42 protein-coding genes and 3 pseudogenes are annotated in these 46402 nt (G+C 69.4%); 20 read left to right on the top strand and 25 right to left on the bottom strand.

Annotation, left to right across the window (positions count from 1 at the left end; all coding sequences use genetic code 11):
- The first annotated feature begins 58 nt into the window (after positions 1-58).
- Positions 59-274 (top strand): Rv1535 domain-containing protein, encoded by a 216-nt coding sequence (locus tag VKG81_RS17445; protein WP_324397804.1) that lies wholly within the window; start codon positions 59-61, stop codon positions 272-274.
- An 11-nt stretch (positions 275-285) separates the two neighbouring features.
- Here VKG81_RS17445 and VKG81_RS17440 read toward each other — a convergent pair.
- Positions 286-2529 (bottom strand): annotated as a pseudogene (locus VKG81_RS17440) (cation-translocating P-type ATPase); the annotation flags it as partial.
- Positions 2530-4435: 1906 nt separating this feature from the next.
- A complete protein-coding gene (locus VKG81_RS17435) occupies positions 4436-4939 on the bottom strand; it encodes a hypothetical protein (RefSeq protein ID WP_324397797.1) in 504 nt (167 codons plus the stop codon).
- A 211-nt stretch (positions 4940-5150) separates the two neighbouring features.
- Here VKG81_RS17435 and VKG81_RS17430 point away from each other — a divergent pair, with 211 nt between their 5' ends.
- Entirely contained in the window at positions 5151-5591 is a 441-nt protein-coding gene (locus VKG81_RS17430; protein WP_324397796.1) for a cupin domain-containing protein, read from the top strand.
- On the opposite strand, the gene VKG81_RS17425 is transcribed toward VKG81_RS17430, so the two are convergent.
- On the bottom strand, positions 5588-5950 hold the full coding sequence (locus VKG81_RS17425) for a 3-keto-5-aminohexanoate cleavage protein (protein ID WP_324397795.1): 363 nt from the start codon (positions 5948-5950) through the stop codon (positions 5588-5590). The genes VKG81_RS17430 and VKG81_RS17425 overlap by 4 nt on opposite strands.
- Positions 5951-5988: 38 nt before the next feature.
- On the opposite strand from VKG81_RS17425, the gene VKG81_RS17420 reads away from it, so the two are divergent.
- Positions 5989-7704 (top strand): NAD-binding protein, encoded by a 1716-nt coding sequence (locus VKG81_RS17420; RefSeq protein ID WP_324397794.1) that lies wholly within the window; start codon positions 5989-5991, stop codon positions 7702-7704.
- Here the strand turns inward: VKG81_RS17420 and VKG81_RS17415 are convergent.
- The 7 genes from VKG81_RS17415 to VKG81_RS17385 form a co-directional block, all read right to left on the bottom strand.
- Positions 7682-8452 carry a VOC family protein gene (locus VKG81_RS17415; protein WP_324397793.1) on the bottom strand — a complete coding sequence of 257 codons (771 nt, stop codon included), beginning with the start codon at positions 8450-8452 and terminating at the stop codon, positions 7682-7684. The genes VKG81_RS17420 and VKG81_RS17415 overlap by 23 nt on opposite strands.
- A 61-nt stretch (positions 8453-8513) precedes the next feature.
- Positions 8514-9422 carry an amidohydrolase family protein gene (locus VKG81_RS17410; protein WP_324397792.1) on the bottom strand — a complete coding sequence of 303 codons (909 nt, stop codon included), beginning with the start codon at positions 9420-9422 and terminating at the stop codon, positions 8514-8516.
- Between the two features lie 25 nt (positions 9423-9447).
- A complete protein-coding gene (locus tag VKG81_RS17405; protein WP_324397791.1) occupies positions 9448-9891 on the bottom strand; it encodes a type II toxin-antitoxin system Rv0910 family toxin in 444 nt (147 codons plus the stop codon).
- A 103-nt stretch (positions 9892-9994) separates the two neighbouring features.
- Positions 9995-12397 carry a cation-translocating P-type ATPase gene (locus VKG81_RS17400; RefSeq protein WP_414685309.1) on the bottom strand — a complete coding sequence of 801 codons (2403 nt, stop codon included), beginning with the start codon at positions 12395-12397 and terminating at the stop codon, positions 9995-9997.
- Positions 12398-12427: 30 nt separating this feature from the next.
- Complete coding sequence (locus VKG81_RS17395) at positions 12428-13540, bottom strand: MBL fold metallo-hydrolase (RefSeq protein ID WP_324397790.1); 1113 nt, start codon at positions 13538-13540, stop codon at positions 12428-12430.
- A gap of 1 nt (position 13541) precedes the next feature.
- Complete coding sequence (locus VKG81_RS17390) at positions 13542-14273, bottom strand: enoyl-CoA hydratase (protein WP_324397789.1); 732 nt, start codon at positions 14271-14273, stop codon at positions 13542-13544.
- 19 nt (positions 14274-14292) lie between these two features.
- Positions 14293-15612, bottom strand: a complete 1320-nt coding sequence (locus tag VKG81_RS17385; protein ID WP_324397788.1) for an APC family permease — start codon at positions 15610-15612, stop codon at positions 14293-14295.
- Positions 15613-15661: 49 nt separating this feature from the next.
- Here VKG81_RS17385 and VKG81_RS17380 point away from each other — a divergent pair, with 49 nt between their 5' ends.
- Both VKG81_RS17380 and VKG81_RS17375 read left to right on the top strand, forming a co-directional pair.
- Positions 15662-17143, top strand: coding sequence for a carboxyl transferase domain-containing protein (locus VKG81_RS17380; RefSeq protein ID WP_324397787.1), 1482 nt, complete (start codon positions 15662-15664; stop codon positions 17141-17143).
- 27 nt (positions 17144-17170) lie between these two features.
- The gene (locus VKG81_RS17375) at positions 17171-17863 is read left to right on the top strand and encodes a hypothetical protein (RefSeq protein WP_324397786.1); all 693 of its coding nucleotides are present in this window, start codon (positions 17171-17173) and stop codon (positions 17861-17863) included.
- A 69-nt stretch (positions 17864-17932) separates the two neighbouring features.
- Here VKG81_RS17375 and VKG81_RS17370 read toward each other — a convergent pair whose 3' ends face one another.
- Both VKG81_RS17370 and VKG81_RS17365 read right to left on the bottom strand, forming a co-directional pair.
- Positions 17933-18562, bottom strand: coding sequence for a hypothetical protein (locus tag VKG81_RS17370; RefSeq protein ID WP_324397785.1), 630 nt, complete (start codon positions 18560-18562; stop codon positions 17933-17935).
- Positions 18563-18734: 172 nt separating this feature from the next.
- Positions 18735-20510, bottom strand: a complete 1776-nt coding sequence (locus VKG81_RS17365; protein ID WP_324397784.1) for an ABC transporter ATP-binding protein — start codon at positions 20508-20510, stop codon at positions 18735-18737.
- An 82-nt stretch (positions 20511-20592) separates the two neighbouring features.
- Here VKG81_RS17365 and VKG81_RS17360 point away from each other — a divergent pair, with 82 nt between their 5' ends.
- The 3 genes from VKG81_RS17360 to VKG81_RS17350 all read left to right on the top strand — a co-directional run bounded on the left by VKG81_RS17360 (position 20593) and on the right by VKG81_RS17350 (position 23207).
- On the top strand, positions 20593-21294 hold the full coding sequence (locus VKG81_RS17360) for a response regulator transcription factor (RefSeq protein WP_324397783.1): 702 nt from the start codon (positions 20593-20595) through the stop codon (positions 21292-21294).
- Between the two features lie 136 nt (positions 21295-21430).
- A complete protein-coding gene (locus VKG81_RS17355) occupies positions 21431-21679 on the top strand; it encodes a DUF2630 family protein (protein ID WP_324397782.1) in 249 nt (82 codons plus the stop codon).
- 4 nt (positions 21680-21683) lie between these two features.
- On the top strand, positions 21684-23207 hold the full coding sequence (locus VKG81_RS17350) for an NAD(P)/FAD-dependent oxidoreductase (protein ID WP_324397781.1): 1524 nt from the start codon (positions 21684-21686) through the stop codon (positions 23205-23207).
- Positions 23208-23313: 106 nt separating this feature from the next.
- Here the strand turns inward: VKG81_RS17350 and VKG81_RS17345 are convergent, their stop codons facing one another.
- The 6 genes and pseudogenes from VKG81_RS17345 to pdxH form a co-directional block, all read right to left on the bottom strand.
- Entirely contained in the window at positions 23314-23682 is a 369-nt protein-coding gene (locus tag VKG81_RS17345; protein ID WP_324397802.1) for a MarR family winged helix-turn-helix transcriptional regulator, read from the bottom strand.
- 43 nt (positions 23683-23725) lie between these two features.
- Complete coding sequence (locus VKG81_RS17340; protein ID WP_324397780.1) at positions 23726-25171, bottom strand: MFS transporter; 1446 nt, start codon at positions 25169-25171, stop codon at positions 23726-23728.
- Positions 25172-25251: 80 nt separating this feature from the next.
- A complete protein-coding gene (locus tag VKG81_RS17335) occupies positions 25252-26556 on the bottom strand; it encodes a citrate synthase (protein ID WP_324397779.1) in 1305 nt (434 codons plus the stop codon).
- A gap of 92 nt (positions 26557-26648) precedes the next feature.
- Positions 26649-27296, bottom strand: a complete 648-nt coding sequence (locus VKG81_RS17330; RefSeq protein WP_324397778.1) for a TetR/AcrR family transcriptional regulator — start codon at positions 27294-27296, stop codon at positions 26649-26651.
- Between the two features lie 67 nt (positions 27297-27363).
- Positions 27364-28682, bottom strand: a pseudogene (locus VKG81_RS17325) (MFS transporter).
- A 4-nt stretch (positions 28683-28686) separates the two neighbouring features.
- The gene (gene pdxH, locus VKG81_RS17320) at positions 28687-29316 is read right to left on the bottom strand and encodes a pyridoxamine 5'-phosphate oxidase (RefSeq protein WP_324397801.1); all 630 of its coding nucleotides are present in this window, start codon (positions 29314-29316) and stop codon (positions 28687-28689) included.
- Positions 29317-29442: 126 nt separating this feature from the next.
- Between pdxH and VKG81_RS17315 the strand changes: the two genes are divergently transcribed.
- The 3 genes from VKG81_RS17315 to VKG81_RS17305 are packed head-to-tail and all read left to right on the top strand — an operon-like array spanning position 29443 to position 31547.
- Positions 29443-30567: a citrate synthase 2 gene (locus VKG81_RS17315; RefSeq protein WP_324397777.1), complete on the top strand. Its 1125-nt coding sequence runs from the start codon at positions 29443-29445 to the stop codon at positions 30565-30567.
- Positions 30568-30624: 57 nt separating this feature from the next.
- Complete coding sequence (locus VKG81_RS17310) at positions 30625-31074, top strand: VOC family protein (protein WP_324397776.1); 450 nt, start codon at positions 30625-30627, stop codon at positions 31072-31074.
- A 47-nt stretch (positions 31075-31121) separates the two neighbouring features.
- Positions 31122-31547 (top strand): 5' nucleotidase, NT5C type, encoded by a 426-nt coding sequence (locus VKG81_RS17305; protein ID WP_324397775.1) that lies wholly within the window; start codon positions 31122-31124, stop codon positions 31545-31547.
- Here VKG81_RS17305 and VKG81_RS17300 read toward each other — a convergent pair.
- Together VKG81_RS17300 and VKG81_RS17295 are read right to left on the bottom strand one after the other, a co-directional pair.
- Entirely contained in the window at positions 31544-33241 is a 1698-nt protein-coding gene (locus VKG81_RS17300) for an FAD-dependent oxidoreductase (protein ID WP_324397774.1), read from the bottom strand. The two genes, VKG81_RS17305 and VKG81_RS17300, sit on opposite strands and share 4 nt — an antisense overlap.
- 17 nt (positions 33242-33258) lie before the next feature.
- The gene (locus VKG81_RS17295) at positions 33259-34284 is read right to left on the bottom strand and encodes a diiron oxygenase (protein WP_324397773.1); all 1026 of its coding nucleotides are present in this window, start codon (positions 34282-34284) and stop codon (positions 33259-33261) included.
- Between the two features lie 116 nt (positions 34285-34400).
- Between VKG81_RS17295 and serC the strand changes: the two genes are divergently transcribed.
- Both serC and sepH read left to right on the top strand, forming a co-directional pair.
- The gene (serC, locus tag VKG81_RS17290; RefSeq protein ID WP_324397772.1) at positions 34401-35519 is read left to right on the top strand and encodes a phosphoserine transaminase; all 1119 of its coding nucleotides are present in this window, start codon (positions 34401-34403) and stop codon (positions 35517-35519) included.
- Between the two features lie 90 nt (positions 35520-35609).
- Positions 35610-36374, top strand: coding sequence for a septation protein SepH (sepH, locus tag VKG81_RS17285; protein WP_324397771.1), 765 nt, complete (start codon positions 35610-35612; stop codon positions 36372-36374).
- 4 nt (positions 36375-36378) lie between these two features.
- On the opposite strand, the gene VKG81_RS17280 is transcribed toward sepH, so the two are convergent.
- From VKG81_RS17280 to VKG81_RS17270, 3 genes are read right to left on the bottom strand one after another with little or no spacing between them, the layout of a single operon-like run.
- A complete protein-coding gene (locus VKG81_RS17280; protein WP_324397770.1) occupies positions 36379-36654 on the bottom strand; it encodes a DUF2537 domain-containing protein in 276 nt (91 codons plus the stop codon).
- Entirely contained in the window at positions 36651-37466 is an 816-nt protein-coding gene (locus VKG81_RS17275) for an RNA methyltransferase (protein ID WP_324397800.1), read from the bottom strand. The genes VKG81_RS17280 and VKG81_RS17275 overlap by 4 nt, the downstream gene beginning before the upstream one ends.
- Positions 37466-37897 (bottom strand): MarR family transcriptional regulator, encoded by a 432-nt coding sequence (locus VKG81_RS17270; protein WP_324397769.1) that lies wholly within the window; start codon positions 37895-37897, stop codon positions 37466-37468. Before VKG81_RS17270 ends, VKG81_RS17275 begins: the two co-directional genes overlap by 1 nt.
- A 90-nt stretch (positions 37898-37987) precedes the next feature.
- Here VKG81_RS17270 and VKG81_RS17265 point away from each other — a divergent pair, with 90 nt between their 5' ends.
- Both VKG81_RS17265 and VKG81_RS17260 read left to right on the top strand, forming a co-directional pair.
- Positions 37988-38278, top strand: coding sequence for a DUF2530 domain-containing protein (locus tag VKG81_RS17265; RefSeq protein ID WP_324397768.1), 291 nt, complete (start codon positions 37988-37990; stop codon positions 38276-38278).
- 28 nt (positions 38279-38306) lie between these two features.
- Positions 38307-38762, top strand: coding sequence for an SRPBCC family protein (locus VKG81_RS17260; protein WP_324397799.1), 456 nt, complete (start codon positions 38307-38309; stop codon positions 38760-38762).
- Here VKG81_RS17260 and VKG81_RS17255 read toward each other — a convergent pair.
- Complete coding sequence (locus tag VKG81_RS17255; protein ID WP_324397767.1) at positions 38759-39499, bottom strand: DUF3027 domain-containing protein; 741 nt, start codon at positions 39497-39499, stop codon at positions 38759-38761. The two genes, VKG81_RS17260 and VKG81_RS17255, sit on opposite strands and share 4 nt — an antisense overlap.
- Positions 39500-39679: 180 nt before the next feature.
- Here VKG81_RS17255 and VKG81_RS17250 point away from each other — a divergent pair, with 180 nt between their 5' ends.
- Positions 39680-41269 carry an MFS transporter gene (locus VKG81_RS17250; protein WP_324397798.1) on the top strand — a complete coding sequence of 530 codons (1590 nt, stop codon included), beginning with the start codon at positions 39680-39682 and terminating at the stop codon, positions 41267-41269.
- Complete coding sequence (locus VKG81_RS17245; protein ID WP_324397766.1) at positions 41266-41754, top strand: DUF2771 domain-containing protein; 489 nt, start codon at positions 41266-41268, stop codon at positions 41752-41754. The genes VKG81_RS17250 and VKG81_RS17245 overlap by 4 nt, the downstream gene beginning before the upstream one ends.
- Here VKG81_RS17245 and VKG81_RS17240 read toward each other — a convergent pair.
- On the bottom strand, positions 41751-42764 hold the full coding sequence (locus tag VKG81_RS17240) for a glutathione S-transferase family protein (protein ID WP_324397765.1): 1014 nt from the start codon (positions 42762-42764) through the stop codon (positions 41751-41753). The two genes, VKG81_RS17245 and VKG81_RS17240, sit on opposite strands and share 4 nt — an antisense overlap.
- Positions 42765-42923: 159 nt before the next feature.
- Here VKG81_RS17240 and VKG81_RS17235 point away from each other — a divergent pair, with 159 nt between their 5' ends.
- The 3 genes and pseudogenes from VKG81_RS17235 to VKG81_RS17225 all read left to right on the top strand — a co-directional run.
- Positions 42924-44399 (top strand): alkaline phosphatase family protein, encoded by a 1476-nt coding sequence (locus tag VKG81_RS17235; RefSeq protein ID WP_324397764.1) that lies wholly within the window; start codon positions 42924-42926, stop codon positions 44397-44399.
- A gap of 597 nt (positions 44400-44996) precedes the next feature.
- Positions 44997-45137 carry a hypothetical protein gene (locus tag VKG81_RS17230; protein ID WP_324397763.1) on the top strand — a complete coding sequence of 47 codons (141 nt, stop codon included), beginning with the start codon at positions 44997-44999 and terminating at the stop codon, positions 45135-45137.
- A gap of 371 nt (positions 45138-45508) precedes the next feature.
- Positions 45509-46102, top strand: a pseudogene (locus VKG81_RS17225) (adenylate/guanylate cyclase domain-containing protein); the annotation flags it as partial.
- Positions 46103-46402: the final 300 nt, after the last annotated feature.

Below are 46402 nucleotides of genomic sequence, written 5' to 3'. Positions count from 1 at the left end.
GCCTTCCGGTCATGTCGTATTCGATGTCTGGACGAATGCGTTCTCCACAGTCGGGGGTGTGTCACGTGAGGGCGTATACGGCTCGGACCCGTTGACCGACGCCGTTTCGCGAGTGCTCGTCCTCCCGTTGCGCGAGCTGTACGCGCTGCTCTGGCGCGCGGGCGTGGTGCATATCGTCGAGGGCCCGGCGGCATCTTCCGACGAGGCCCTGGTGAGGAGCCGCGGCACGACCGCGGCAGCCGCGGTGGCGACTGCGGCTGTTCCGAGTGCCTGAGCCCAGCCGACTGGTCCAAGGGGCGTGCTGCCCAGGAGTTGGCTCACCACGGGCGTGCTGACGACCGCGGCCAACACCAGCAGCGACCCGACGGCGGTGGACACCACCAGAGGGCTGTGCGAATCGAGCAGGGTCTGGCCGAGCTGGGTCGACACCAGGGCGACCAACGCGACGGTCGACGCGCGCCCCGACCGCCCGGTCAACCTGGCCAGCACCCATGCGGTGGTGGCAGCCGCCGCGGTCGTCGTGCCGCGCACGGCCACGGCGCGCCACAGGGCGGCCGGATCCGGGCCGCGGCCGGCGTCGCGGGCGGACGAGGTGAGCGCGCTGACGGCCAGGGCCGCCGCGGGCAGCGCATCGGTCAGCATGTTGACCAGCAGCAACTGGCGGGTGTTCAACGGGGACCGCCCCGCGATCGCGGTGCCGATGATCGCGAACGCCACCTCGCCCGCGTTGCCGCCCAGCAGCACGGAGACCGCGGCCTGCACCCGCCGCCACAACTGGCTGCCCTCGTCCAGCGCGTCGAGCAGGGCCTCGATGCGCCCGTCGAGCAGCATCAGGTCGGCAGCGGTGCGCGCCGGGTCGCTGCCGCGGGAGGCGACGCCGACGCCCACCGTGGCCGCGCGAATCGCGGCGGCATCATTGGCGCCGTCGCCGACCATCGCGCAGACGTGGCCGGTGCGCTCCAGTGTCTGCACGATCTGCACCTTGTGCTCGGGCGACATCCGCGCGAACACCAGCCGCTCGCGAACCGCCTGCTCCTGACGGCGCCGCGGCATGGCCTGCCACTCGTCGCCGCTGAGCACCTCGCCGGTGTCGACGGGCATGCCCAGTTCCGCCGCGATCGCGGCGGCGGTCACCGGATGGTCGCCGGTGATCAACCGGACCCCGATCTGCTGTTCGGCGAGGGCTGAGAGCACACCGGCCGCCTCGGCCCGCGGAGTGTCGGCGATACCCAGCAGACCCACGATCTGCAACCCGCGCTCACACAGTTCGGCGAACCGGTCGGGGTCTTCGCGCGCCGCCCGGGCCTCGTCCGGGGTCAGGTCGCGTTGCGCGACGGCGATGACCCGCAGTCCGTCCGCCGCCATCTGCCCGACGGTGCGCTCGACGGCGGCATCGCTCACCGACGCGGCACTCAAGACCACCTCGGGTGCGCCCTTGAGGCACAACGTGTGGCCGAACACCGTCGCGGAGAAAGGCCGCCCGGAGCGGAACGCCAGATGCGGCGCGTCGGCCACGCCGTTCGCCGCCTGCGGCGGGGCCGCCTCGATGACCGCGACGTCGGTGGCGTGCTCATGCGGGCGACCGTTTTGGTGTGGCGTCGCCTGCGCGGCGCAGGTCAGCACCCCGGCGCGGGAGAAGCCCGGCACGGTGTGCACCCGGGTCACCCGCAGCCGGTTTTCGCTCAGCGTCCCTGTCTTGTCGAAACACACGACCTCGACGCGGCCGAGTGCCTCGACGGAGCGGGGGCTGCGTACCAGCGCGCCCTGCCTGGTGAGCCGCCGCGCCGACGCCTGCTGGGCGAGGGTGGCGACGAGCGGCAGTCCCTCCGGGACCGCGGCCACGGAGACCGCGACGCCGCTGGCGATCGCCTGCCGCAACCCGGCGTTTCGCAGCAGACCCAACACACTGACGAGGGCACCGCCGGCGACGCTCAACGGCAACGCCCGATTGGTCAGCTCCTTCAGCTGCGTTTGAAGCCCGACAGCGGCCTGCGGCGCCCCGGGAATCTCGGCGGCCCGCCTGGTCTGCATCTGCGCGCCGACGGCGGTGACCACCGCGACCGCGGTGCCGGCCACCACCGTGGTCCCGGCGTAAACCATGCAGCTGCGCTCGGCCAGCGACACGCCGGGCGTCGCGTCAACCTGCTTGGCCACGGGCAGGGACTCACCGGTCAGCGACGATTCGTCCACCTCCACATCGTCGGCCCGGACCAGGCGCGCATCGGCCGGGACGACTTCGCTCGGCCTGACCTCGATCACATCGCCGAGCCTCAGCCGCGCCGCCTCGACGTTCTCGTAGCGCGGCTCGTCGACCGAATGCTCCAGGACCCTGCGCGCCGGCGGATCCTGCACCGCCAGCAGGCGGGCCAGCAGACGCTCGGACCGCAGCCGCTGGGTGGAGGCCAGCGCAGCGTTGCCGACGAGCACCGAGCCGACCAATACGGCGTCGATCGGCGAACCGAGCAGGGCGCTGGCCGCAGAACCGACCGCCAGCACCGGCGTCAACGGGTCGGACAACTCCTCGCGCATCGCGGCCGCGAACTGCAACACACCGCTACGGGCCCGGCGCAGTGGGCCGGGCACCCTCGTCAGCGGCGATCTGGGCGCCGGCCCGGTCTCAGCGGGCGGCGGCGGCAGGATCCGCTGCACGCGTTCTGTCGACATCGCATGCCATTCGTGGCTGGGGGGAGCCGCCGGGACCGGCGCGCGCAACGCACTTCGCGCCAGCCGGTAGCCGTTCCACATCCCCGCCGCAGCGCCGGCCGTGACCGGCCCCGGCCCGGCGCCGCGCACACCCGGCACCATCAACAAGGCCCCGAGCAGCGATGAGCCCGCCGCGATCTCGACACCACGCTCACTTGCTCTGCGGGCGGCCGGCAGGCAGTGCACGATGCGCCATACCTGCGCGAGATCGTCGACGAAAAGATGGGCTTGCCACGGCGGCGCGGCGTCGGAAAGCAAGCCGATGGCCACGTCGGCCGCTGAAAGGGCCTGTGCGGCGGCCGACGACAGCACCGCCACCGTGCGGCCCTCCCGCTGGTAGTGGTCCACCGCGTCGAGCAGTGCCTCGTCGATCGCGCCGTCGCCCGGCCGGATGTCGTCGAACATCGAACGCAGGTCGCCCAGGGAGTCGGCGTCGACCGACACCACCTCGGCGCCCGCGTGGCGCACCTCGGCCAGGGTGGCGGAGGCAAGCGGGTGGTGCGCGTAGCGGATCAACACCTGCGACGACCCACGAGAAGTAGCATGCCAGCCGGCGGTGAGGTTTCCATCGTCGATCTGTTGTCGCGCCCACTCCCAGATGGCCGCCCGGTCACGCTCGGGCGCCCCGCGGATCCGGCTCACCCGCAGCTCGTCAACACAGAGCACCCGCGGATCGACCAGGACGGTGTCGACGCGGTCCAGCCGACGCAGCGCCTCGGGATGAAGCGGCAACACGCCATGTTGGGAAGCCAATTCGCGCCCCAGCGTGCTGGCGAACATTTCCCGGGAACTTCGCGCGGCCTTAGGGGCGGCGACCAAGGCCGCGGTGGCAGCGGCATCGGCGCTTCGGGTCACCACACCGACCGCGGCGACGCCGACCGCCTGAGCGATCCCACACCGGTCCGAATACCGCTCCACGGGGCCGGGCGGGCGCGGCCGCGGCCGTGGGCGCGGCGGCCCCGCCGCGTCGCAACGCGCGTGCGGTGCCAGGTCAGGTTCGCGACGTTCCCACGCGCGAAATTCGGCGGTCGATTCGGCGGCCCTGGCGAGGTGGATCATCAGGTCCACCGCGAGTGACGCCGGTGCCTGGGTGACGGTGTAGGCCAGGGAGGCGGCCAGCGCCAGCGCGGTGTTCGCGCCGCTGGTCCCGAGCCGGTCTTCGATCGGCCGCCGCAGCCGCGGCTGGAAATCCACGACCGTGACCGCCGCCGCAAGCGCCGGGGGCAGCCGCGGCCAATGCAGCGCCCGCCCGGCGAGGGTCACCGCAAGACCGGCGGCGCTGGCCGTCACGGCGATCACATTGTTGGCCCGCGCGATGCCATCCGCGGGCAGCTGCGCGGGATGGCGTCGCGGCGCGCCGTCTTCTGATCGAGGCGCGTGTGCTTCGGCGTCGGAGACGATGTCGCACACTTCGCGCATCGTGGGCCCCTGGCCGGCGACCTGCACAACCAGCCGCGACAACGGACGGTTGATCTCCGCCGACACCACGCCGTGGCGTGCGCGAACGGCGTCGAGCAGCGCCTTGCCATCCGCTTCGGTATCGACGCCGCGGATCTCGATCCACATTCGGCCGTCGCGGCACCAGCAGCGTCTCCGGGTTGTGCCACCTGCGATCTCACGGCCGACCCGGATCGGGGCGGTCACCAGTCCCAGGCCGAGGGTCGCGGCGGCGGCCGTCGCGCGAAACGGCAGCAACGCCGAACTCCGTAGGAGTCCGTCTACACCCATCAAGTCAGGGTTGGCGGCTGATCGGGGCCCGCCGGCCCGTGGCCTTGCGCGCCGCGGTCCGTTTGGCGGGTGCCTTCTTGGCGGGTGCCCTCTTCGCCGCGATGTTGGTCGCGGGTGCCCTCTTCGCCGCGATGTTGGTCGCGGGTGCCCTCTTCGCCGCGATGTTGGTCGGCGGTGGCGGCGAGGACGGGCGAGAGGCCGGGCGCTGCCCGTCGGATTGCTGCCTCTCGGATTGCTTCGTGAGCTGCCGGATGAGAATCACCGCACCGCCGACGGTCAGCAGCACCGGCCATTCGACAAGGCCGGCCGCGCCGAGCGCGGCGAACGTCAACGCTGCCGCCGGAGTCGAATGGCTGCCGTTCGCAAGGCCGGTGCGCACCCCTTGCGCCGTGCCCTGCACGCCGCCGATGACACCATTGACCGCGGCGCCGCCGACCGCGCCCGCTGCCGCCGTAGCGGCATTCGCCGTGTTGGTAACGGCCCGTACTGCGCCGTGAAATGCGTTCATCATGGTTCTCCTGCGCCTAGCGCGTTACCCCTTCCGCTGCGGGGCGTTAACTTTTTGCGCTACCCATGGTCATACACCGTTAAACGTACCGCAGGCCTTGGAACTTGCTGACAGTAAGTATGCGCCCGGGCGCGCATGGCGTCGGGGCGAATCGGCCGGGCCGCTCTACTGTGGGTTGTCAACGAAGGGCGATGCCGAGGGTGATAATGCAATGACGGAACTCCCCGATTGGGCCCGACGGCTCGAAATGTCACCCCACCCAGAGGGCGGCTGGTTCCGTGAAACCTGGCGCAGCGCACTGACGATGGCCCAGTCGGCGTTGCCCCCCGAGTACACCGGCCCGCGCAGCGCCGGCACCGCAATCCTGTTCCTGCTGATGCCCGGACAACAATCCGCCTGGCACACCGTCCGCAGCGCCGAACTGTGGTTCTTCCATCGCGGCAGTCCACTGCTGCTCGAGGTCGGGCGTGAGCAAGCAACCGCCACAACGCACCTGTTGGGCGCCGACTTCCACAACGGTCAGGAGCCGCAGGTTCTGGTGCCGCCCGGGTACTGGCAGCGCGCCCGGCCCCGCGACGACGAGCCGGGCCTGGTCAGCTGCGTGGTGGTGCCGGGGTTCGATTTCGCCGACTTCGCGCTGGCCGCTCCCTAACCCCGCGCGAGCAGCTCGAGCGCAGCGGTCACCAGAGCGGCGTTGCCCGGCGCGGCGGACCCGTCGGGCATCAGCAGGGTGTCCTCCATGCCGATGCGGGTCTGCAGCCCCCGGCTGCCGGCGTGGCGCAGCAGCGGCCAGCAGCCGCCGTCATGTCCGTGCAGCAGCACGCCGGCCGGAGAGCCGGCCTGCTGCACGGCTTTCGCGCCGGCGCGGTGCGCAGCGACCGCGTCGGCGGCCGGCTGATCGGGCGTGACGGGCAGCGCCGGATGCTGGTCGGGAGTGCGCGCACCGTTGAGGCAGGCCTGACATAGATGTTCGCGGCGGTCACGGTTCCATCCTTGCTCGCGATGAGTCACCCGGCCCGGGCGGCCTGCCCGGCGTAACCTTACGAAGAATGCGGGGTCACACCATCGTGGTCGGAGACGACGCGCTGGCCATACGCATCGTCGAAGAGCTCAACAGCGCCGGCACATCGGTGGTGAAGCTGACCGCGGCCGCCGAGCTGGCCGACGCCGGCATCGCCCACGCAACCGCGATCATCTGCGTCGGCGACGACGACGCCATAAACCTCGAAATCGCCCTGCTGGCAAGGAAATCCAACCCCAATGTGCGGGTCGTCGCCCGCCTGGCCAACAGCGTGCTGCGTGAGGCGGTGGCGGCGGGGAACGGGCCGGGGGCGATCCTGGACGTGGCCGACCTGGCCGCGCCGTCGGTCGTTGAAGCGTGTCTGGCCCGGACGACGCACGATGTCTCGGTAGCCGGAGTCGACTTCGTCATCTCCGGCACGAACGCTCCGCGCGACGCCACGCTGCGCGAGATCTACGGCGACCTGGCCCCGGTCGCGGTGATACACGGTGAAAACTCCACCACCCCAGGCGAGGTGGTGGCCTGCCCCGGCCGCGATCTGCGGGTGCGGGCCGGTGACTGGACGGCGATGATCGGCACCGCGGACCAACTCGCCGCGCAGGGTATCGCCGTCGCCGAACCGATCAAACAGGCCGGGGTGCGCCGCTCCCTGCCGATCCGCGCGCTGGACACGGTGCGGCTGCTGCGGGATGACGTCAACCCGATGTTCTTCCGAGCCGTGGCCGTCGCGTTCACCCTGTTGCTGGGCTCCACGGTGCTGCTGCGCTTGGCGTACCAGAAGCCCGGCATGAGTTTCGTCGACGCGCTCTACTTCTCCACCGAGACGATCGCGACCGTCGGCTACGGCGACTTCAGCTTCATCAATCAGCCGACCTGGCTGCGACTGTGGGGCATCGCGCTGATGTTCGCCGGTGTGACCACCACCGCGGTGCTGGTGGCCTTCGTCGCCGACCTGTTGTTGTCGCGGCGACTGAGCCGGTCCGCCGGGCGACGAAGGGTACGGGACCTGCGTAACCACGTGATCGTCGTCGGGCTCGGCTCGTTCGGGATCCGGGTGGTGAGCGACCTCAAGGCGGCCGGGCACGACGTGGCGGTCGTCGAACGCAGCGACACCAACCGGTTCCTCTCCGCCGCGGGACAACTCGACGTTCCGGTGATCTTCGGCGACGCCACCCTGCGTCAGACCCTGGAGGCGGCGAGGGTGGACGAGGCGTCGGCCGTCGCCGTTCTCACCCAGGACGACATGATCAACATCGAAACCGGGATCGTGCTGCGGGAGTTACTCGGTCCGCGGTGGTGGCGGCGCGGCGACAAGCCGGGTGTGCCGGAGGTGCTGCGGGTGTACGACCGGTCGCTGGGTGCCGCGGTCGCGCACCGGTTCGGGTTCGAAAACGTCCGCTCGACCGTCGAATTGGCGACGCCGTGGTTCATCGGTGCCGCGATGGGCCTGCAGGTGCTCGGAACGTTCTCGGTCGGCCAGCGATCCTTCATGGTCGGCGGCGTGCGGGTGGAACCCGGCAGCGAGCTCGACGGGCTGCGGATGATCGAGCTGTCGACCCAGACCCGGGTCATCGCGATCAGCCGTGGCGGCGGTGAGCTGCGGCTGCACCCACGCCGCGATACGCGGGTGACCGCCGGCGACACCGCCTATCTCGTCGGCCCCTACCGGGAACTGCTGGACACGCTGCGCAAGGGCCAGCGCGTCCAGCAGCAACCCGGAATCACCGCAGCGAAGACAGGTTGAACACCGCGCCGGTCGGATCGGTGACCTGCGCCAGCCGGCCGTAGGGGGTGTCCTGGGCCGGCCTGATCACCGTGCCGCCGTTGTCGGCGACCAGCTGCTGCGTCTTGTCGACATCCTCGGCGCCCAGGTAGAACGCCCAGTGCGACGGGATGCCCTCGGGCAGGAACCTGGTGGCGTCCATCACGCCAAGCAATTGCTCGCCGTCGAAAACCGCAGTGGTGTAGCGGAACTCGTCGGTGTCGGAGACCGTCTCGGTCTGCCAGCCGAGCACCTCGCGGTAGAAGTCCACCGCCTTGGCGAAATCGCGGGTGGTCAGCTCGTGCCACACCGGGGTGCCGGCCTCGCCGATGATCTCGAAGCCGTGGTGCTCGATGGGCTGCCACAGGCCGAAGAACGCGCCCGACGGGTCGGTGCCCATCGCCATCCAGCCCTTGTCCCCGACCTCCATCGGTTCAACGCAGGTGGTCCCACCGGCGGACTTGACCGCGGCGGCGGTGGCCCGGATGTCGTCGGTGTGGAAGTAGGTGGTCCACGCATCCGGGGCGGTCATCCCCGGATCCTTCTGCATCAGGCCCGCGACGGGACGGCCGTCCCTGGATGCGTTGATGTATCCGCCGTAATCGGGACCCGCGGATTCGAACGTCCAGCCGAACACCGTGCCGTAGAACTCCCGGGCGCGGTCGGTGTCGGAGGTGGACAGGTCGATCCAGGCCGGGGCGCCCAGCGGGGAGCGGTCACGGATAGGCACTTTCGTCTCCTCAGGTCGGTGGTGATGGTTCCTCCATGTCGACCGGCGCGCGCGGCAAAACTCATCGCGCGATGCCCAGCACGCGCATCGCGTTCTGTTTGAAGACCAGCGGCAGGACCGCGGGGTCCATGTCGAGGGCGTCGAAGTCGCGGCGCCAGCGGTCCACCTGGATGAACGGGAAATCGGTGCCGAACAGCACCTTGGTCTTGAGCTGACGGTTGGCCGCGCGGACGAGTTGCGGCGGGAAGTACTTCGGCGACCAGCCGGACAGGTCGACGTACACATTGGGTTTGTGGGTGGCGATCGATATCTGGGTGTCGACCCACGGCACCGCGGGGTGCGCCATCACGATCGTCAGCCCGGAAAAATCGGCGGCGACGTCGTCGAGCAACATCGGGTCGGAGTAACGCAGCTTGATCCCGTGGCCACCGGGCAGGCCCGCGCCCATGCCGGTCTGCCCGGTGTGAAACAGCGCAGGCACCCCGGCCTCCGCGATCGCCTCGTAGATCGGGTAGAAGGTGCGGTCGTTCGGCTCGAACGCCTGCATGCTCGGGTGGAACTTGAAGCCCTTCACGCCGTAGTCGTCCACCAGGGACCGGACGCGACCCACGGCACGCTCGCCCGTCCACGGGTCCACCGTGCCGAAGGGGATCAAGATGTCGTTGTTGCGCGCCGCCCCGGCGACCATGTCCTCGACCGAGTTCGGCGGGTGCCCCATCGCGGAAGTGGCATCGATGGTGAACACCACCGCGGCGATGTTGCGCTGCCGGTAGTGCTCGGCGAGCGCGTCGACGGTGAACGTGCGCTCGGGCCCCAGCTTGAAGTAGCGCTGTGTCGCAGCGACCAGCTCGTCGTCGGTCGCCTGATGGCCGCTGCTGTCGACTTCGACGTGGGTGTGAATGTCAATCGCCTCGATGGCGTCGAAATCGATCCCGTAGGAGTACTTTTCGAGCTGTTGCGGTCCGGCCACGCCTCGAGTCTAGCGCCGGCGTCTGTCAGGTCGCGGGAGCGAACACCGCTTTGAACCGGTTCAGCGAATCCCGGATGTCACCGCGCAGCGCGCCGGCAACGATCATGCCGATCGGGCCGAACAGCGCCGGCCCGCCGAGATGCACGGCGAGGGTCACCGTCGACTCATCGGGGCCCTTGGGCCTGACCTTGCCGATCAGCTTGACCTTGACACCGCCTTTCCCGTCGCCGTCGAGCGTCATCGCCTCCGGAGGCCGGAAGTGCACGATCGTCCATCTGACCCGGTTGGGCATGCCCTTGACCTCGACGATCGATTCGACCACCGCGCCCTTGTCGAGCGTCTCGGGCAACGTGCTGCGCCACACGCGGTGGATGGTCAGCCACTCCCTGTACCGGGACAGGTCCGAGGCGCAGTTCCATGCGACCTCCGGTGCCAGTGGAACATCGACGGAGACGGAAAGCTTCGCCATATGTCAGGTGGTCGGCGCGTCCTGTGACAGCAGCGCAGTTGCCTTGTCCAGCCGACCCATCAGTCCCACCCTTCGCCGGTTTCCGTCGGTTGTCTGTTGCAGACTATCGCCACACCCGTCGCCGGTTGCCGGTAACCGCCCCCTGCAGCCACCACAGCGCCTCGACGATGCCGGCGCCCGCCACACCGATCGCCAGCGCCGACGCGGTCAGCGCGACGTTGCCGGGGTCCAGCATGAACTTCTCCCGGGCCAGCGGGATGCTGAAGATCACCACGTACGCCGCGGCCGACAGCGCGACGAGGGCGACCCGCCACCAGGTGTAGGGGCGAGCCACGACCGCGAGCACCCAGATCGCGATGAACAGCAGCGTGATCAGCGCCGACGTGGACGCCCGGGTTTGCTCGACGGGTGTGGCGTTGCCGCCGCGGTAGGCCAGCAGGTAGCAGGCGAACGTCGCGACGCCGACGACCGTGCCCCACGGCAGCGCGGCCGTCATCACCCGGCGCACGAAGCCGGTCTGCGCGCGTTCGTTGTTCGGTGCCAGCGACAGGATGAACGCCGGGATGCCGATCGTGAACCAGGCCGCGATCGTGGCGTGGATGGGCTGGAACGGAAACGGCAGCGGCGCGGTGTGGAAGATCTGCGAGCCCACGCCGGCGATCCCGACGAGCAACGCCAGCAGTACCGAGTACACCGTCTTGGTCAAAAACAGGCTCGAGACCCGTTCGATGTTGCCGATCACCCGCCGACCTTCGGCCACGACGTAGGGCAGCGTCGCGAACTTGTTGTCCAGCAACACGATCTGGGCCACCGCGCGTGAGGCGGGGCTGCCCGCGCCCATCGCGACACCGATGTCGGCGTCCTTGAGCGCCAACACATCGTTGACGCCGTCGCCGGTCATCGCCACGGTGTGCCCTCGCGACTGCAAGGCGTGCACCATCGCGCGTTTCTGGTCCGGCCGTACCCGGCCGAAGGTCGTGTACTCCTGCACCACGTCGGCGAGCGCGCCGGGTTCGGCCGGAAGCCGGCGGGCGTCCATCGTCTCGCCCCGCAGACCCAGCGTAGAGGCCACCGCACCGACCGACACGGCATTGTCGCCGGAGATCACCTTGATCGAAACCCGCTGTGAGGCGAAGTATTCGAGCGTTTCCCGGGCGTCGGGGCGGACCCGCTGTTCGAGGACGACCAACGCGGCAGGCGTGACGGCGCCCGGCGCGCCGGGGTGGTCGACGGGCAGGTCGCCGGCGGCGAGCAGCAACACCCGCAGGCCTTGCGCGCCGATCCGCTCCGCCTGCTCGGCGACCGGCGACGTCGGATCCAGCAGCACGTCGGGCGCGCCGATCACCCAGTTGCCGCGGCCCTCGTAGGACACGCCGCTCCATTTCGTGGCCGACCTGAACGGTGCGACGGCGGTGGCCGTCCAGCCCGGGGGCTCGCCGTATGCCTGTCCGATCGCCCGGATGCTGGCGTTGGGGCGGGTGTCGTCCGCGGCCAGCGACGCCAGCACGTTGCTTATCTCGGCGGCGTTGTCTCCCTGGGACAGCGGCACGGTGTCACAGACCCGCATGCCGTTCTCGGTCAGCGTGCCGGTCTTGTCGGCGCACACGACGTCCACACGGGCCAACCCCTCGATGGCCGGCAACTCCTGCACCAGGCACTGGCGGGCGCCGAGCCGGATGACGCCGACCGCGAAAGCGATCGACGTCATCAGGACCAGCCCCTCGGGCACCATCGGCACGAGCGCGCCCACCATGCGCAGCACCGAATCCCGCCAACCGGCACGGGTGGTGAAGAGCTGGGTGTAGATGATCAGCAGCCCGGCGGGGATCAGCAGATAGGTGATGAACTGCAAGATCTTGTTGATGCCGGTGCGCAGTTCGGATTTCACCAGCGTGAACCTGGCCGCTTCCTCGGCCAGCTTGGCGGCGTAGGCCTCGCGGCCGACTTTCGTCGCGCGGTAGGCGCCGCTGCCCGCGGCGACAAAGCTGCCGGACATCACGTGATCGCCGCTGCCCTTGGCGATCGGGTCGGCCTCGCCGGTCAGCAGCGACTCGTCGATCTCGAGATTCGTCTCCTCGACGACGTCGCCGTCGACCACGATCTGGTCACCGGGTCCGAGCTCGATGACGTCGTCGAGCACCACCTGGCCGGGCAGCAATTCGCGGGTGCCGCCCGCGCGGCGCACCACCGGCCTGGCCAGCCCGACGATCGCCAGCTTGTCCAGCGTCTGCTTGGCGCGCAGTTCCTGGATGATGCCGATGCCGCTGTTGGCGATGATCAGCAGGCCGAACAGGCCGTTGATCAGCGAGCCGGTGGCGAGCACGATCAGCAACAGCACGCCGAGGATCGCGTTGATGCGGGTGAACACGTTGGCCCGCACGATCTCCGACACGCTGCGGGCGGCACGAGTGGGCACGTCGTTGGTCTTGCCCTCGGCAACCCGTTGGGCCACTTGGGCATCGGTGAGACCCGCCGCCATCGACGTCGGAGCCGCGAAGCCGGCCATGGCCAGCAGCCTAACCAGTCAGAGGGAGCGTCAGGGCCGCCACCAGGGGTCGAATTCGCCAGGGGTGGCGGCGTCGACCCGCTGCCCGGGCCTGGGGACGCTGACCGAGACGTGGACCGGCCCGGCCGCCGACAGCAACCGCTCGACGGGCTCGGCCCACGGGTGCGGCGCCAACCGGAACGTGCCCCAGTGGATCGGCACCAGCAACCCCGAGTCGGTGACGTCGAGGTGCGCGCGGACCGCTTCCTCGGGGTTCATGTGAATGTCCGGCCACGCGGAGTTGTACGCGCCGACGGGCATCAGCGTCAGATCGAACGGTCCGTGCTCGGAACCGATGGCGGCGAAGCTCTTCGTGTAGCCGGTGTCGCCGCCGAAGTAGGCGCGGTGCGCCGGGCCGGCCAGCACCCACGACGCCCACAGCGTGGTGTTGCGGGTCAGAAAGCGGCCGGAGAAATGCCGGGCCGGCGTGCAGACCAGGGTCAGGTCGGCGACGCTGGCGCTCTGGCCCCAGTCGAGTTCGACGATCCGCTCGTCGGGGATGCCCCACGTGCGCAGGTGCGCGCCGACACCGAGTGGCACGAAGAACGGGGCGCGCTGGGTGCGGGCCAGCGCCAAGACGGTGTCGACGTCGAGGTGGTCGTAATGGTCGTGGCTGATCACCACCGCGTCGATCGCGGGCAGCGACTCCAGCGGCGCCGGCGCCGCATGCATGCGCTCCGGCCCGACGGCATGCGACGGCGAGCACCGCCTGCTCCACACCGGATCGGTCAGCACGCGATAGCCGTCGATTTCGAGCAGCGTCGTCGAGTGCCCGTACCAGCTGACCGCCAGCGGGCCCGGTGCGGCGCTGAGGCGGTCCGGGGTGACGACCGGGATCGTGCGCGGCGGCCGGCTGTGGCCGCCGGCGAACAGCAGTTCGCGCACGATCATGCGCTGTTCTTCGCGGCCGAGCCGCAGTTCCGTGGTCGGGTCGGCGTTGACGAACGTCCCGTCGCGGTAGTTCGGGGAGCCGTCGGCGACCGCGCGGATGGCCAGCGGGCCCGCGCCGAGCGCGGCGGGTGCGCCCTGTAGCGCACGCAGCAACCAGCCCCCGGTCAGCAGCGTCGCGGTGCCGAAGCCCAGCCGCAGCGCCCCCCGCAACATTTCAGGCGCCCTGGAAATTCGGTGGCCGCTTCTCGATCCGCGCCACCTGTGCCTCGATCACATCCTGGCTGCCCCAGGCCTTGTCGAACAGCTCCTTGTGGACCGGCCGCTGATCCTCGTAGGCACCGTCGTCGTTGAGGACGCGTTTGGCGTGTTGCAGGGCCAGCGGGGCCAACCGGGCGATCTCGGCGGCCCAGGCCTGCGCATCGGCGAGCGTGCCGATCCGGTTGGCCATGCCGGTCTGCAGCGCCACGTCGGCGGTCAGCTTCTCCGCGGTCAAGAGCATCGACCGGGCGCGGCCGTAACCAGCCAGTGACGACAACCGTCGGATGCTCCAGTTGTCAAGGGCGAGGCCGTATCTGGACGTCGGGAATTGAAAGAACGCGGCCGGCGCGACGACCCGCAGGTCGCAGATCATCGCCAGCTGCAGGCCCGCGCCGATGGCCGGGCCGTTGATCGCGCCGATCACCGGCATCGGAGCCTCGTCAATGGCCTTGTTCAGCGCGATCAGCCGATCCGGATAGTCGGCGGCGAATGCGTCGCCGGTGAGGTCGGCGCCGGCGCAGAACACGCTGCCCCGCCCGGTCAGCACGATGGCCCGCACCTCGTCGGCGGCGGCTTTCTCCACCGCCGTCCGCAGGTTGTCGACGAGCTCGGAGTTCAGCGCATTGCGCCGATCCGGTCGTTGCAGCTCGAGGGTCGTGACGTCGCCGTCGCGGCTCACACCGATCATGTGCGCCACCTTATAGGTGTCACTCCAGCACGAATCTGCGCCCGGTCACCCTGCGATAGCCGGCCTCCAGCGCGAAGCTGAGCAACAGCACCGCGATCAACGTGATCCAGGTGCTCACCGGTCCGGTGTGGATCGTGTAGCCGAGCAGCAGCGCGAACAGTGCGGCGTTCATCGCGACGCCGAGCCCCAGGAGCAGCGGGTTCGCACCGGTTTCGCGCCGGACCCGGAAGTGACCCGCCGACACGGTTGCATAGATCAGCAGGAACGCGAGGCTGGCCATCTGGCCGACCGCGGACAGCGGGAAGAACAACACGAACAGCGCGGTGAGTGCGGCGGCGGCGAACAGGCCGCCGGTGCCGCCGAGCCAGACTTTGCGCGCGAAGCTTTTCGGCATCTCGCCGGTGGTGGCCACCAGATACGCCAGGTTCGCGTCGCCGAACATCGTCGCGTTGATGCCCGACGCGGTCGCCAGCAGCGCGGCGACGCCGATGACGACGAAGCCGACCTGCCCGAGCGCGGCCCTGCCCGCGTCCGAGAGCACATGCCCCTGATCGGCAATGATCGCCGACATGCTCAGCAACATCACGATGACCGCGCTCACCAGCACATAGACGGCGACCACGATCGCCAGCGACAGGTACATCGCGCGGGGCAGCTGCCTGGCGGGATCGCGCATCTCCCCCGCGGAGTTCGTCACCACACCGAACCCTTCGTAGGTGACGAACAGCAGACCCGCCGCGAAGAACACGCCGAGCCAGCCCTGCCCGCCGCCCGCGTGCAGGCGGGCCGGGTCGGACTTCGACAGGCCAAGCACGACGAACGCCACGAGGATCACGAGTTCGGCCGCGATGATCGCGGTTTCGGCGCGTCCGACGAGCCTGGTGCCGATCAGGTTGACGGCGACCACCGCGACGATGATCCCGATCCCGATCGCCTTGCCCGACCATTCCGGGGTGTGCCACGGCAGCAGCGCACGAACGTAGCCGGCGAAGCCCGCCGCGTACAGCGCCATCGCGATGATCCAGCCGAGGAACTGAAAGACGTTCAGCCCTCCGGAGATCACGCCGTCGCCGAAGCAGCGGATCAGAAACTGGGCCGCGCCACCGCGGCTCGGGTAGCGCGCGCCGAGCTTGGCGTAGGAGTACACGCTGAACGCCGCGACGAGCCCGCCCACGGCGAACGCGACCGGAACCAACGGGCCCGCCATGGTGGCCGCAAGCCCCACGAGCGTGTACAACCCGGCGCCCATCATGCCGCCCACGCCGATCGCCGTCGCGCTGGAAACCGTGATCGCGCCGGAACCCACCGGCGAGCCGGGCTTGCCGAGCGGAACATTCACCGGCATCACGGTAAAGCACCGCGGACGCGAAGGCGGATAGCCTTGCGCCGTGAGCCGGATCCGGGCGTCTGAGCTGCGCGACGCGGTGCTCGACCCTGGATCGTTCGCCAGCTGGGACACCACCCCGCTCGCGGTAGCCGCCGGGCCCGGGTACGCCCGCGAGCTGGCCGCGGCGCGCGAGGCCACCGGGCTCGACGAGTCCGTGGTGACCGGGGAGGGCCGCGTCCACGGGCGTCGTGTGGCGGTGATCGCATCGGAGTTCGACTTCCTGGCGGGGTCGATCGGAGTCGCGGCGGCGGAGCGGATCACGGCGGCCGTCGAGCGGGCCACCGCGGAGCAGCTGCCCCTGTTGGCCTCGCCGAGTTCGGGCGGCACCCGGATGCAGGAGGGCACCGTCGCGTTCCTGCAGATGGTCAAGATCGCCGCCGCGGTGGAACTGCACAAACGCGCGCATCTGCCGTACCTGGTCTATCTGCGTCACCCCACCACCGGCGGGGTGTTCGCGTCGTGGGGATCGCTGGGCCACGTGACGATCGCCGAGCCCGGCGCGCTCGTCGGGTTCCTCGGTCCCCGGGTCTACGAGCAGCTCTACGGCGAGCCGTTCCCGCCGGGCATCCAGACCGCCGAGAACCTGCAGCGGCACGGCGTGATCGACGGCGTGGTGCCGCTGAAGTGGCTGCGCCGCACCCTCGAACGCGTGCTGAAGGTGCTCGTCGACCCGCCGGGTCCGGCGCCCGAGGTCGCCGACACCGGACCGATACCCGACGTGCCCGCATGGGACTCGGTCATCGCGTCGCGGCGATCGGACCGGCCGGGCGTCGGCCAGCTGCTCCGCCACGGCGCGACCGAACGGGTGCTGCTGTCGGGCACCGGTCAGGGCGAGGCGGCGACCACGCTGTTGGCGCTGGCCCGGTTCCGGGGCCAGCCGGCCGTCGTGCTCGGCCAGCAACGCGTGGTCGGCGGCGCGGTGGGGCCTGCCGCGCTTCGCGAGGCGCGCCGCGGCATGGCGCTGGCCGCGGGGCTCCAGCTGCCGCTGGTGCTGGTGATCGACACCGCGGGCCCCGCGCTGTCGGCCGACGCCGAGCAGGGCGGCTTGGCGGGCGAGATCGCCCGCTGCCTGGCCGACCTGGTGACCCTGGACACCGCGACGGTGTCGGTGCTGCTCGGGCAGGGCAGCGGCGGGCCCGCGCTGGGGTTGGTTCCCGCCGATCGCGTGCTTGCCGCGCTGCACGGCTGGCTGGCGCCGCTGCCTCCGGAGGGCGCGTCGGCGATCGTCTACCGCGACACCGCCCACGCGCCGGAACTGGCGGAGGCACAGGGCATCCGGTCGGCCGACTTGTTGCGCCGCGGCATCGTCGACGAGATCGTCGCCGAACGGCCCGACGCCGCCGACGAGCCGGTCGAGTTCTCGAAGCGACTGTCCTGCGCCATCGGCCGTGAGCTGCACGAGCTGACGCAGGTGCCGGGGCGGCAGCGCTACGCTCACCGGCGGGCGCGCTACCGCCGGCTGGGGCTGGGAAGGAAGTCATGACCGGCTCGATGGTGGCATTCTGGCGTGGTGGACTCTCTGCTTCATTTTGCGGGGAATTTCTGGTGGCTGATCTTCCCGCTCGGCGGGGCGATCGGCGGCGCGGTCAGGACGATCGCCGCGGCCAACGAGAGGCGGGCCGAGCGCCGGCTCGAGCGTTACCGCCTCAAGCAACAGGCCAAGATCGCGGCCGCGCAGGCGTCGGGCCGTGCGCGCGACAACGAAGCCACCTACAAGCGGGAGATGACGCGGGTTCTCGGCGAGCACAACCAGACCGATGAGCGTTGGTTTTCGTACGAGATGGACATCGCCAAGCTGCTCGACTTCCCGATGATGACCGACATGCGCGAGCCGCTGACGATCGCGTTCCACAAGGCCAAGCGGCGGGCAGACCTGCTGCGGCCGGACAAGGTCGAGGATCTGCTCGGCGACCGGGATGCACAACTCGAGTACCGCGACGCGGTCCACGACTATGTGAGCGCGTTCGAGGTGGCCGAAGCCGAGGCCATCCGCAAACGCCGCAGCGGCTTCTCCTCGGTGGATCAGCAGCGCCTGGAGCGTGCCCAGCACCTGATGCGGCTGGCGTCGGACTCCGCGGCCACCCCGCAGGAGCGCCAGAGTGCGTACACCAAGGCGCGCAGGGAACTCGACGGGCTGATCGTGTTGCCCGCGACCACGCGGGCCAGCATCGAGCGACGGATCGCCGGCGAAATCGAGGCATAGCGCCCCGCCCACATCCCGGCGGTGCGCAGGGGGTTGGCGTGGCGGCTCACCGGGCTCGTCTACCGCTGACTACGCACCGATCCGGGGAATGGCGGCCTGCGCGAACTGTTTGAGGACATCGCAGTTGTCTTCCGTCGCCCGGTACAACCGATCGTTGCTGAGCAGCACGACCAGCATCGCCGGGCTGTCGGCATTGCCCGACGCCGAGCGCGTGCAATAGGCGCGGCCGGGCAGGCCGCCCACATCGCTGCCGCCACCCTGCGCCGTCGTCATCGCGAACGCGGTGGACGCGTCGACCGGCAAGCTTCCCGGGAGCTGCAGCTGCGATATCACCATCTGATCCGACGCGCTGTAGTCGCACATCTGATCCACCGAGCCGGCCAGATCACCGACCGACATCGTTGTCACGGGTTGGGCGCCCAGGAATTTCGCAGCTTCATCGGTGGTGACCCAGTCGCAGGGCCGGAAGGCGGGCGGCTCCGATTGGTCAACGGGGACAACCTGAACCGTCACCGCGCCAGCGCGGCCGATCGACGTACCCGTCGACGGGGAGACCGACGTGATGCGATAGTTCGGCGCCTGGCCGAAGACGTCGTGCAGCACGTCGTGCCCGTCGGGCGCCGCGGCCTTCGCCAGGTTGAAGCAGAACAGCGACCCGTCGAGGGCCTGACCCATCAGCTGGCCCTTGACATCTGGCACCGACCGGGGCCAACCCTGGCCGCACGCCTGCTCCGGGGTGGCCGGCGCAGACCCGCTGGGAGCTGGACCGTCGCTCGGCGACGAAGCGCACCCGCCGAGAAGCGTTACGACACAAGCCGCTGCGAGAACGTTTCGCCGCACACCGGCCAGCGTACTGACCCGCGGACGGGCGTCAGGCGGCGGCGGCGTCCTCGCCGAACTGCGTGACGTACAACTCGGCGTAGCGTCCGCCGCGGGCCAGCAGTTGCTCATGGGTGCCGCGCTCGACGATGCGGCCATCCTCGACGACGAGAATCACGTCGGCTGCCCGCACGGTCGAGAGCCGGTGGGCGATGACGATCGACGTGCGCCCGGCCAGCGCCTCGCCGAGGGCCTGCTGCACGGCCGCCTCCGACGTGGAGTCCAGCGATGCCGTCGCCTCATCGAGGACCACCACCCGCGAGCGGCCGAGAAGCAGCCGCGCGCGCTCCAGCGCCTGCGCGAGCTGCTCGTCGGTGGCGTCGGGCGCGGCCAACTGCAGATTGGCGCGGATCGACTCGTGGAACAGGTGGCCGTCCTGGGTGACCATGCCGACCGTCTCGCGCAGCGACGCGGTCGTCAGGTCCCGCACGTCGACCCCCGACAGCCGCACCGCACCGGAATCGACGTCGTAGAGACGCGCCAGCAGCGACGCGATCGTCGACTTGCCCGCACCAGACGAGCCGACCAGCGCGACCATCTGTCCCGGCCCGGCGGTGAACGAGATGCCATGCAGCACTTCGTCTCCCCCGCGGTCGTCGAGCACCGCGACTTCTTCCAGCGACGCCAGTGACACCTTGTCCGCCGGCGGATAGCCGAACCGCACGTCATCAAACTGCACCGACACCGGCCCGTCGGGCACCGCGACGGCACCCGGGCGTTCGTTGATCAACGGCACCAAATCAAGCACCTCGAAAACGCGCTCGAAACTGACCAGCGCACTGGCGATTTCGACGTGCGCGTTGGCGAGCGCGGTCAGTGGGGCGTAGAGCCGGGTCAGCAGCAGCGCGAGCGACACGATCGCCCCGGCCTGCAGGTGCCCGCCGATGGCCAGCACACCGCCGAGCCCGTACACCAGCGCCAGCGCCAACGCCGACATCAACGTCAGCGAATTCATGAACGCCGACTGCAGCATCGAGGACTTGACGCCGATGTCGCGCACCCGGCCGGCCCGCCGGGCAAACTCGGCCGACTCACGGGCCGGGCTGCCGAACAGCTTGACCAGCGTGGCGCCGGGCGCCGAAAACCGTTCTGTCATCTGGGTGCTCATCGTCGCGTTGTAGACCGCGCTCTCGCGGCTCAACGTCGCCATCACCGCGCCGATCCGGCGGGCCGGCACCACGAACACGGGCATCAGCAGCAGGGAGATCGCCGTGACCTGCCATGAGATTCCGATCATCACCGCCAACGTCAGGGCCAGCGTCACCGCGTTGGACACCACGCCCGAGAGCGTGTCGGAGAACGCCCGCTGGGCGCCGATCACGTCGTTGCCGAGCCGACTGACCAGCGCGCCGGTGCGGGTGCGGGTGAAGAACGCGACAGGCATCCGCTGCACGTGGTCGAACACGGCGGTGCGCAGGTCGAGGATCAGGCCCTCGCCGATCGTCGAGGACAGCCACCTGGTGATCAGCGACACGGCGGCCTCGGCCAGGGCCACCGCGGCGATGACCAGCGCCAGCAACACCACGGTGGCCGGCGGCCCGCCGTGCACGATCGCGTTGACGACCTTGCCGGCGAGCATCGGGGTCGCCACCGTCGGCAGCGCGCTGATGCAGCTGACCGCGACAAAACCCGCCAGCCTGCGGTGATGGCGGCTCGCGAACCGCCAGATGCGGCCAACCAGCTTGCGGTCGGCAAGTGAGCGCAGGGTGCCGCCGCGCGCGTGCACCTGGCGATACAGGGTGTGCCTGGCTACCGATTCGATGCTCATCGACCCCACCGTAAAACCCCAACAGGGGTTCAGGTCAAACAGCTTCCCGCGTTCGGGCCCCGCGATCAGGCAAAATGTGCGCATGGACAGTAGTGCGGCCGCACCCCGGGTGCTCGTGGTCGATGATGACGACGACGTGCTCGCGTCGCTGGAGCGCGGGCTGCGGCTGTCCGGTTTCGACGTGGCGACCGCCAAGGACGGCGCCGAGGCGCTGCGCAGCGCGACGGAGACGCGGCCAGACGCGATCGTGCTCGACATCAACATGCCGGTGCTCGACGGCGTCAGCGTGGTGACCGCGTTGCGTGCGATGGACAACGACGTGCCGGTGTGCGTGCTGTCGGCCCGCAGCTCGGTCGACGACCGGGTCGCCGGGCTGGAGGCCGGCGCCGACGACTACCTGGTGAAGCCGTTCGTGCTGGCCGAGCTGGTGGCGCGGGTGCGCGCGCTGCTGCGCCGGCGCGGGTCGACGGCGACGTTCTCGTCGGAAACCATCCAGGTCGGCCCGCTGGAGGTCGACATCCCGGGCCGCCGGGCCCGGGTCAACGGCGTCGACGTCGACCTGACCAAGCGCGAGTTCGATCTGCTCGCGGTGCTCGCCGAACACAAGACCGCGGTGCTCTCGCGGGCCCAACTGCTGGAACTGGTGTGGGGCTACGACTTCGCCGCCGACACCAACGTCGTCGACGTCTTCATCGGTTATCTGCGCCGCAAGCTGGAGGCAGGCGGCGCCCCCCGACTGCTGCACACCGTGCGCGGCGTCGGTTTCGTCCTGCGCACGCAATGAATGTGTGGTCGCGGGCGGCACGGCGTCATTGGAGGCCAGCCCGCTCGGCGGCGCGCGGCTGCTGCTGCCGGGACGCCGTGGTGGGAGAACGGGACGCCGTTCCAGCGGTTCGCCGTCGCTCGGGCAGACTGGAGGGGTGGCAGAGGACGAACACACCCTCGAGCGGATCAAACAGCTCGTTTCCGAGGAGAAGCAGCTACGCGGGAAGCTCCTGCACGGCGAGGTCGACCCGTCGGAGGAGCATCGGCGCCTCCACGCGATCGAGACCGAGCTGGATCAGTGCTGGGACCTGCTGCGGCAGCGCCGCGCGTTGCGGGAGACCGGTGGCGATCCGAGCCAAGCCCACGTACGGCCTCGCGACGAGGTCGAGGGCTACCTGAACTGACGGCGTGGGCTACGACGCCATCGTGGTCGGCGGTGGTCACAACGGGCTGGTGGCCGCCGCGTACCTGGGTCGCGCCGGCAAGCGGGTGCTGGTGCTGGAGCGGCTCGGGGAGGCCGGCGGGGCGGCGGTGTCGGCGCAGCCGTTCGACGGCGTCGACGCACGGCTGTCGCGCTACTCGTATCTGGTCAGCCTGTTGCCGGTGCGCATCGTCGACGAGCTCGGGGCACCGGTCCGCCTGGCGCGGCGCCGCTACGCGTCGTACACACCCGATCCCTCCCGTCACGGCCGGCGCGGGCTGCTGATCGGCCCGCACACCAATTTCGCCGCGATCGGCGCCGATGCCGACGAGCCCGGGTTCGCCGACTTCTACCGCAGGTGCCGGCGGGTCACCGCGTCGTTGTGGCCGACGCTGACCGAGCCGCTGCCCACGCGCAGCGCGGCCCGCAGCCGGGTGGGTGACGACGCAGCGTGGCGGCTCATGATCGACGAGCCGATCGGGCACGCGATCACCGCTGCGGTGTCGCATGATCTCGTCCGGGGCGTGATGGCCACCGACGCGCTGATCGGCACGTTCGCCCGCGCCGACGACGAGTCGCTGCGGCAGAACGCGTGCTTCCTCTACCACGTGCTCGGTGGCGGCACCGGCGACTGGGATGTGCCGGTCGGCGGGATGGGAGCGGTGACGACCGCGCTGTCCGGGGTGGCCGTGCAGTACGGCGCCGAAATCATCACGGATGCCGATGTTTTCGGGATCGACCCGGACGGCGAGGTGCGCTACCGGGTGTTCGGCGACGAGCGCCGGGCGCACGGCAGGTTCCTGCTTGCCGGTGTCGCCCCGGCGGAGTTGGCGAAGCTGGTGGGCGATCGGGTACCCGCGTCGGCGCCGGGGTCGCAGGTGAAGGTGAACCTGATGCTGCGCCGGCTGCCGCGGCTGCAGGACAGCGGCGTGACCGCAGAGCAGGCGTTCGGCGGCACCTTCCACGTCAACGAGGGCTTCGGCCAGCTCGAGGCGGCGTATCGTCAGGCGGCCCGCGGCGAGGTGCCCGATCCGCTGCCGTGCGAAATCTATTGCCACTCGCTGACCGACCCGAGCATCCTGTCCGGGCCCCTGCGGGCGTCGGGCGCGCAGACGCTGACGGTTTTCGGGTTGCACACTCCGCACGGCCTGCTGGACGAGCACGGCTTGCGGGAGCGGCTGCTCGACGCGGTGATGGCGTCGCTTGATTCCGTGCTCGCCGAGCCTGTTGCGGACGTGCTGATGGCCGATGCCGCGGGCCGCGACTGCGTGGAGGTGCAGACGACCTTCGATCTGGAGCGCACGCTCGGCATGACCGCGGGCAACATCTTCCACGGCGGGCTGCGATGGCCGTTCGCCGAGGACGACGATGCGCTCGACACCCCGGCCCGCCGGTGGGGGGTGGCCACCCCTCACGATCGGATCATGCTGTGCGGCTCGGGCTCTCGCCGCGGAGGCGGGGTGTCGGGCATCGGCGGGCACAACGCGGCGATGGCGGTGCTGGAAAGTTAGCGCACGGTTCGCGAGCGTGACACCTGCGAGCGTGAAACTGCCGCGAGATTCCGGGGGGATTTTCGCAGTGTGTTCACGGTCGCGGGTGTGGTGAGGTCGACGTTCGTCAGTTGCCGGTGGCAAGCCGGTCGATCAGGCCCCGCAGGGCTCTGAGCTCAGGCTCGCCAAGCGCCGCCAGCGGGGCGGGCGCCGGGTCGTCGACGGCCTCCACCGACGCCACCACCTCACGCCCGGCGTCGGTCAGCGACACCAGCTTGCATCGCCGGTTCTCCGGATTGACGCGGCGCAGCACCAGGCCCCGCTGCTCGAGGTCGGTGACCGCGACGGTGGCCGCGGGCGCGTCCATCGCCGCCGCCTCGGCGATCTGCTTCACCGTCATGGCCCGCACCGCCAGCCGCCGCAGAATGCGAATCCTGCTGAACGGCAACCCGGTCCGCTCCACGACGGCACGCCGCCAGGTGTCCTTGTTGTCCATGACGAGCCTCGACAGCTGGCGCCACACCTGGTCGGCCAGCACGTTACGCGGCACGGGGGCTGCCCGCCAGATGCCCGGGCCCGGCGATCAGCGGAGCCACCCGCTCGGCGGACCGGATCGCCGGGCTCGACGTCGACACGATGGCCAGTGCGGTGATGACGACGCCGAGCGCCGCGGCGACAAACCACAGCGGCCGCGAGGCGGCCGCGAAGTCGGTGCCGGTCTCGGTCAGCGCAGCGCCGGCCAGAGACCCGCACAGCGCCACGCCGATGCTCACGCCCACCTGGCGGCTGGTGGAGGCGACGGCCGACGCCGCCCCGGCACGGTCGGTCGGCATCCCGCTGACGGCCGCGGTGGTGATCGGCGCGTTGACCATCGCGAAACCGATCCCGAACACCGCGAACATGCCGATCAGCGCCGAAACATGCGTCGCCGCGTTCAGCCGCGTCAACAGCAGCGTCGCCGTGGTGATCATGACCCCGGCGACCAACAGCGACGGCCGGGCGCCGAAGCGACCCACCAGCCGCCCGGACAGCGGCGAAAACAGCAGCGACGATCCGGCGATCGGCAGATACAGCAAGCCCGTGTGCACCGCCGAATAATGCCGCTCCCCCTGCAGATACAGCGACATCATGAACAGGAACGCGCCGTAAACGGCGAATGCGCACACCGCGATCATCGTGGCCGACGCGAATGGGATGCTGCGGAAGAACCGCAGATCGATGAACGGGTCGCGGCGGCGTAACTCGTAGCGGAGGAAAGCCGCGAACGCGGCCACCGCGATCGCCGATATCAGCAGGGTCGGTGCCGACGTCGCGCCCATCTCCCGGCCCTGGATCAGCACGAACACGACGGAGAACAGGAACGTCACCGCGAGGCCCTGGCCAACGGGGTCGATGTCACGCATCGTCGTCGAGCGCGACTCCGGGACGAAGATCGCGGTCAGCAGGATCGCCGCGGCGCAGATCGGCAGGTTGATCCAAAACACCGACCGCCAGCCGACGAACTCGATCAGCGCCCCGCCGACAATCGGTCCCAGCGCCATCGAGATGCCAACGACCGCGCCCCAGATCCCGACCGCGCGTGCGCGTTCCACCCGGCCGGTGAACACCTGGGTGATGATCGACATGGCGACCGGGTTGAGCATCGACCCGCCGATGGCCTGAACGAACCGCGCCGCAATCAGGGTGTGAATGTTGGGCGCCAGGCTGCACAGCAACGAGCCGGCCGCGAAGATCGTCAGGCCGATCTGGAACACGCGGCGACGGCCGAAGCGGTCCGCGGTGGCACCGGACAGCAGCAGCAGCGACGCGAGCACCAGCGTGTAGATGTCGATCACCCACTGCAGCTGCGACGCCGACGCGCCGAGCTCGGTGCGGATCGACGGGATCGCGACGTTGACGATGGTCGCGTCCATCGACACGATCAGCAGGCTCAGGCAGCAGGAGGTCAGGATGATCACCTTGCGGCGCCGGCTGAGCATGGCCATACAACGATTGTGAAACTACAACCTTCAGCGCGTCGAGCGACGCCCGGGGTGAGATGCGTCGCACCCAGCGAAGCCGCTGGTCAGCGCCCGTCGACCGGGGTGTAGTCGCGTTCGCCGTAGCCGGTGTAGATCTGGCGTGGCCGGCCGATCTTGGTGGGGCCCTCGTCGTGCATCTCCCGCCAGTGGGCGATCCAGCCGGGCAGGCGGCCCAACGCGAACAGCACCGTGAACATCCGCGTGGGGAAGCCCATCGCGCGGTAGATCACACCGGTATAGAAGTCGACGTTCGGGTAGAGCTTGCGCTCGATGAAGAAGTCGTCGGTGAGGGCCACCTCTTCGAGCGCCTTGCCGATGTCCAGCAGGTCGTCGTCACCGCCGAGCTTGCCGAGGATCTTGTCGGCCTGTTCTTTGACGATGCGCGCCCGCGGGTCGTAGTTCTTGTAGACGCGGTGGCCGAAGCCCATCAGCTTCACGCCCTCCTCGCGGTCCTTGACCTTGCGGACGAACTCGCGGACGTCGCCGCCCTCGTTGCGGATCCGCTCGAGCATCTCGAGCACCGCCTGGTTGGCGCCGCCGTGCAGTGGACCCCACAGCGCGTTGATGCCGCCGGAAATGGAGGTGAACAGGTTGGCCTGCGACGAGCCGACCAGGCGCACCGTCGAGGTCGAGCAGTTCTGTTCGTGGTCGGCGTGCAGGATGAACAGCATGTCCAGGGCCCGGACGATCTCCGGGTCGACCTGGTAGGGCTCGGCGGGGAACCCGAACGTCATGCGAAGGAAGTTCTCCACCAACGTCAGCGAGTTGTCGGGGTAGAGGAACGGCTGGCCGACGGACTTCTTGTAGGCGTAGGCGGCGATGGTGGGCAGCTTGGCCAGCAGCCGGATGGTGGACAGCTCGACCTGCTCGGTGTCCATCGGGTCGAGCGAGTCCTGGTAGTAGGCCGACAACGCGTTGACCGCGCTGGACAGCACCGGCATCGGATGGGCGTTGCGCGGGAAGCCGTCGAAGAACCGCTTCAGGTCCTCGTGCAGCAGGGTGTGGCGCTGAATCTGGGTGGTGAACCTGTCCAACTGCTCCCCGGTGGGCAGCTCGCCGTAGATCAGCAGGTAGCTGACCTCGATGAAGGTCGACTTCTCGGCCAGCTGCTCGATCGGGTATCCGCGGTACCGAAGGATCCCGGCGTCGCCGTCGATGTAGGTGATCGCGCTCTTCGTCGGGGAGGTGTTGACGAAGCCCGGGTCGAACGTCGTGTAGCCGGACTTGGCCAGCAGAGAATCCAGGTCGATCCCGTCGGCGCCCTCGGTGGCGGGCACGATGTCGAGTTGCAGCTCGCCCCCGGGAAATTGAAGGTTGGCGACCTCGTCGGAAGTGGGGTTATCGGCCACGGGGATCCCTTCTTCGCTGCAGAGCGTGGTGACTGCCAACAAAACGGTAGTCGCAATTTCACCGGCGCGCCCACGTGGGGCGGAAAGGGCTGCTACGCGGGCACCCGCAGGGCCGTCATCAGGTCGGTGAACTGGGCAAACGTGTCCTCGAGGCGGGCTACGAGCATGTCTACGGTCACGTGCGGCCAGTCGGTGGTGGGGCCGAGGTCGGCGAGCGCGGTCAGCATGACGGCCGACCACACCGCGATCGCCAGATGCAGCTTGCGGTCGTCGAGGCCGACGCCCATCCGGTCGGCGAGCGCCACGGTGACGGCGTGGCGGCGGAATTCGCCGGCCGCCAAGCGCAATGCCGGTGACGACGTCACGATCCGCGCGGTCGTCAACAGCCGTTCGGCGGTGAATCCGCCCGGCGGCGCGGACGCGCTGGCCCGGACCATGTCGATGTGTGCGGCCCGAAGCGCCTCGAGCTCGCTCAGCCCGGCGGGCTGGCGGCTCAGTTCGGCCGCGATCGCGTCGACCAGGTCGTCGATGAGCGCCAACACCACGGCGTCCTTCGTGGCGAAGTACCGACTGAACGTCCGCGGTGACACGTCGGCCACGGCGGCGATCTGGTCGACGGTGGTGCGCTCAAACCCCTGCCGGTCGCACAGCTCGATCGCGGCATCGATCAGCATGGACCGTGTTCGCTGCTTCTTGCGTTCCCGCAGCCCGGGAACAGCCGCCCCGACTCCCTCCACCACACATCAAATCCTAACGCGCCAAGGTGGCATGCAGGTGCAACTGCCGACATCCGAAAAACGCGGGAGGCTAACTTTTGTCGAGTTGCGGCCCTTTGACATGCACGTCAACGGGGTGCCCGGCCGCCCGGTAGCTGACGAACGCCGGCACCGCCAACGCGGCGATCAGCACCCCGATCACCACCAGCACGCCGCCCCCGGCCGCGGCAACCGTGGTGCCGACCGCCGCCGCGGCCGCGCCGTGAACGGCGTCGGCGAGCCTGGGTCCGCCGGCCACCACGACGGTGAACACGCCTTGCAGCGGGCCGCGCAGTTCATCGGAGGCCGCCTGCTGCAGGATCGTCGACCGGAAGGCAGCCGACGCCATGTCGGCGGCGCCGCCGACGGCCAGGAACGCCAGTGCCGCCGACAGCATCGGGCCGGTCCGGCCGTGCGCGAAACCTGTGGCCGCCCCGAAGCCCACCATCGCCACACCCCAGACCACGATCGCGGCCACCACAACCAGGCCCTGGCGACGGATCCGCGGCAGCCAGCCCGAGAACACGCCGCCCGCCACGGCGCCGACCGCCATGGCCGCGGCCAGCAGCGCCATCGTGGTGCCGCCCTGCAGTGGCCCGCCGAAGCTCTGGTGAGTGATCTGCGGGAACAGCGCCCTGGGCATCCCGAAGATCATCGCGATCAGGTCGACGACGAACGAGATCAGCACGACCGTGTTGCCGGCCAGACAGCGGAAGCCCTCCAACACCGCCGCGAAACCCCACCGCGACGACCCGGGGCTGACGCCGGTCGCCGGCATCGGTGACAGCCCCACCGTCGCCCCGATCGGCGCGAGGCAGCACGCCGCGTCGATCAGATGTCGATCAGATACAGCGTCGACAGGTCGACCCACCGCAACAGCACCCCCGCCAGCAGCGGCCCGACGATCGCGCCGAACTGGAACACGGTCATGTTCAGCGAGTTGGCCGCGGGCAGTTGATCGCCGGGCAGCATTCGCGGGATGGCCGCCGAGCGGGTCGGCTGGTTGACCGCGTAGAACGCCTGCTGCACCGACAACAGCCCCAGCACCACCCAGACGTCGTTGAGCGCCAGCGCAGCCTGCGCCCACAACAGCACCGACGCCAGCGCCAGCCCGCACGAGGCGATGATCAGCAGGACCCGGCGGTCCATCGCGTCGGCCCACGCGCCGCCCCACAGCCCGAAGACGATCAGCGGCACCACCGCGAACAGCCCCGCGAGGCCCACGTAGGCCGAGTTCTGCGTCAACGCATAGATCTGAACCGGGACCGCGAAGATCGTCAGGTTCGCCCCGACGACGGTCACGATCCCGGACAGCCACAGCCGACGGAAGTCGGGCGTGCGCAGCGGTTCGACGTCGGCGAGCAGGCTCACGCGATCAGGGCTGTAGACGTTCGACGTGCCGGCCGGTCACGCGAATCCTGTTGTGTACCCGGTTCTCCCGGCCCTGCCAGAATTCGACCACCTCGGGGGCGACCAGGTAGCCGCCCCAGTTGGGGGGCACCGGCACCTCGTCGCGGCCGGCGAACCGCGCGGTGACTTCCGCGAGCTGATCCAGCAGCGCCGCGCGGGACCGGATCGGCCGGGACTGCGCGGACGCCCACGCGCCGAGCTGGGAGCCGCGCGGCCTCTTGGACCAGTAGTCCGCGGTGGCTTGCGGGCTGACCTTGCGCACCGGACCGCGGACGTGTACCTGCCGGCCGAGCGCATACCACGGGAAGGTGACCGAGGCGTATGGCGTCGCGGCCAGCTCTTCGCCCTTGGCGGAGTCGTAGTTGGTGAAGAACGTCACTCCGGTTTCGTCCACGCTCTTACACAACACCGTGCGGCTCACCGGCCTTCCCGCCGCGTCGACGGTGGCCAGCACCATCGCGTTCGGTTCGGCTACGCCGGCACGCTCGGCTTCGTCAATCCACTTGCGCAGCAAGGCAACCCAGCCATCGGCGAGCCAGTCGACGTCGAGGTCGGGACTGCCGTCCTTCTCCACCGAGCCGTACTCCACCCGCATCCCGGCCAGGTGCTCGCCGCCAGCAGCCGCTTGTCTCCCGCCCTCCGGAACCACCGGCACCACGCTACGCCGCGGCCGTTACCGACCGGTAGACAGTTGCGCGTGCCCGGGTGCGAGAATCTGCGTATGACTGCGGTGCCGGAGAATTTCGTCAGCGGACTCGAAGGCGTGGTGGCCTTCACAACCGAGATCGCCGAACCCGACAAGGACGGCGGCGCGCTGCGCTATCGCGGCGTCGACATCGAAGACCTCGTCGACAGGCGCGTCACATTCGGAGACGCGTGGGCCCTGCTCGTGGACGGCAGATTCGGCCACGGGTTGCCGCCCGCCGAGCCGTTTCCGCTGCCGATCCACACCGGCGATGTGCGGGTCGACGTGCAGGCCGGGTTGGCGATGCTGGCACCGATCTGGGGCTACCCGCCGATCCTGGACATCGACGACGCGACCGCACGCGACCAGTTGGCGCGCGCGTCGGTGATGGCGCTGTCCTATGTCGCGCAGTCGGCCCGCGGCATCTACCAGCCCGCCGTGCCGCAGCGCCACATCGACCAATGCACCACGATCACAGAGCGTTTCATGACCCGCTGGCAGGGCGAGCCGGATCCCAGGCAGGTGGAGGCGATCGACGCGTACTGGGTGACCGCCGCCGAACACGGGATGAACGCGTCGACGTTCACCGCGCGGGTGATCACCTCGACGGGCGCCGACGTCGCCGCGGCGCTGTCGGGCGCGATCGGCGCGATGAGCGGGCCGCTGCACGGCGGCGCTCCGGCCCGGGTGATCCCGATGATCGAGGAGGTCGAGCGCACCGGCGACGCGCGCACGGTGGTAAAGGGAATCCTCGACCGCAAGGAGAAGCTGATGGGCTTCGGGCACCGTGTGTACCGCGCCGAAGACCCGCGGGCGCGGGTGTTGCGCGCGACGGCCAAACGACTCGAAGCGCCACGCTACGAGGTGGCGGCGGCGCTGGAGCAGGCGGCGCTGGCCGAGCTGCGCGAGCGCCGCCCCGACCGCGCGATCGAGACCAACGTGGAGTTCTGGGCCGCGGTGATCCTCGACTTCGCGGAGGTGCCGGCCAAGATGATGCCGGCGATGTTCACGTGCGGGCGGACCGCCGGGTGGTGTGCCCACATCCTCGAGCAGAAGCAGCTCGGCAAGCTGGTGCGCCCGTCGGCGATCTATGTCGGGCCGGACCCGCGGTCGCCGGAGTCGGTGGAGGGCTGGAGCGAGATCGCCCACGCCGCGGTGTAGGTGTAGTCGGTGCGCGGTGGTTGCATGGGGGCGCGACACTACCGACAGGAGATCATCATGGCCATCGAAGTTCAGCCGTCGCTGTCCCCGCACCTGATCGTCGACGGCGCAGCCGCGGCCATCGACTTCTACGTCAACGCGTTCAATGCGGTTGAGCTCGGCCGGGTTCCGGGCCCCGACGGCAGACTGATCCACGCCGCGGTGGCTATCAACGGCTCCACGGTGCTGCTCAACGACGACTTCCCGGAGATGCAGGGCGGCAAGTCCCTGACGCCGATCGCGCTGGGCGGCACCCCGGTGACCATCCACTTGACTGTGGTCGACGTCGACGCGCGGTTCCAGCAGGCGATCGACGCCGGAGCCGGCGTCATCACGGCGCTCGAAGACCAGTTCTGGGGTGATCGGTACGGAGTGCTGCGCGACCCGTTCGGGCATCACTGGTCGATGGGGCAGCCGGTGCGCGAGGTCAGCATGGATGACATCCAGAAAGCGGTGAGCCAGCACTGAGGAAGCGCGAACGCAAGAAGATCCTCTACATCGACCTGGACAACACGATGGTCGACTTCGGCCATCGCATCGAGGGTTTGGACCCGCTGGTGGTGGCCAAGTACCAGGGGCGCATGGACGAGGCGCCGGGGATCTTCGCGCTGATGCGGTCGATGCCCGGCGCGATCGAGGCGTTCAACGAGCTCTCGGAGCTGTTCGACACCTATCTCCTGTCGACGGCGCCGTGGCGAAACCCCTCGGCCTGGCAGCACAAGATCGAGTGGGTGCACGAGCATCTCGGCAGCGAGGAGGACTCGCCGGCCTACAAGCGGCTGATCCTGACGCATCACAAGGACCTCAACCGCGGCGAGTTTCTGGTGGACGACCGGCCCAACAACGGCGCGGACAAGTTCGACGGCGAGTGGATTCACTTCGGGTCACCGGAATTCCCGGACTGGCCGGCGGTGCTCGAGTACCTGCGGGCGAAGGCTTAGCCGCGCAGTAGTGCCGCGAGGCGGTGCCGTGGGCGCGGCCGGGGCCCGGCGGCGACGGCGAGCATTTCGGCCACGGTGGTGAACTTGTCACGTGGCTTGCCGTCGGCCTCGCCGCGCTCGATTTCGGCGCGATCGATGACGCGCCAGCCGGCCCGGTCGACCACGTCGGGTTGCCTGTCCCGCACCAGCCTGTCGAGGCCTGCGGGCGTGCCGTCGGGATCGGCGAGCAGCCCGCGGTTGTAGTCGTCGACAAGCGCGTTGACGGTCTCCTGCGCGCAGGACTTGTTGGTCCCGATGAATCCCGTCGGGCCCCGCTTGATCCAGCCCGCCACGTAGCTGCCCGGCACCGGCGCCCCGGTCTTCTGATCCACGACGCGGCCGGCGTGGTTCGGCACCACCGCGGCGGCCTCGTCGAACGGCAGGCCGGTCACGGGCCGGCCGCGATAGCCGATCGAGCTGAGCAGCAGCCCGGCGTCGAGCTCGCGCGTCTCGTCGGTGCCCGTCACGACGAACTCGATGCCCTCGGCGCGAGCGCTGCCCAGCACACGACGCGGCGTGAGCCGATACGCGAGCCGGATCCGAGGCGCGTCGTCGGGGTCTTGCTGTGGGTCGTCGGCGACCTCCAGCGAGGACAGCAGCTCCAACTTGTGCCGGGTCAACGCGTCGGTGCAGGCGGCCAGCTCGGCGCGGACCAAGTCGTGATCCGCTGCGCCGAGCACCACCCGCGACGACGACGCCAGGCCGATCATCTCGGGAAGGGTGAACGCCGACTGCGCGGGCCCGCGGCGCGCGGCGACGACGACCTCGCGCACCTTGCTGTCCCGCAAGGCGCTCAGCGCGGTCCGTGACACGTCGGTGCCGGCCAGCATCCGCGGATCGGTGGTCAAGATCCGCGCGACGTCCAGCGCGACGTTGCCGTTGCCGACGATCACGACACGTTCACGGTCCAGCGCCACCGGCAGCCCGGCGAACTCGGGATGGGCGTTGTACCACGCGACGACCTCGGTCGCGGTGGCGGTGCCGGGCAGGCCGAAGCCGGGAATGTCGAGGCGGCGGTCTGCCGAAGCGCCGACCGCGTACAGGACGGCGTGGTGGTGGCGCAACAGCTCCTCATGCGAGATATGCTGTCCTACTTCGACATTCAGGTAAAAGTGGAAGTCGCGGTCCCGCGACATCCGGTCGAAGAGCCGGGTCACCCGTTTGGTGGTCTGGTGGTCGGGCGCCACGCCGGCACGCACCAGCCCGTACGGCGCCGGCAGCCGCTCGAACACGTCGACCACCACACCGCGCTGGGTCAGCAGTTCGTCGGCGGCATACATCGCCGCCGGACCGGACCCCACGACAGCCACCCGCAGGGGGCCGCCGCGGCGCGGCCGGATCAGCGGTGCCTCGACCACCCGCGCCAGTTTCGACGTCGGCGGCAGCTTCTCAGTCGGCGGCCGCTCAGGATAGAACGACGAGTTGATCTCGATGAACGGCAGCTGGGCGGTGGTCAGTTTGCTCTCGGGCGCGATCGCGCCGACCGGGCACGCCGAAACGCAGGCACCGCAGTCCACGCAGGTAACCGGATCGATGTGCAGCATCTCGGCCGTGCGGAAGCCGGGCTCGTCCGGCGTGGGATGAATGCAGTTCACCGGACACGCGTAGACGCAGGACCCGTCGCTACAACACGACTGGGTGATGAAGTGCGGCATGTGTTCTCAGTGTCGGCCTAGGCCGCCGGCACGGTGGATACGACGTGCTCGCGCTGCGGCTCGCTGCGGTAGCGCGACGGGCGGCCGTCGATCTTGCAGATCCGCCACACCAGCCGGGCCACCGGGCTCATCAATCCGACGTCGTAGCAGAGCATCCGGACGTCGCCGAACATGTCGCGCAGCATCTGCCGGGACTCGGGCGAACGGAAGAACAGCTCCTTGCGGACCGACCGCGGGATGTCGAACTCCCGCCAGAAGCTCTTCGGCGGCACGACGATGGCCTGGCACAGCACCCGCATGATCCACGGCACGTGGAGCGACAGCCAGAACCGGCGCCGCGGGCGCATTCGCGGCACCCGCTTGCGCAGGTACTCGTGAGCAAACGAAATGTGACGTGCTTCCTCGGCCACGTGGATGGCCATCACCCGCTCCATGACCGGGTGCAGCGACTTGGCCTCCCGCAGCACGTTCTTCTGGGTGTGGTCGATCGGTTCCTCCCCGGCGAGCACACCGAAGAAGAACACGACGGGCAGCGGGCCGGCCAGCAGGGGGATCAGCGGGGAGACCCAGCGCAGCAGCCTCGGCATGCCGGGGACATCCACCCCCATGCGGTTCACCATCTCCTGAAACATCATGGTGTGGTTGCATTCTTCGACAGATTCATGCAGGCAGTAGCGATATTCGGGCGAGCCGTTGGGCAACCAGAACGTGTACTGCATCAGGCCGCGAATCAGGATGCTCTCGAAGTGCAAGCCGACCTTGGCGACGTTGGCCTGCCGCCACATGCCGATCTTGATCTGCTTCTCCAGCGGCTGCGCCCGGTACCAGGGATGGCGGCCCAGCGGGTCGCTCGCGGGGAGCACCCAGCGCGGGTCGTTCTCCGTGACAGCGAACTGCGGGGCATCCCAGTCGATGTCGGTGTAGGGGTTGAAGTTGCGGCGCACCGAGCCCTCGGACAGCGTGTTCAGCATGTCCACGTACCGGGTGTCCTCGCGAACCTCCATGTTGCGCTTCCAGCGTTTGACCAGTCGCGTGCGGGCCATTCGAAACCTCCCGTGGGGTTTACATCAGGTCGCTCTATGTACAACGGTACCGCAGGTATCGGGTATTGTCCACCGCCGGAATCCGGACGTCAGACTCAATCACTAATCTTGAGGGCATGGCCGACACGCTGAACATCCCTGACGACATCAAACCCAAGGACGGTCGATTCGGCTCGGGGCCGTCGAAGGTGCGGCCCGAACAGCTGCAGGCGCTGGCGACGACCGCCGCGCCGCTGTTCGGCACGTCGCACCGCCAGGCCCCGGTCAAGGACCTCGTCGGACGGGTGCGGTCCGGCCTGGCCGAATTGTTCTCGCTGCCAGACGGCTACGAAGTCGTGCTCGGCAACGGGGGCGCCACCGCGTTCTGGGACGCGGCGGCGTTCGGCCTGATCGACAGGCGCTCGCTGCACCTGGCCTTCGGCGAGTTCAGCTCGAAGTTCGCCTCCGCCGTCGAGAAGAACCCGTTCATCGGCGAGCCGATCATCGACAAGGCGGAGGCGGGCAGCGCCCCGGAGCCGCGGTCGGATCCATCGGTGGACGTGATCGCCTGGGCCCACAACGAAACGTCAACCGGCGTCGCGGTGCCCGTGCGCCGCCCCGCGGGCAGCGAGCACGCGCTGATCGTCATCGACGCCACCTCCGCGGCCGGCGGCCTGCCCGTCGATGTTTCCGACGCCGACGCGTATTACTTTGCGCCACAGAAGAATTTCGCCAGCGACGGCGGCCTGTGGCTGGCGCTGCTCAGCCCGGCCGCGCTGGCCCGCGTCGAGGCGATCGACGCCTCGGGCCGCTGGGTGCCCGACTTCCTGTCGCTGCCCATCGCGGTGGACAACAGCCGGAAGAACCAGACCTACAACACCCCGGCCATCGGCACCCTGGTGCTGATGGCCGAGCAGATCGATTGGTTGCTGGGCAACGGTGGCCTCGAGTGGGCCGTCAAGCGGACGGCCGACTCGTCGCAGCGCCTGTACTCATGGGCCCGGGCGTCGTCGTACGCGACGCCGTTCGTCACCGATCCGGAGCTGCGTTCCCAGGTGGTCGGCACCATCGACTTCTCCGACGACGTCGACGCGAGCGCCGTCGCGAAGGTGCTGCGCGCCAACGGCATCGTCGACACCGAGCCGTACCGCAAACTCGGCCGCAACCAACTGCGGGTGGCGATGTTCCCAGCCGTCGAGCCCGACGACGTCAGCGCGCTCACCGAATGCGTCGATTGGGTTGTGGAACGGCTGTGAGGCCGGCGGCGTGTCAGCGCCGTTTTCGCTGGTCGCTGCGCTAGAGTGCCCACCTGACGGGCTCGGCGCCGCGGCCCGGAGGAGGTCGGCATGCGGGAACTGAAAGTTGTTGGACTCGACGTCGACGGCAAACGCATCATCTGCGAAACCAAGAACCCGGCGGAGACATTCGTGCTGCGCGCCGACGAGCACCTGCGGGCGGCGGTGTGTGGCGATCAGGCTCGTGCGGGTCAAACCCAAATCGACATCGAGGTCACAAGCGTGCTCACTCCCAAGGAGATTCAGGCCCGGATCCGTGCGGGGGCGTCGGTCGAACAGGTCGCCCAAAGCGCAGGCGTCGACCCGTCCCGGGTGGAGCGATTTGCTCACCCGGTGTTGCTGGAGCGGTCCCGCGCGGCCGAGCTGGCTACCGCCGCGCACCCGGTGCTCGCCGACGGGCCGTCGCTGATGACGCTGCTCGAAACGGTGACGACGGCGCTGGTGGCCCGCGGCCTCGAGCACGACGCCACGACCTGGAACGCGTGGAAGAACGAAGACAGCCGGTGGACGGTGCAGCTGACGTGGCAGGCCGGCCGCTCGGACAACCGCGCGCACTTCCGCTTCACGCCCGGCGCCCACGGCGGCACCGTGACCGCGCTCGACGACGCGGCCAGCGAGCTCATCAACCCGGAGTTCGACCGCCCGCTGCGCCCGGTCGCGCCGGTGGCCCAACTGGATTTCGATGCGGCGGCGCCGCCGCCGACCGGGGACAACGACGAGCCGCCCGCACAGCCGCCGCGCACGCGCCGCGGCAAGCCGGCGGTGCCGGCATGGGAGGACGTGCTGCTCGACGTGCGCTCCGGGGGCCAGCGCTAAGTCCTCACGCGCGGTACAGCGCGACCGCCAGCAAACCCAACCACGCTCCCGCGACGCCGACGCCGCCGCCCAGCACGAACCAGCGCAGCACCGGCACGGTTCGCCACCCCCACAGCGTGGGCGCCAGGCCGCCGACCGCGACCGCGTTGAGGCCGACCGCCAGCAGCGGATGCACCCGCGCCACCCCGAGGCTCAGCACCACGATCGCCGCGGCCGTCACCGCGGCGGTGAACGCCGCCACCGTCAGCCCGGTCCCCCACGGCGTGGAGTCGTTGGTCACCGCGCGAGCCTAGCCTTCTCGTAGAACGCCAGCGCGGCAGCCGTGGCCACGTTCAACGAATCGGTGCCCCGTGACATCGGGATGCACACGCGCAGGTCGGCGGCCCGCATGGCGCGCTCCGTCAGCCCCGGCCCCTCGGCACCCACGAGGATCGCCACCGGATCGCCCGCCACCGCGGCGACCGCGTCGGGCAGCGCCAGGGCGTGCGGGTCGGGCGTCAGCGCGAGCAGGCGAAAACCCCTGCGCCGCAGCGTGTCGAGATCCGACGGCCACGCCTGCGCATGCGCGTAGGGCACCAGCAGCGCATGACCCATCGAGACCCGCACCGCGCGGCGGTACAGCGGATCGGCGCATCCGGGACCGAACACGACCGCGTCCACGCCCAGGCCGGCGGCGTTGCGGAAGATCGATCCCAGGTTCTCGTGGTCGTTGACCCCTTCCAGCACCGCGACCGTGCGGGCGTTTGCGAGGACCTCGGCGAGCGCGAGTTGCGATGGCCTGCGGGCCGCGGCGAGCACGCCGCGGTTGAGGTGAAACCCGACCACCCGCGCCATCACGTCGGCGTCGACCCGGTAGCAGGGAATCTGGAAGCCCGCCAGGTCCGCGCCGAGTTCGGTCAGCCGCCGGTCGGTGCCGAGCAACGCGAACGGGGTGAACCGCGAGCCCAGCATCCGCTGCACGACGAGGATCCCCTCGCCGATCACCAGCCCCTTGCCCGTCGGCAGGTCCGGTCTGCGGTCGATGCTGTTCAGGTCGCGGAAGTCGTCCAGCCGCGGGTCAGCGGGATCTGCGACATCGACGACGGGGACGATCACACGCCTTCGTCGATGAGGGCCTTCAACAAATCGGCAGCCTGCAGCAGCGTGTCACGCTGGCCGGGTTCCAGCTCGGCCAGCCGGCAGCGCAGCCATTCCTGGCTGGCGCGACGCTCCGACTCGACCAGGTGAACGCCGGCGTCGGACACCGAAACCAGCACCTGACGGCCGTCGACCGGATGCGGCGTGCGGGCGACGAAACCGAGTTCGGCCAGCGAGGCGATCACCCGGGTCATCGATGGCGGCCGCACCCGCTCCCGAACCGCCAGGGCACCGGGTGTCATCGCGCCCTCCTTCGACAGCGTCGACAATGCGGAAAGCTGGGTTAGTGAAACCGGCGAGTCGGGCTGGCGAAAACGTAATTGGCGGGCCAACCGAATCACCGCGAGCGCGAGGTCGCTGGCCAGCCGGGCGTCCGCGTCCTTCACGTGGCAAAGGTTACGATATCGGCCTCCAGTTAGACACGGTAATAAGGGAAATTTGCCCGGCATTTTCCCGGATCGGCTAGGTTGGTCCCGATGACCGAGCAACCGAGCGGCCCGCCGGCCGGGGAACGCGACGGCGCGAGGGCCGTCGTCACACCCCCGCCGCTGCCCGCGATCCTGCTCGACCCGGTACCCGTGATCATCGTGTGCACGCTGGCCTGGGTCGTTGCGGCCGTCGTGGCGTTCACGGCCGGAAGCCTTCAAAGCTGGCGCCCGGTCACGGTCGCCGGGCTGGGCCTGGCCGTGTTCGGAACCCTACTGTTTCTGTGGCAACGTCGTGCTGCCCGAAGCGGATCGCGGGGAGCCCAAACCGGGCTTGCGTAATTCGAGAATTCCGAGCGAGGAGAAGCCAATGCCGGCACCGCTATTGCAGGCCGAGATCGACATCAATGCCCCCGCCGAGAAGGTCTGGCAGTTGATTACCGATTTGGGCCGAATGCCGGAATGGAGCCCGCAATGCCGAATGATGAAGGCGTTGGGGCCCGTTCGCCAGGGCACGCGCACCGTCAATCTCAACCGCCGCCACCGGCTGTTCTGGCCGACCACCAGCACGATCACCGAGATGATCCCGGAGAAGAAGCTGGCCTTCCGCGTGAACGCCAACAACACCATCTGGAGCTATGAGCTGGAGCCCACGGCCGACGGCACCCGCGTCATCGAACGCCGGCACGCCGAAAACGGCGTCAAGGCGTCGTCCAACTTTCTGGTCAGCACGCTGTTCGGCGGAGTGCCGAGCTTCGAACGCGAGCTCGTCGACGGAATGAACGCGTCGCTGGCCCGGATCAAGGCCGCCGCGGAAAACGGCTAGGAACAGTCGGTTTCGACGAGGTCGAGCAGCCCGTCGTCGTACGGGTCGTAGCGGGCCGAGGCACCGCCCTGTGGTGTCGACGTGTCGGAGTGCGCACCGCAGCCGTACCCGGCGTCGACGACGTGGCCGTCGGCCGACAGCTCGTTGGCGCAGACACCGAACATCGCGCCGAGCGAGCCGGCCAGCGGCAGAAAGAACGCGCAGTCGCGACAGACCCGCCTGGTGGAACGGGCCATCGCCGACTGGGGTCCGTACTCACCGTCGTGCCAGCGTTGCGCCGCGTCGGCGCGACCCCATTCGCTGAGCACCTGCCTGCGGCCGAAGCCCACCTCGACCGCGGTGTCGTCGATCTGCGGATCGCCGGTTGCCGTGTAGCCGGGAACCACCCGCGGGTCATCGCGCGGCGGGGCGAGCAGGTCGCCCGGGCCCAGGTCGCCGGGCCGGATCCGCTCCTCCCACGGCACCCACCGCGGCGCCAGCAGCGCGGTCGGACCCGGGACCAGCACGACCTCGCTGATCGTCGCGTGGTCGGCACCGGGATGCGCCGCCACCACCACCGCCCACTGCCAGCCCTGGTAGCCGGGCAGTTTGGCCAGGAAGCGGTGCGTCGCGGCGGTCGCGTCGTCGTAGCCCACCCCGAGGTAGTCGCCGACGGCGTCCTCGCCGCTGAACTCGGCGACCGCGGCGCGGGCCTGCTCCACCGCACCGGCGAGCAGCGCATTGTCGATGGCGTCCATCGCCACCCATAGTGCCCGACGCGCGGGCCGGCGGCCACACCGGGCGGCTAACCACGCCAGGTGTGCGGATGGGGGACAATCGAACCCGTGAGCGGGGCGCGGCGTGACTCTCGGGGCAGCGAGGATCGCCGCTACTACCCGCCGCGTCCCGTCCCCGGCGGGGCAGACGAGCACCCCGGGATGGCGAACTATCCCAGCGACGGGGTCAACCACCGCAAACCGCGACGGCCGTCGATGCCCAGCGCGAACCGATACCTGCCGCCCCTGGACGATCCCGGCTCCGACTACCGCTCGCCGCCGCCGCGGGCGGGCGCGGCGAGCGGTCAGCGCGTCACCGTCACGCGCGCCGCGGCGATGCGCAGCCGTGAAATGGGCTCGAAGATGTACGGCCTGTTCCACCGCGCGGCGACGGCCGACGGCGCGGACAAGTCGGGCCTGACGGCGCTCACGTACCCGGTCATGGCCAACTTCGCGGTCGACGCCGCGATGGCCGTCGCGCTGGCCAACACCTTGTTCTTCGCCGCGGCCTCGGCCGAGAGCAAGAGCAAGGTCGCGCTGTATCTGTTGATCACGATCGCGCCGTTCGCGGTGATCGCCCCGCTGATCGGCCCCGCGCTGGACCGGGTGCAGCACGGTCGCCGGGTGGCGTTGGCGACGTCGTTCGCGTTGCGCACCGTGTTCGCGATCGTGCTGATCGCCAACTACGACGGCGCCACCGGCAGCTATGCGGGCTGGGTTCTATATCCGTGCGCCCTGATGATGATGGTGCTGTCCAAGTCGTTCTCCGTGCTGCGCAGCGCGGTGACGCCGCGCGTGATGCCCCCGACGATCGACCTGGTGCGGGTGAACTCACGGCTGACGGTCTTCGGGCTGATCGGCGGCACCATCATCGGCGGCGGCATCGCGGCGGGCATCGAGTACGTGTTCACCAAGGTTTTCCACCTGCCGGGTGCGTTGTTCGTGGTGGTGCTCGCGACGATTGCGGGCGCGTGGTTGTCGATGCAGATCCCGCGCTGGGTGGAGGTCACCGAGGGGGAGGTCCCGGCGACCCTGAGCTACCACGGCCGCAGCGGGCCGCTGCGCCGGCGGCCACCGCACGGACGCAAGCAGAGCAGGCCGCGACAGCCATTGGGCCGCAACATCATTGCGGCGCTGTGGGGCAACGTCACGATCAAGATGATGGTCGGGTTCCTGTTCCTGTATCCGGCGTTCGTCGCCAAGGCCCACCAGGCCAGCGGCTGGGTGCAGCTGGGCATGCTGGGCCTCATCGGCGCCGCGGCCACCGTCGGCAACCTCGGCGGCAACGCCCTCGCCGCCCGGCTGAAGCTGGGCCGGCCGTCGCTGCTGGTGGTGCGCTGTTCCACCGCGGTCACGGTTTTCGCGTTGGCCGCGGCGTTCTCCGGGAAGCTGCTCGTCGCCGCCGTCGCGACGCTGGTGACGTCGGGCTCGAGCGCGATCGCGAAGGCGTCGCTGGACGCGTCGCTGCAGGACGACCTGCCGGAGGAGTCGCGGGCGTCGGCGTTCGGCCGGTCCGAGTCGCTGCTGCAGCTGGCGTGGGTGGCGGGCGGCGCCGTCGGCGTGCTGGTCTACACCGAACTGTGGGTCGGGTTCACCGCGATCTCGGCGTTTCTGATTCTCGGGCTGGCGCAGACCGTGGTCAGCTTCCGTGGCGAGTCATTGATTCCCGGCTTCGGCGGTAACCGTCCGATCGTGGCCGAGCCGGAGGGCAGGCGACCCGGCGGCGCGACCGCGGTGGTGACCAGGGAGTGAGGCGCGTCGTCGGCGTGCTGGCGGCGGTGACCGTGGTGGTCGCCGTCGTCGTCGGCGTCGGCGTATGGCTGCTGGTGCGCGGCAAGCCGCCGCAGTATCCGGAGATCAGCGCGTACTCACAGGGGCATCTCACACGGGTCGGCCCGTACCGTTATTGCAACGTACTGGACCTGTCCGACTGCCGGAACCCGCATACGCAAGGTGAGTTGCCAATCAGCGCGCGCTATCCGGTGCAGTTGTCCGTGCCGACTGCGATCGGCCAGGCGCCGTGGCGGCTGCTGCGGGTCTACGAGGATCCCCGCGACACGACCGCGACCCTGTACCGTCCCGACACCCGCCTGGCCGTCACGATTCCGACCACCGACCCCCAGCGTGGACGGCTGCTGGGTGTGGTGGTCCAGCTGCTCACCCTCGTTGTCGACCAGAACGGGGAGGTGGGCGACATGCCGCACGCCGAGTGGTCGGTGCGAACGGTCTGGCCCTAGGCCGCCCGCGCCCCGTGAGCGGGTGGCACCCGCTCGCCTTCGACGGGCGGACCCGGCGGCGTTCCGTCGCCGAACGGCGTGGCGCCCAAAGCTTCCCGTCGGTGCGGTGTCAGCCAGTTGGACAGGTCGGGACCTTTGGGGACGATCCGGGTCGGGTTGATGTCGGCATGCACGATGTAGTAGTGCTGCTTGCACTGCACGAAGTCGACGGTGTCGCCGAAGCCGGGCGTCTGGAACAGGTCGCGCGCGTAAGCCCACAGGACGGGCATCTCGGACAGCTTCTGCCGATTGCACTTGAAGTGCCCGTGATACACGGCGTCGAACCGCGCGAGCGTGGTGAACAGCCGCACGTCGGCCTCGGTGATCGTGTCGCCGACGAGGAATCGCTGATTCTCCAGCCGTTCGCCGACCCGGTCCAGCGCAGAGAACAGCCGGTCGTATGCGGCGTCGTAGGCCTTCTGCGAGCCGGCGAAGCCGCACCGGTAGACACCGTTGTTGATCTCGGTGTAGACCCGGCGGGCGACCTCGTCGATCTCGCCCCGCAGCGGCTCCGGATACAGCTGCGGCGCGCCCCGGCGGTGATATTGCGTCCATTCGGTGGAAAAGTCGAGCGTCATCTGCGCGAAGTCGTTGGTGACGACCCGGCCGGTGGGCACGTCGACGATCGCCGGCACCGTGATGCCCTTCGGGTAGTCCGGGAAGCGGGCGAAGTAAGCGTCCCTCAGGCGCGGAATCCCCAGCACCGGGTCGACGCCTCCCGGGTCGAGGTCGAACGTCCAGCTGCGCTCGTCGTGGGTGGGTCCGCAAAAGCCAATGGACAGAACATCTTCCAGGCCGAGCAGGCGCCGGACGATGATCGTGCGGTTGGCCCACGGGCAGGCACGGGCGACGATCAGACGGTAGCGCCCCGGTTCGACGGGATACCCGTCACGCCCGTCGGCGGTGATGCGGGTGGTGATGTAGTCGGTGTCGCGTTCGAATCCACCGCCACCGGAAACATAGGAACCCATGCCCTAATTGTCGAACACGGCGCGCCTCCATAGAATCCGGGTGTTATGCCGCGATTGTGCACCGCGCTCGTGTCAGTGGCAGTGCTGGCGATTACGGGGGTTTCCTGTTCGTCGGCGTCCGCGCCGGCTGCGCGGACCGCGAGCCCGATTGAGCATCTCGTGGTCATCTTTCAGGAAAACGTCTCGTTCGATCACTACTTCGGCACGTATCCCAACGCCGCGAACGTCGACGGCCAGCGGTTCACCGCGCTGCCGGGAACCCCGGCCGTCGACGGGCTGACCCAAGGGCTGTTGACGCACAACCCGAACAAGGCGCAGCCGGTACGCCTGGGCGGACCGGGGCAGCAGCTGACCTGCGACCAGGACCACGAATACCGCGCGGAGCAGCTGGCTTTCAACGGCGGCGCGATGGACAAATTCGTCGAATACACCGAAGCGTCGCACTGCGCGCCGCCGTTCTTCAGCGCACCCGGCATGGTCATGAGCTACTACGACGGCAACAGTGTCACCGCGTTGTGGAACTATGCCCAGCACTTCGCGATGAACGACAACTCCTACAACGCCACGTTCGGACCATCCGCACCCGCAGCGATCAACCTTGTTTCAGGCCAAACCCACGGTGTGACAAACGAATTCATGCCGGGCGGCAAACCGTTTCCCGCGAATGAGGTCATCGAGAACGCCGGCAAGGGGCAGGGCACCCTGATCGCCGACGCCCAGCCGTTCGGCGACGACTGCTCCGATCGCGACCAGGTGCAGTTGAGCGGCGACAACAAAAACGTCGGCGACCTGCTCAACGCACACAACATCACCTGGGGGTTCTTCCAGGGTGGGTTCAAACCGACCGCGCGCAAGCCCGACGGCACCGCGGTCTGCGGGGCAACCCACAACGTCGGCGAGGCGGTGGGCGGCAGCGGCACGTCAGGCCCGCTGCCATTCGGCGTGAAGGGCGACTACATCCCTCACCACGAACCGTTCCAGTACTACCCGTCGACGGCCAACCCGCACCACCTGCCGCCGAGTTCGGTCGCGGAGATCGGCCGCACCGACCAGGCCAACCACCAATACGACCTGTCAGACTTCTGGGCCGCCGCCGACACCGGTCACCTGCCCGCCGTCAGCTACCTCAAGGCGCCCGGTTATCAGGACGGCCATGCCCAATACTCCGACCCGATCGACGAGCAACGCTTCCTCGTCGACACCATGAACCACCTGCAGCGGCTGCCCGATTGGAAGACGACCGCCGTGGTGATCAACTACGACGACTCCGACGGTTGGTACGACCACAAAGCGTCACCCATCGTGTCGGCGTCGTTCAGCGCGCAGGACGCACTGAACGGACCCGGCGTCTGCGGCAACCCCGCTACTGCACCGGTCCCCTACCAGGGCCGCTGCGGCCCCGGGCCCCGGCTGCCGCTGCTCATCGTTTCCCCTTACGCGCGGCCCAACTTCGTCGATCACACGACCACCGACCAGACCTCGATCCTGCGGTTCATCGAAGACAACTGGAAAACCGGACGGATCGGGGACGACTCGCTGGACGACCGCGCGGGACCGCTCGACGCGATGTTCGACTTCAACGCGCCGAACCAGCCGGCGCTGGCCCTCGACCCCGACACCGGCAACCCGGGCTGAATCGCCGGGGAACACCGCCGGCGCCGGTTGCCAGTCGGGGCGGGAACCTAGGATTCCGGGATGCTCAAAGGTTGGCAGGCCGGCTCCGCGACCGTCGTGGTGGCACTGCTGACGTCGGCGCTCATCACTCTCGATCTCACTGACGGCGTATTTCGGCGTTGGTGGTCGTCGCGGGCTTCCACCACCGATGCCGTCGGGGGCATTCTCGTCGTCCTGATCACGGTGTTGATCGTCAATCAGGTGTTGGCCATCCGCCAACAGCGTGACCGATCCCGCGCGACCGCCGCGCAGGCCGCCATCGTTGCGAGCCAGGCCTTTCGTGCCAAGCTCTTCCAGCCGGTGACGGCAGCTGACCTACAGGCTTCTCGACACTCCTGGCCGACGCTGTGCTCAGCGTCCTGGCCGGGGTCGAATGGACCCCACAGGCCTCTACGTGGCCCTGCACACCGGTGACCCTGGTGCGATCCGAGTGCGGTGACGGCCCGCTCAGAGCTTTTCCTGGGATCCTTGAGGGCGGCCGATGTTTGCAAGTCGGCGTAGGCGGCGGAGTATCGCTGCGCAAGGGCGAGGCCCTACGCACCTGCGGCGCTGACCGCGGTGACGAACCCTCGCCCCAGTACCGGCATCATCCCCGGGGCGACCGGCTGGACCACCATCACCGTCTCCCCGGGACGCTATGAACTGCTCTGCAACATCGCCGGCCACTACATCGCTGGCGTGTATACGAACTCGACGTGACCTGCCCACCGAAGTAGCAGCCGCATAGCCACCGGTGCACGGGCGACACTCGACAGCGGGCGCGTGAGTGCCGCGCCCGTTGGGTCCGTCCTTACTTAGCCAGTTTAAGTTGGAGGTCTGAGCCGCTGGGCTTACGCGAGCAGTCACAATGCGGTTATGGCCGGATTCAGCTCTGTTGGCTCCTCGGCGGGGGCTTATCTGGATATAAGGACCCAGCGCCGCAGGAACAACGATCGTTGTGCCCCAGACCGGTGACGGGTGACCGGTGCCGCATGCCACTGACTCTGAGCCGATAAACGCCCTCGCCAGGTGTCAAGCGCCCTATCCTGGGAGAACCCTGGAACTCTGGGTCCGGGAGCGGTGGAGGTCGGATGACGGCCGTAACAGCGTGCCGTACGTGCGGCACCGAACCTCTAGAGAATGCTCGGTTCTGCCACGGCTGTGGCTCGCCTATTGCCGAGCCCGACATGCATGCGGAGTACAAGCAGGTCGCCGTGCTGTTCGCCGATGTGGTGCATTCGATGGACATCGCGGCAACGGTTGGTGCGGAGCGGCTGCGCGAGATCATGGCCGAGCTGATCGAGCGTTCTGCGGCGGTGGTGAAGCGTTACGGCGGCACGGTGGACAAGTTCACGGGCGACGGGATCATGGCGGTCTTCGGAGCACCGGTGGCGTTGGAGGACCACGCCGTTCGTGCCTGCCTGGCTGCCTTGGGCGTTCAGGAGGAGGCGAAGCGGCTTGCCGTCGAAGTCCGAGAGCGCGACGGTGTGGACCTCCAGTTGCGGGTGGGACTGAACTCCGGTGAGGTGATAGCCGGTGAAATCGGTTCAGGAGCGTTCGGTTACACCGCCGTCGGTGAGCAAGTCGGCATGGCTCAGCAGATGGAGTCGGTTGCGCCGCCCGGCGGGGTGGTGCTCAGCACATCCACCGCCCGACTGGTTGAAGGCGCTGCCACTCTCGACGACGCCGGCAGGTTCTACGCCGGCGGGCCGGTGGGACTGGCCGCCGAGCTGCGCGCCCGCGAGAAGGTGATGGCCACCACGCTGGACGCCCGACAGGGCCTGCGCATCCGGTACACCGAACCCGCGTCGTCGCCGCCGGCCGGGGTCACGAACCTCGACCAGTACCGGGACCTCTGACTGAAAGATCCGATCTGATGATTCAGAAGATTTGCTTTGATTGCTTCCATAAGTTGTTCCCTGACAAGCCAATTCGGAAGGTTACGTTGGGTCGGCAATGCGTTGTGTGCAAAGCGCAAACGGATC

It is taken from the genome of Mycobacterium sp. (genome assembly GCF_035314905.1).
Classification (GTDB): Bacteria; Actinomycetota; Actinomycetes; order Mycobacteriales; family Mycobacteriaceae; genus Mycobacterium.
This window is presented reverse-complemented; position numbering and strand designations above follow the sequence as displayed.

Bases quoted from the DNA above. Each gene is read 5' to 3' on its own strand.
- VKG81_RS17435 (WP_324397797.1), bottom strand. From the start codon at position 4,939: ATGAACGCATTTCACGGCGCAGTACGGGCCGTTACCAACACGGCGAAT.
- VKG81_RS17430 (WP_324397796.1), top strand. From the start codon at position 5,151: ATGACGGAACTCCCCGATTGGGCCCGACGGCTCGAAATGTCACCCCAC.
- VKG81_RS17420 (WP_324397794.1), top strand. From the start codon at position 5,989: ATGCGGGGTCACACCATCGTGGTCGGAGACGACGCGCTGGCCATACGC.
- VKG81_RS17405 (WP_324397791.1), bottom strand. From the start codon at position 9,891: ATGGCGAAGCTTTCCGTCTCCGTCGATGTTCCACTGGCACCGGAGGTC.
- VKG81_RS17400 (WP_414685309.1), bottom strand. From the start codon at position 12,397: ATGGCCGGCTTCGCGGCTCCGACGTCGATGGCGGCGGGTCTCACCGAT.
- VKG81_RS17395 (WP_324397790.1), bottom strand. From the start codon at position 13,540: ATGTTGCGGGGGGCGCTGCGGCTGGGCTTCGGCACCGCGACGCTGCTG.
- VKG81_RS17390 (WP_324397789.1), bottom strand. From the start codon at position 14,273: ATGATCGGTGTGAGCCGCGACGGCGACGTCACGACCCTCGAGCTGCAA.
- VKG81_RS17365 (WP_324397784.1), bottom strand. From the start codon at position 20,510: ATGAGCATCGAATCGGTAGCCAGGCACACCCTGTATCGCCAGGTGCAC.
- VKG81_RS17360 (WP_324397783.1), top strand. From the start codon at position 20,593: ATGGACAGTAGTGCGGCCGCACCCCGGGTGCTCGTGGTCGATGATGAC.
- VKG81_RS17345 (WP_324397802.1), bottom strand. From the start codon at position 23,682: ATGGACAACAAGGACACCTGGCGGCGTGCCGTCGTGGAGCGGACCGGG.
- VKG81_RS17340 (WP_324397780.1), bottom strand. From the start codon at position 25,171: ATGGCCATGCTCAGCCGGCGCCGCAAGGTGATCATCCTGACCTCCTGC.
- pdxH (WP_324397801.1), bottom strand. From the start codon at position 29,316: ATGCGGGTGGAGTACGGCTCGGTGGAGAAGGACGGCAGTCCCGACCTC.
- VKG81_RS17315 (WP_324397777.1), top strand. From the start codon at position 29,443: ATGACTGCGGTGCCGGAGAATTTCGTCAGCGGACTCGAAGGCGTGGTG.
- VKG81_RS17310 (WP_324397776.1), top strand. From the start codon at position 30,625: ATGGCCATCGAAGTTCAGCCGTCGCTGTCCCCGCACCTGATCGTCGAC.
- VKG81_RS17305 (WP_324397775.1), top strand. From the start codon at position 31,122: ATGGTCGACTTCGGCCATCGCATCGAGGGTTTGGACCCGCTGGTGGTG.
- VKG81_RS17300 (WP_324397774.1), bottom strand. From the start codon at position 33,241: ATGCCGCACTTCATCACCCAGTCGTGTTGTAGCGACGGGTCCTGCGTC.
- VKG81_RS17295 (WP_324397773.1), bottom strand. From the start codon at position 34,284: ATGGCCCGCACGCGACTGGTCAAACGCTGGAAGCGCAACATGGAGGTT.
- serC (WP_324397772.1), top strand. From the start codon at position 34,401: ATGGCCGACACGCTGAACATCCCTGACGACATCAAACCCAAGGACGGT.
- sepH (WP_324397771.1), top strand. From the start codon at position 35,610: ATGCGGGAACTGAAAGTTGTTGGACTCGACGTCGACGGCAAACGCATC.
- VKG81_RS17265 (WP_324397768.1), top strand. From the start codon at position 37,988: ATGACCGAGCAACCGAGCGGCCCGCCGGCCGGGGAACGCGACGGCGCG.
- VKG81_RS17260 (WP_324397799.1), top strand. From the start codon at position 38,307: ATGCCGGCACCGCTATTGCAGGCCGAGATCGACATCAATGCCCCCGCC.
- VKG81_RS17255 (WP_324397767.1), bottom strand. From the start codon at position 39,499: ATGGACGCCATCGACAATGCGCTGCTCGCCGGTGCGGTGGAGCAGGCC.
- VKG81_RS17250 (WP_324397798.1), top strand. From the start codon at position 39,680: ATGGCGAACTATCCCAGCGACGGGGTCAACCACCGCAAACCGCGACGG.
- VKG81_RS17240 (WP_324397765.1), bottom strand. From the start codon at position 42,764: ATGGGTTCCTATGTTTCCGGTGGCGGTGGATTCGAACGCGACACCGAC.